The 57,671-nt window shown below is 67.2% G+C and carries 42 protein-coding genes and 1 pseudogene (2 of these 43 only partly in view); 11 read left to right on the top strand and 32 right to left on the bottom strand.

From position 1 onward, the window contains the following. The 13 genes and pseudogenes from ABD05_RS11725 to ABD05_RS38895 form a co-directional block, all read right to left on the bottom strand. On the bottom strand, positions 1 to 256 hold the 5' portion of the coding sequence (locus ABD05_RS11725) for a hypothetical protein (RefSeq protein WP_063847280.1). Its footprint begins 380 nt before the window's first position; the window shows 256 of its 636 coding nt (coding positions 1–256); it begins with the start codon at positions 254 to 256; the stop codon falls past the left edge of the window. Next, positions 253 to 642, bottom strand: a complete 390-nt coding sequence (locus ABD05_RS11720) for a type II secretion system protein (protein WP_047900261.1) — start codon at positions 640 to 642, stop codon at positions 253 to 255. The genes ABD05_RS11725 and ABD05_RS11720 overlap by 4 nt, the downstream gene beginning before the upstream one ends. Positions 643 to 651: 9 nt before the next feature. Continuing rightward, the gene (locus ABD05_RS11715; protein ID WP_047900260.1) at positions 652 to 1,224 is read right to left on the bottom strand and encodes a type II secretion system protein; all 573 of its coding nucleotides are present in this window, start codon (positions 1,222 to 1,224) and stop codon (positions 652 to 654) included. Between the two features lie 3 nt (positions 1,225 to 1,227). Continuing rightward, a complete protein-coding gene (locus tag ABD05_RS11710) occupies positions 1,228 to 3,534 on the bottom strand; it encodes a type IV pilus secretin PilQ (RefSeq protein WP_047900259.1) in 2,307 nt (768 codons plus the stop codon). After that, entirely contained in the window at positions 3,535 to 4,155 is a 621-nt protein-coding gene (locus ABD05_RS11705) for a hypothetical protein (protein WP_047900258.1), read from the bottom strand. Then, positions 4,152 to 4,718 carry a hypothetical protein gene (locus ABD05_RS11700; protein WP_047900257.1) on the bottom strand — a complete coding sequence of 189 codons (567 nt, stop codon included), beginning with the start codon at positions 4,716 to 4,718 and terminating at the stop codon, positions 4,152 to 4,154. Before ABD05_RS11700 ends, ABD05_RS11705 begins: the two co-directional genes overlap by 4 nt. After that, positions 4,715 to 5,245 (bottom strand): membrane protein, encoded by a 531-nt coding sequence (locus tag ABD05_RS11695; RefSeq protein WP_047900256.1) that lies wholly within the window; start codon positions 5,243 to 5,245, stop codon positions 4,715 to 4,717. The genes ABD05_RS11700 and ABD05_RS11695 overlap by 4 nt, the downstream gene beginning before the upstream one ends. Beyond that, a complete protein-coding gene (locus tag ABD05_RS11690) occupies positions 5,242 to 6,144 on the bottom strand; it encodes a hypothetical protein (protein ID WP_047901173.1) in 903 nt (300 codons plus the stop codon). The genes ABD05_RS11695 and ABD05_RS11690 overlap by 4 nt, the downstream gene beginning before the upstream one ends. Further along, on the bottom strand, positions 6,125 to 7,846 hold the full coding sequence (locus ABD05_RS11685) for a GspE/PulE family protein (protein WP_141684965.1): 1,722 nt from the start codon (positions 7,844 to 7,846) through the stop codon (positions 6,125 to 6,127). Before ABD05_RS11685 ends, ABD05_RS11690 begins: the two co-directional genes overlap by 20 nt. Before the next feature lie 18 nt (positions 7,847 to 7,864). Then, complete coding sequence (locus tag ABD05_RS11680) at positions 7,865 to 9,067, bottom strand: type II secretion system F family protein (protein WP_047900254.1); 1,203 nt, start codon at positions 9,065 to 9,067, stop codon at positions 7,865 to 7,867. Positions 9,068 to 9,122: 55 nt separating this feature from the next. Further along, entirely contained in the window at positions 9,123 to 9,572 is a 450-nt protein-coding gene (gene gspG / locus ABD05_RS11675) for a type II secretion system major pseudopilin GspG (protein WP_047900253.1), read from the bottom strand. A gap of 182 nt (positions 9,573 to 9,754) precedes the next feature. Beyond that, complete coding sequence (locus ABD05_RS11670) at positions 9,755 to 10,429, bottom strand: response regulator (RefSeq protein WP_047900252.1); 675 nt, start codon at positions 10,427 to 10,429, stop codon at positions 9,755 to 9,757. Positions 10,430 to 10,456: 27 nt separating this feature from the next. Then, a pseudogene (locus ABD05_RS38895) lies at positions 10,457 to 10,996 on the bottom strand (SCO family protein); the annotation flags it as partial. 232 nt (positions 10,997 to 11,228) lie between these two features. Between ABD05_RS38895 and ABD05_RS38890 the strand changes: the two are divergent. Both ABD05_RS38890 and ABD05_RS11660 read left to right on the top strand, forming a co-directional pair. Next, entirely contained in the window at positions 11,229 to 11,624 is a 396-nt protein-coding gene (locus ABD05_RS38890; protein WP_238594069.1) for a hypothetical protein, read from the top strand. A 149-nt stretch (positions 11,625 to 11,773) separates the two neighbouring features. Beyond that, positions 11,774 to 12,907, top strand: a complete 1,134-nt coding sequence (locus tag ABD05_RS11660) for a sensor histidine kinase (RefSeq protein WP_047900251.1) — start codon at positions 11,774 to 11,776, stop codon at positions 12,905 to 12,907. 51 nt (positions 12,908 to 12,958) lie between these two features. Here ABD05_RS11660 and ABD05_RS11655 read toward each other — a convergent pair whose 3' ends face one another. Continuing rightward, positions 12,959 to 13,744, bottom strand: coding sequence for a response regulator (locus tag ABD05_RS11655; RefSeq protein ID WP_047901171.1), 786 nt, complete (start codon positions 13,742 to 13,744; stop codon positions 12,959 to 12,961). Positions 13,745 to 14,301: 557 nt separating this feature from the next. Here ABD05_RS11655 and ABD05_RS11650 point away from each other — a divergent pair. After that, positions 14,302 to 14,931 carry a lytic transglycosylase domain-containing protein gene (locus tag ABD05_RS11650; protein WP_047900250.1) on the top strand — a complete coding sequence of 210 codons (630 nt, stop codon included), beginning with the start codon at positions 14,302 to 14,304 and terminating at the stop codon, positions 14,929 to 14,931. A 164-nt stretch (positions 14,932 to 15,095) separates the two neighbouring features. Here ABD05_RS11650 and ABD05_RS11645 read toward each other — a convergent pair whose 3' ends face one another. From ABD05_RS11645 to ABD05_RS11595, 11 genes are all read right to left on the bottom strand, one after another. Beyond that, the gene (locus ABD05_RS11645) at positions 15,096 to 15,605 is read right to left on the bottom strand and encodes a cytidylyltransferase family protein (protein ID WP_047900249.1); all 510 of its coding nucleotides are present in this window, start codon (positions 15,603 to 15,605) and stop codon (positions 15,096 to 15,098) included. A 135-nt stretch (positions 15,606 to 15,740) separates the two neighbouring features. After that, positions 15,741 to 16,964, bottom strand: a complete 1,224-nt coding sequence (gene ccsB / locus ABD05_RS11640; RefSeq protein ID WP_420796349.1) for a c-type cytochrome biogenesis protein CcsB — start codon at positions 16,962 to 16,964, stop codon at positions 15,741 to 15,743. Positions 16,965 to 17,116: 152 nt separating this feature from the next. Then, positions 17,117 to 17,977 carry a c-type cytochrome gene (locus ABD05_RS11635; protein WP_082146086.1) on the bottom strand — a complete coding sequence of 287 codons (861 nt, stop codon included), beginning with the start codon at positions 17,975 to 17,977 and terminating at the stop codon, positions 17,117 to 17,119. A 156-nt stretch (positions 17,978 to 18,133) separates the two neighbouring features. Next, the gene (locus tag ABD05_RS11630) at positions 18,134 to 19,519 is read right to left on the bottom strand and encodes a hypothetical protein (RefSeq protein WP_053059934.1); all 1,386 of its coding nucleotides are present in this window, start codon (positions 19,517 to 19,519) and stop codon (positions 18,134 to 18,136) included. 156 nt (positions 19,520 to 19,675) lie between these two features. Continuing rightward, positions 19,676 to 21,376, bottom strand: coding sequence for a cytochrome c family protein (locus ABD05_RS11625; RefSeq protein ID WP_148669070.1), 1,701 nt, complete (start codon positions 21,374 to 21,376; stop codon positions 19,676 to 19,678). Next, positions 21,373 to 22,209, bottom strand: coding sequence for a LolA-like protein (locus tag ABD05_RS11620; protein WP_047900247.1), 837 nt, complete (start codon positions 22,207 to 22,209; stop codon positions 21,373 to 21,375). Before ABD05_RS11620 ends, ABD05_RS11625 begins: the two co-directional genes overlap by 4 nt. Before the next feature lie 46 nt (positions 22,210 to 22,255). Next, positions 22,256 to 23,083, bottom strand: coding sequence for an outer membrane lipoprotein-sorting protein (locus tag ABD05_RS11615; protein WP_175804791.1), 828 nt, complete (start codon positions 23,081 to 23,083; stop codon positions 22,256 to 22,258). A 42-nt stretch (positions 23,084 to 23,125) separates the two neighbouring features. Further along, on the bottom strand, positions 23,126 to 23,632 hold the full coding sequence (locus ABD05_RS11610; RefSeq protein ID WP_047900245.1) for a hypothetical protein: 507 nt from the start codon (positions 23,630 to 23,632) through the stop codon (positions 23,126 to 23,128). A gap of 12 nt (positions 23,633 to 23,644) precedes the next feature. After that, entirely contained in the window at positions 23,645 to 31,963 is an 8,319-nt protein-coding gene (locus ABD05_RS11605; protein ID WP_158361581.1) for an Ig-like domain-containing protein, read from the bottom strand. A 17-nt stretch (positions 31,964 to 31,980) separates the two neighbouring features. Beyond that, positions 31,981 to 33,513, bottom strand: coding sequence for a multicopper oxidase family protein (locus ABD05_RS11600; RefSeq protein WP_047901166.1), 1,533 nt, complete (start codon positions 33,511 to 33,513; stop codon positions 31,981 to 31,983). 85 nt (positions 33,514 to 33,598) lie between these two features. Continuing rightward, positions 33,599 to 35,167: a multicopper oxidase domain-containing protein gene (locus ABD05_RS11595; protein ID WP_047900244.1), complete on the bottom strand. Its 1,569-nt coding sequence runs from the start codon at positions 35,165 to 35,167 to the stop codon at positions 33,599 to 33,601. A gap of 966 nt (positions 35,168 to 36,133) precedes the next feature. Between ABD05_RS11595 and ABD05_RS11590 the strand changes: the two genes are divergently transcribed. The 5 genes from ABD05_RS11590 to ABD05_RS11570 all read left to right on the top strand — a co-directional run bounded on the left by ABD05_RS11590 (position 36,134) and on the right by ABD05_RS11570 (position 45,622). Next, complete coding sequence (locus tag ABD05_RS11590; RefSeq protein WP_047900243.1) at positions 36,134 to 36,958, top strand: IclR family transcriptional regulator; 825 nt, start codon at positions 36,134 to 36,136, stop codon at positions 36,956 to 36,958. 265 nt (positions 36,959 to 37,223) lie between these two features. Further along, the gene (locus ABD05_RS11585; protein WP_047900242.1) at positions 37,224 to 38,591 is read left to right on the top strand and encodes an MdtA/MuxA family multidrug efflux RND transporter periplasmic adaptor subunit; all 1,368 of its coding nucleotides are present in this window, start codon (positions 37,224 to 37,226) and stop codon (positions 38,589 to 38,591) included. Positions 38,592 to 38,606: 15 nt separating this feature from the next. Then, positions 38,607 to 41,720, top strand: coding sequence for an MdtB/MuxB family multidrug efflux RND transporter permease subunit (locus ABD05_RS11580; RefSeq protein WP_047900241.1), 3,114 nt, complete (start codon positions 38,607 to 38,609; stop codon positions 41,718 to 41,720). Positions 41,721 to 41,824: 104 nt separating this feature from the next. Then, a complete protein-coding gene (locus ABD05_RS11575) occupies positions 41,825 to 45,133 on the top strand; it encodes an efflux RND transporter permease subunit (RefSeq protein ID WP_047900240.1) in 3,309 nt (1,102 codons plus the stop codon). Between the two features lie 105 nt (positions 45,134 to 45,238). Continuing rightward, positions 45,239 to 45,622, top strand: coding sequence for a VOC family protein (locus ABD05_RS11570; RefSeq protein WP_047900239.1), 384 nt, complete (start codon positions 45,239 to 45,241; stop codon positions 45,620 to 45,622). An 85-nt stretch (positions 45,623 to 45,707) separates the two neighbouring features. Here the strand turns inward: ABD05_RS11570 and ABD05_RS11565 are convergent, their stop codons facing one another. After that, entirely contained in the window at positions 45,708 to 47,174 is a 1,467-nt protein-coding gene (locus tag ABD05_RS11565) for an NYN domain-containing protein (protein ID WP_047900238.1), read from the bottom strand. A 264-nt stretch (positions 47,175 to 47,438) separates the two neighbouring features. Here ABD05_RS11565 and ABD05_RS11560 point away from each other — a divergent pair, with 264 nt between their 5' ends. After that, complete coding sequence (locus tag ABD05_RS11560; RefSeq protein WP_047900237.1) at positions 47,439 to 48,068, top strand: SDR family oxidoreductase; 630 nt, start codon at positions 47,439 to 47,441, stop codon at positions 48,066 to 48,068. A gap of 91 nt (positions 48,069 to 48,159) precedes the next feature. Here ABD05_RS11560 and ABD05_RS11555 read toward each other — a convergent pair whose 3' ends face one another. Continuing rightward, positions 48,160 to 48,708: a peroxiredoxin gene (locus tag ABD05_RS11555; protein ID WP_047900236.1), complete on the bottom strand. Its 549-nt coding sequence runs from the start codon at positions 48,706 to 48,708 to the stop codon at positions 48,160 to 48,162. A 277-nt stretch (positions 48,709 to 48,985) separates the two neighbouring features. On the opposite strand from ABD05_RS11555, the gene cdpA reads away from it, so the two are divergent. Then, a complete protein-coding gene (gene cdpA / locus ABD05_RS11550; RefSeq protein ID WP_202967906.1) occupies positions 48,986 to 50,728 on the top strand; it encodes a putative bifunctional diguanylate cyclase/phosphodiesterase in 1,743 nt (580 codons plus the stop codon). 25 nt (positions 50,729 to 50,753) lie between these two features. Next, positions 50,754 to 52,256: an HDOD domain-containing protein gene (locus ABD05_RS11545; protein ID WP_047900234.1), complete on the top strand. Its 1,503-nt coding sequence runs from the start codon at positions 50,754 to 50,756 to the stop codon at positions 52,254 to 52,256. A gap of 102 nt (positions 52,257 to 52,358) precedes the next feature. Here ABD05_RS11545 and ABD05_RS11540 read toward each other — a convergent pair whose 3' ends face one another. The 5 genes from ABD05_RS11540 to astA form a co-directional block, all read right to left on the bottom strand. Next, positions 52,359 to 53,153 (bottom strand): ABC transporter substrate-binding protein, encoded by a 795-nt coding sequence (locus ABD05_RS11540; RefSeq protein WP_047900233.1) that lies wholly within the window; start codon positions 53,151 to 53,153, stop codon positions 52,359 to 52,361. 361 nt (positions 53,154 to 53,514) lie between these two features. Then, positions 53,515 to 54,543 carry a succinylglutamate desuccinylase gene (astE, locus tag ABD05_RS11535; RefSeq protein ID WP_175804793.1) on the bottom strand — a complete coding sequence of 343 codons (1,029 nt, stop codon included), beginning with the start codon at positions 54,541 to 54,543 and terminating at the stop codon, positions 53,515 to 53,517. 7 nt (positions 54,544 to 54,550) lie between these two features. Further along, a complete protein-coding gene (gene astB, locus ABD05_RS11530; protein WP_047900231.1) occupies positions 54,551 to 55,891 on the bottom strand; it encodes an N-succinylarginine dihydrolase in 1,341 nt (446 codons plus the stop codon). A gap of 14 nt (positions 55,892 to 55,905) precedes the next feature. Continuing rightward, positions 55,906 to 57,369, bottom strand: a complete 1,464-nt coding sequence (gene astD, locus ABD05_RS11525; protein ID WP_047900230.1) for a succinylglutamate-semialdehyde dehydrogenase — start codon at positions 57,367 to 57,369, stop codon at positions 55,906 to 55,908. Between the two features lie 7 nt (positions 57,370 to 57,376). Further along, positions 57,377 to 57,671: the 3' end of an arginine N-succinyltransferase gene (astA, locus tag ABD05_RS11520; protein ID WP_047900229.1), read on the bottom strand. 737 nt of this gene lie beyond the right edge of the window; 295 of the gene's 1,032 nt are visible here — the last part of the coding sequence; its start codon lies off the right edge, out of view; the stop codon is at positions 57,377 to 57,379.

Here is a 57,671-nt window from a genome sequence, read left to right as displayed (position 1 = left end):
GGTACGCGCGCGCCAGACCGTAGTAGCGGATGATCGCCTTGCGGTACTGATCGCCGGCGAACAGCAGTTGCCGCTCGTCCTCGCGGCGCCGTTGCAGCGACCAGACATCCAGCGCCCCTGCCAGTGCGATCGACATCAGCATCAGTGCGATCAGCAGCGCCAGCAGCACGAGCCCGCGCTGACGCGCGGCACGCGGGCGGCCGCGCATCGCGCGCGCGTGCGCGCCGTCGCGTGCCGTCCGGCCGGCCCGGCTCATTTCGCCGCTCCAGTCGCGCTCGGCGGCGCACCCTGCGGGCTGCTCGCGGGCGCCACGTCGTAGACGCCCGGCTTCGACTCGTCCGGCGACGCGACCGCCGCCCATTTGTCGTCGCCATTCACCGGATCGAGCGGGACTGAACGCAGATAGTGCTTCGCGACCAGTTCGTCGAGCGTCTCCGGGTACTGGCCGTTGTCGCCGTAGTATTGGTCGATCGCATTGCGCATCACCGCGATGTTCTGCTGCCGGACCTGTTCCTTCCCGCGCTCGATGCTGTGCATGTAGCGCGGCACGGCCAACGTCAGGAGCAGGCCGATGATGGCCATCACGACCACGATCTCGATCAGCGTGAATCCGCGCGGCCTGCGCGTGCGAGCGTGTTTCATGTTGCACCGTCACCATTGTTTGTACGGGATGCCGTTGATGCCGACGGCCGCGGATTTCGACGTCACGTCGAACACGTCCTTGCCGGCCTCGGTGCTCCCGGATGGATCGCCGCCCGGCGGACCGCCGGCCGCCTGATCGCCGGCCGCCGGATCCAGCGGCGTGCCATAGGCGCGCACGTCCCAGGTCTCCTCGGCGGGCGTGTCGGGATCGCCCGCGAAGAACGGATCGCGCGGCACCCGACGCAGGAACATCAGCAGCCCGCCCTTCGGATCCCGGGCGTTCTTCACGCCGGTCACCAGCACGGCCAGCGACGGCGGATAGCCGGACGCTTCCGCTTCCTTTTCGATCTGCCCCGCATCGCTGGCGTCCTTGTACGCGTCGAGCGCGGTGCGGATCTCGCGCAACGCGGCGCCCAGCTCGTGCTCCTTCTGGCGCTGCACGGCCAGCTCGGAAAACGGCATGACCGCGAGCGCGAGTATCGCCACGAGCGCGAGCGTGATCACCATCTCGATCAGCGTGAAGCCACGCTGCCCCGGACGGCCGGTGCAGCCGCTGCGCGTCGTGCCGGTCCGGGTAGCCACGGTTCAATTCCCGTTCTGAATCGAGTGAAGCGGGTTATCGCTCGGGATATCGCCCGCCGGCATCTGCAGCGTCGGAGGCGGCGCTGCTGGCGCGGCCGGTGCAGTTGGTGCAGTTGGTGCAGCCGGTGCAGCAGCCTGCACGGCCGGCGACGCCACCGGCGTCACGCTCGTGCCCGGGGCCGGCGCTGCTTCGTTGCCCGCCGGCTCGGCCGCCTGCGCCGCACCATCCGCGGGTGCCGCGCCCGCCGCGGGCGCGGGCAGCGCGGGCTGCGGTCTCGAGAAACGCCCGCCGTACGGGTCGGGCGGCGGCGTCGTGCGAGGCGCGACGGGCATCTGCCCGAACGCCCCGCTCTCCGGCGACGGCTGCGCCCGGTTCGCCGCCGCCTCCAGCGGCGACGGCGCCTTGCCGCCCGTGGTGCCGCCGCCCACGCTGCCGGGCACCGGCTTCGTCACGGGCGTCGCGGCCGTTGCCGCGGCATCTTCCGCGTTCAGCGCCACCGGATCGAGCCGCAACTGGTCGGCGTGCACGTTGACGTCGGTGCCCGACCACACTTCCTGCGTGTCCGCATCCGCCGCGACCTGCGGCCGGACGATGTGCGGCGTGATCTGCAGCACGATCTCGGTCTTCTTGTGATCGCCTTCATGATCCGAGAACAGGCGGCCGAGCAACGGCAGTTGCCCGAGCCCCGGCACCTTGTTCGCGTTGCGGCGGTCTTCGTCCGAGATCAGCCCGCCCATGATCTGGGTTTCGCCGTCCCGCAGGCGCAGGCTCGTCGACGCGCTGCGCGTGCCGATCTGATACGCGAGCGAGTTCAGCCCTTGCGAATTGCTGCTCTGGATCGTATTGGTGATGTTGCTGACCTCGAGATTCAGCTTGATGCCGACGTCGCCGTCGCGATAGACCTGCGGCTCCACCTCGAGCTTGATGCCGACATCGAGGTACTGGATCATCTGCGTGAACGACGGGCCGCTCGTGCTCGGCGTGCTCGAGCTCGAGATCACCGGCACCTTGTCGCCGATCATGATGCGCGCCTTCTCCTTGTTGCGCGTGCGGATGCGCGGGCTCGCGAGCAGGTTCGCATCGGTGTCCGTGAGCTTGAAGTCCGCGGTGGCGGACAGGCCGCTGACATTCAGCGCATTGACCGGCAGATGGTGCAGCACGCCCCAGGTATTCGCCGTGCTCGGCGTCGATACCGTGAACGAGTTCGGCCAGTTGATGCCGAGCTGCGACATCCGCTCGTGCGACACCTCCAGCACCTCGACCTCGAGCATCACCTCCGGCTCCGGCAGGTCCTGGGCCGCGATCATCTCGTCGGCGACCTTGATCATGTCCGGCGTGCCGCGGATCGTCACGGTGTTCGCGCGCTCGTCGATCACGGCCTCCTTCACCTTCAACAGGCCCTTCAGCAGCGACTGGACCTGCTTCGCGTCGACGTTCGACAGCTGGAACGTGCGCACCTTGAGCTCCTGGTATTCGAGCTGCTTCGCGGGCGTCGCCGGGTAGATGAACAGCGTGTTGGCGTTCATCTGCTTCTTGTCGAGCTGGTTCTGCAACAGGATCATGTCGACCGTGTCCTGCAGCGACGCGTTCTGCACGAAGATCGTCGTCTTCAGGTCGGCACGCACGTCGCGGTCGAAGATGACGTTCAGCCCCGACGTCCGCGACAACGCCTCGAACACCATCCGCACGTTCGCGTCGCGGAATTGCAGCGACACCGGCGTGCGCATGATCGACGAAGCGGCGAGCTTGTCGTCCCGTTCCGAGTGCTGCTGCCGACGCTTGTCGTCGAGCTCCGACTGCATCCGCGCGGCCATCGCATTGGACGGATCCTCGACCAGCACGCGATGCACGCGTTCGGCCGCCTGCGCGTACGAGCCGCGCTTCATCATGCGGTCCGCTTCCTGCAGGATCGCCAGATGCTTGCGGTCCTGCTCGATCATCGTGCCGATCCTGCGGGCGCGCTCGCTCGACGGATCGAGCTCGGTCGCCATGTAGGCGGACCGGGCCGCATCGTCGAACTGGTTCTGCTTGCGGAACTGGTCGGCGTTATCGAGCAACTGGTTGACTTCGGCGTCGCGCGCGTGCATCGCGTCGATCCTCACCTGCGCATTGGTCGGATCGTCGTGCACGTTCGGCACATGCGCGCAGCCGCCGCACGCGAGCAGCGCCACGGCGATCGCCAGTGCGCGTTTCGTCGCGATCCGGCTCGCCGGCGCGTGCCGGAAATCGAACGTCGTGAAGGGCGAAAGGCGTGTCGATGGGCCGCTGTCCCCAACGCGGCGCGCACCCCGTGTGCATGAGGTTTTCATCTACTTTTCCCTTGGAATGGCCAGCACCTGCACCTGGTTCAACGGCAGATAGGTGAGCACCACGTTCGACTCCGAAACCGACTCGACGCGATACTGGCCATCGATCACGTCACCTGGCGAAACGATCAGCAACTGATCGCCGTTGCTGAGAAACACTTGCGGCTTCGCCGCCTTGGCGTCCTGCTCGCCGACATAGGTGAACGGAACCGGCGGCGCCGACGGCGGCGCCGGGCGCGATTCGGGCGGCGTCGGCACTTCGACGGGCGGCGGCAGCCATGACGACGCGGTGAACGGGTCGTGCGCCGCTTCGACGGACACCGGCGCGCGCAACGCGGCGAGCTTCTCCTGCGGCGTCGCCGCTGCCACGCCGGCCGACGCAGGTCGTGGCGCGGTCACAGACACGGACGCGGGCACCGCGGCGTGCGCGGCCGCCGCATGCGCGGCGTTCCGCGCCGGCGGCGTACGCCCGCCGTCGCGATGCAGGCCGCCGAATGCCGGGACCGCTGCCGGCTGCTGCATCGCCGCGACCAGCACGCGATACCCGGCGCCGGCAACGAGGACGCAGCACAGCGCCAGCGCGATGCGCCGGTGCGACGCGGGCTTCATGGCGGCGGAAATCATGGCTGGGTGCTCCGGTAGATGAGCTCGAAGCGCACGCGCGCATCGAGGATGTTGCTGCCCACCGCCGGGCGCTCGACGTGGATTTCCTGCAGCGCCGCGTTAGGCACGTGATTGAGCACCGACGCCAGAAATTGCCGGATCGCGCCGTACTGATCCTTGACCGGAAGCAGCACCTGATAGCGCGCGAAGTGCGCGCCCGACTCGGTCGTCACCTGGTACTCGGCGGAACCGAGCGTCAGATGGCTGTCGCGCGCCTGCGCGAAGATCGACGCGATGTCGTCCGCGCTTTGCGAGAAGCGCGGGAACAGCTCGGGCAACGCGTCGAGCGCCACCGCGTCCGCCTGCGCGCCGCGCACCGCGACCGGACGATGGCCGTGCGTCGCCCGCACGAGCCCGGCCGGCGCCTGCATCGCACGCGTATCGGCTTCCAGGCTGGCGATCGCCGCGACCGCGATGGCCGCCGCGCCGATCAGCAGCAGGCCGACGAGTCCCGGCAGACCGAATGCGCGCCGCAACTCGAAACGCAGCGTGGCCAGGCGGTCCGTCAACCGATCGGTTTTCATGACGTCCTCCAGACGGCCGTGATCTGGAAACGCACCGGCTTGCCCGGTACGTTGTCCTCGACGAGATGACCGTTGAGCACCGCTTCGCGCAGCACGACGCTCGTCTGCAGATACTTCAGGTACGCGATCATCGCGTCCGGATTCTTCGCTTCGGCCGTGATGCGGATCTGGCCTTGCGCCGGGTTCTGGTCGATGCCGATCAGCGCGACGTCATGGTCGGGATAGTCCTCGACGAGCGCGAACAGCGTCTGCCACGGCACGGTCAGTTCGCGCAGCACCGCCTGGCTCTGCTTTTCCGCGAGCTTCGCGGCCGCCGTCGGCGGCGGCTTCACGACGTGCCGCTGCGCGAGCGTCCGATGCTCGGCGGCCTCCACGTTCGCCCGCGCGCGGTCGTTCTCCGCATAGGCATGCCACAGCCATGCGCCGCACGCGGCGCACAGCAGCACGGCGACGCCCAGCAGGATCACCCCGCTCGTCCCGGTGCGGGCACCGCGCCGGCAAAAGTCGATATCGAGCATCGGCATCATGGCGCGTACTCCATCAGCCGGCTCGCGGGCGAGCCGTCGAGCGCCGGCCCTGGCAGCCGTACCGCGGCCGCGAAGCGCGCGCCGAACGGCGCGAAGTCGGTATCGATCCCGATCAGGTAGACCGGGCAGTCCTCGCGCTTCATGCCGGCCCGCGTTGCCGAACGTTCGAACAACTGCTCCGCGAGTTCGGTCAGCCGCGATGCGTCGCCGGACTCGCCGGGAAAGAGGCGTTGCGCATCGTAGGCGGCCCAGCCGCCCCGCTCGATCATGACCGCCTGCATCAACGCATCGGCGACGACGATCAGCAGCGCATCGTCGCCGGCTTTCACCGCGATGCGATTCAGCGTCTCCGGAAGCCCCGATCTCAGGCTGCAGACGCGGACCCTGGCGGACGCCGCCGCGTCATGGATGCCGTCGTGCAGCGTGCGCGACAGCGCACCGGCGAAGAGCGCGCGGCCGCGCTGCTGCACGCAGAAGCGCACGACCAGCGATGCACCGTCGACCCCGTACGTGTCGGAGAAATGGGCGAGCACGATTTCTTCGAGTTCGCGCATGCGCAATGCGCGGAAGTCGCCGCGCAAGATCGCGTGGTGGCACCAGAAATCGTCGAGCACGACGTGCGCGCCGCGCGTCGGCGACATCGGGCTGCGCGCGTGCCCGTGCGTGACGGCGGCATCGGCCGCGCCGCCGGAAGTCGCGACTGTCGCGGCCAGCGCGGCGCGCAATGCGTCGAGCACGCCCGCCTCGCTGCCGAATTGCGCGTCGGGAATCGCGACGCTGACCGGATCGGCGGCGAACGCGCGCTTGCGCGGTCGCCACAGTGCGGGCGAACGGACGCCGACGACGATCTCGCGCGTCCCGATGCCGACCGCAAGCGGGTTATTCAACCATCGTGACACGATTGATCTCCTCGAGCGTCGTTTCGCCGCGCCGCACCAGTTCGATGGCCGCCGATCGCAACGTCGTCATCCCGTGGCGCAGCGCCGCCGCCTTGATGTGCCCGAGCGGCGCGCGCTCCGACAGCAGTTGCCTCAGCTCGTCGTTCATGCGCAGCGCCTCCGCGATCGCACGCCGGCCGCGATAACCGCTGCCGCGGCACATCGCGCACCCGGTGCCGCGACGAAACAGGTAGCTGCCGGCCGTATCCGGGTCGATGCCCGAGCGGGCGAGCGCATCCGCGTCCACCGCGTCCTCGGCCAGGCAATCCGGGCAGCACTGGCGCAGCAGCCGCTGCGCGATCACGCCGTTGAGCGCGGAGACGAAGCTGTACGGATCGACCTCCATGTTCGTGAAGCGGCCGATCACGTCGAACACGTTGTTCGCGTGCACGGTCGTGAACACCTGGTGGCCGGTCAGCGCGGCCTGCACGGCGATCTGCGCGGTTTCCGGATCGCGGATCTCGCCGACCATGATCTTGTCCGGGTCGTGCCGCAGGATCGACCGCAGCCCGCGCGCGAAAGTCAGGCCCTTCGCCTCGTTGACCGGAATCTGCAGGATTTCGCCGAGCTGGTATTCGACCGGATCCTCGATCGTCACGATCTTCTCGAGACCGTTGTTGATCTCGGTGAGGATCGCGTAAAGCGTCGTGGTCTTGCCGCTGCCGGTCGGCCCCGTGACGAGCAGCATCCCGTACGGCATCGACGCCACCGAGCGCATGAAGCGCGTGTCGCCCGGCTGGAAGCCCAATGCCTCGAGCGTCAGGCCGCCCGCGGCCTGCGACAGCTGGTAGCGGTCGAGTATCCGCAACACCGCGTCCTCGCCGAACTGGTTCGGCATGATCGACACGCGGAAATCGATCTCGCGCCCGGCGTACATCGCCTTGAAGCGCCCGTCCTGCGGAACGCGGCGCTCCGCGATATCGAGCTCGGAGATCACCTTCACGCGGGACAGCACCTGATCGGCGACCTCCCGGCCCTCGACGCGGCCCACCACGGTGAGCACGCCGTCGACACGGCACTTGATCATCAGGCCGTTCGCGCGGCATTCCAGGTGGATGTCGCTCGCGAGCATCTTGAGCGCATCGTAGATCGTCGAATTGAGCAGGCGCACCACCGGACTGTCGTCGTTGCTGATGCCCTGCAGCGTCAGCGCGAGCGACGCCGGATCGGGCGCGTTCTGGATCGGATCGTCGAACGCGAGCGAGTCCATCGCGCGGATATCCTTCTCGCGCACGGTCAGATACGCGTTGAGATCCCCGGCGCTCGCGAGCGCCCAGCCGTACGGCACCGCCGGCCGCGCGCGCATCCGGTGTTCGACCCAGCCGCGCGTGCGCGCATCGAGCGGATCGGCGATCGCGAACAAGCGCGCGTCGCCGCCGTCGGGATCGCGGAAGCACACGCACAGGCGCGCCGTCGCGTCGACGAACGGCACCGTGTCGAAATCCGGCTCGAGGCGGCCCAGCTCGCGCATCCCGATCGGCTTCATCCGGAATTGCGCGGCGAGCTGCGCGCGCATCTCGTCCGCGCCGAGCGCCGTCTGCGCCGTCAGCACTTCGAGCGCGCGAAGGCCGGAGCCGTGCTGTTTGCCGAGCGCGCGCAGGACGTCGCGCAACGCGGGGCCCGCGTCGGGGAGGTCTTCCGGTGGGGGGGTGACGGTATCCACGCGTGTCTCCAGATCAGCCTACTGAATGCTCGACGCGATCTCGAAGATCGGCAGGTACATCAGCACGACGATGCCGCCGATCACCACGCCGATCACGATCATCATCGCGGGCTCGATCAGTCGCGAGATCAGGTCGATCGTGCGCGACACCTGTGCTTCCTGGAACGCGGCGATCCGGTCGAGCACGGGCCCGAGGCCGCCGGTTTTCTCGGCGACCGTCAGCAGGCGGTAGCCGATCGCGTTCGCGAGGCCGGCCTGCTGGAACGCATCGGAGATCCGCGCGCCATTGCGGACCTGCTGCAGCGCGCCCGCGAGCGCGGCCTGGTCCGCGCGGCCTACCAGGCCGCGCGCCAGATCGAACGCGCGAACGGCGGGAATGCCGCCGTCGACCAGCATCGCCGTCGTGCGATAGAACTGGGACTGGCGAAACACGCGGAAATGCTGCCCGATGCCGGGCAGCGCCAGCAGGCGATCGGCGATCCAGATCCGCAGCGCCGGCCGGCGCAGCGCCACGCCGGTTGCCACGGCCAGCACCGCGAGCGCAGCCGCCAGCCCGGCGCCGTGCGCGTGCACCATGCCGCCCCACGCCATCAGCAGCCGCGACATCAGCGGCAGTTCGCGGCCGCTGTGTTCGAGGAGCGACGCGAACCGCGGCACCACGAAGCCGAGCAGAAACAACACGACGGCCGCGCCGACGAACAGCAGCACGGTCGGATAGATCGCCGCCGACACGACACGCGCGCGCAGCTCGTGGAGCGTCGCGCTATTGCGCGAGTAACGGGTCAGGCTCGCGGCGAGGCCGCCGGTCTGCTCGCTCGCCTTCACGCACGCGACCAGCACCGGCGGGAAGATCGGGCTCGCATGCTCGAGCGCCGCCGACAGCGACTGCCCCTCCTCCAGTTGCCGCAGCAGGTCGCGATACACCTGCGCGGACGCTTCGCGCCGCACGTTGCCGCCGAGCGTGCGCAATGCGTCGACCACGCCGACGCCCGCGTCGAGCAGCGCCGCGAGTTCGCGCGCGAACATCGCCACGTCGAACCGCGCGCCCGGCATGCCGAACCGGCGCGCGCCGCGCCGCTGCCGCCGCGCGTCGGTGCTCACCGACACGACCCGCAGGCCGCGCGAGCGCGCGAGCGCCGCCGCGGTCGCCGGCGAATCGCTGTCGAGGCGAAGCGTCTGGACCGAGCCATTCGTATCGAAGACACGCAGCACGAACTTCACGTCGACTCTCCTTGCTGACTGCTCACGACAGGCACGGCCGCCGGGCCGCGCCGCCCTACCACGACGAGATCGTCACGTTCTCGCCGGTGCCGCCGCCGCGCCCGTCCTTGCCGAGCGAATACAGGTCGTAGTCGCCGTGCTCGCCGGGCGAGCGATACTGGTACGGACGGTCCCACGGATCCGCCGGAACCGCCTTCTGCAGATACGGGCCGCTCCACCGCGGCGCGCTCTGCGGCTTGTTGACGAGCGCGTCCAGCCCTTCCTCGGTCGTCGGATAGACCCCGACGTCGAGCCGGTACTGATCGAGGGCCTGGCCGAGCGACACGATCTGCGCACGGGCGATCTTCACGTTCGACTTGCCGACCTGTTCGAAATACCGTGGCGCGACGAGCCCCGCCAGCAACCCGATGATGACCATCACGACGAGCAGCTCGAGCAGCGTGAAGCCGCGGTTCGCACGGATGCGGCGAGCGAGCCCGCCGCCCTGCCGCTGCTGCCCCGGCATGCCGGGCCGGATCGAGGACAATTCGTCGCGCACGGCTTTCTCCCTGTATCGCCTGCCGCTTCAGCACCGCTGAAGCCTTTGATTGCATTCTTGTTCAGGGCGATACGCGTCAGAAGTAGGGAGGGCCGTCCATCGACATGGGTAGATCCCCCCCAGTTGCGCCATGGCGCGATGGAGGGTTTTCACACACGGTCGTCGTCGGTCAGCGCGAGCACGCCGATGTCGATCGCGAAGTGGACGAGGCCGGTCAGGTTCACGATGCCGAGCTTGCGCATCAGGTTCGCACGATGCTTTTCCACCGTTTTCGGGCTGAGCTGCAGGCACTCGCCGACCTGCCGGCTCGTGTGCCCCTCGACGACGAGACGCAGCACCGTGCGCTCGCGGTTCGTCAGCGCATTCCACAGGCGCGCCTTGTGCGCGCTCGCCTCGCGCAGCCCCTGCAGGCCGGCGCGGGCCCGATACGCGTCCAGGCTGATCACGCACTTGCCCTGCATCACGAAGCGCATCTCGCGGACCAGGTCGGCGAACGACGAATCCTTGACGACGTAGCCGTCCGCACCGGACGCGAACGCCTCCCTGACGTTGTCTTCGCTGCGATGGACGGTGAGGACGATGATCCGCGTACGCGGCGCATCGCGCTTGATCGCGGCGATCGCTTCGAAGCCGCTGCCGCCCGGCATCGACAGATCCATCAGGATCAGGTCGGGCAGCGTCTGCGCGGCGAGACGGCAGGCCTCGAACCCGCCGCTCGCCTCGCCGACGATGCAGTAGTCGTCCAGCTCGGACACCATGTGGCTGAGACCGAGCCGCAGCAGATGCTGATCCTCGACGATCAGCACGCGATGCTTCTTTTCCAATTTCGACGCTCCCTGACGGACGCGTTGCTAGTTGGAAGCGACGACGTCGCGATAGGCCGCGAGCAGTTCGGTCGGCGTCGCGAAGCCGTCGATGCGCAGCCACGGCTGGCCGGGCGCGGACCGCATGAACGTCACCGGCGTGTGATTCATCTTGTCGCCGCGAAAGACGTTGAACGCGCGCTGCGCCGCGAGGCTCGCCTCGACCGTGCCCGTGTAGTGCTGCCATTCGGGCCCGGCTTCGAAGTGCGCGGCATAGGCCTTGAGCCGCTCCGGCGTGTCCTGCTCCGGATCGATCGAGATCGATACGATGTGCACCTTGTCGCGGTCGGGGCCCAGCTCGCCCTGCAGCCGCTCGAGCGTCTGGCTGATCATCGGACAGATGGTCGTGCAGGTGGTGTAGATGAACGTCAGGATCACCGGCCTGCCGTCGTCCACTTCCTTGACCAGCGACACGGTCTTGCCGTCGTCGCGCACGAGGTCGACCGTCGGCAGCGTGTATTGGGCCGTCGTGTGCATCGTGCCCGGCATCACGACGTGATGCATGTGCATGCCGGCCGCTTCGGTCGCGGCCCCGGCGGTGTGTGGCGCGGCGTTTTCCGTGGCGGGTCCGGCGGCGTCCCCGGTGCTGCTTTCAGCGGTTTTTCCGGGTGCGCTTTCGGTTGTGCTTTCATCAACTTGCTTGACCGCGCTCCCGGCAGCGCCCTGCGCGTCGTGCTCCATGACGTGCCCGGCGGCGTCCGGCATCGCGTGGTCGCCGGCACTCGCGGCGGTGTCCGGCATCGCGCTCTCGCCGGCACTCATGGCAGCATCCGGCATCGCGTTCTCGCCGGCACTCATGGCAGCGCCCGGCATCGCATTGTCGTCGGCGCTCGCGGCAGCATCCGGCATCGCCGGCATCGCCGGCATCGCCGGCATCGCATGTTCATCGACACTCGCGGCGGGATGTTCGCCGACGTGCTCGCTGACGTTCTCGCCCGCGCCCTCGGCGACGCCATCGACGGGCGCGCACCACGCGGCGGTCGCGGCGATCGTGACACTCGCCACCACGAATGCCCCCATCGTCGATCTGGCAATCCGTTTCATACCGACCTCCCCTGACGATAAACAAGGCAATGGCGGTTTCCGAGCCTCGTCAGCGCAGTGTCTTGAATTTGGTCGCGAGCGTCATGGGATGACGCCCCCCAAAGGCCGGTAGGGTATGTCCGCTTGCCGGAATACCCGCCGGCGACTGCCGGGATATCCCTACGCTCCCGCGCGCATTCCCCTTGTTGCGACTTGCGTCGGTCGCGTCCTAGAATGGCAGAAACCTTACGATTTCCTGAAACCTGCGCATCGGGAGCTCCCATGATTGAACGCCAGCCCGCCAGGCCACAAATCAGGCTGCTCGATCTGATCGATGCGATGCGCAAGCTTCGCGGTGCGGTGCGCGCGGACGATCGCGACGCCGGTATCGTCACCGATGCACGCGGCGCCGCCCTTGCCGTTCTCACGGCCGACGGAACCTTCGTGTCGGCGAATCGCAGCGCCGCGGCGCTGTTCGGCTATTCGAACACCGAGCTCGTCGGCAAGCGTCTGTTCGACATGGCGCTCGACGATACGCACGCCGAATTGGCAGACGAATTGTCGAGAGGCACCACCCTTCCCTGTCATTCGTTCACCGCGATGCTCAGCGGGCGAACCGGCCATCCCGCGCAGTTCATGGTGCACCAGCAGGCGCTTCCCGCCACGGCAACCAGCACCCGCCTGTTGCTGACGCTGTTCGAGGAACCGCCGGCCCTCGAGCCCGAGCCGCCCGATGCAGCCGCGGAGCGCTACGCGGGCACGCCTGCCCGCCACGCCTATCTGCTGATGGGCCAGCAGAAGGAGCGCTACCGGCTTGCCGCGGAATTGCACGACGGGCTCGGTCAGGCGTTGACGCTCATCAAGCTGATGAATGAGGACGCGCTGATGCGCATTCGTCGCGGCGAAATCGACGAGGCGGCGAATCTGCTCGATTCGACGGTGCTCCGGATCCGCGAAACGATCGGCGAAGTCCGGCAGATATGCGGTGAATTGCGGCCGCCGATGCTCGACAAGCTCGGCCTGTCGGCGGCCCTCGCTTCGCTGTGCCGGCGCATCGAGCGTGACGTGAACACGCTGACGGTCGAGTTCAATTGCGATGTCGACGACGACGACATACCCGACCATCTGAAGGCGGACATGTTCAGGGTCGCGCAGGAGGCGCTCAACAACATCGTCAAGCACGCGGAGGCCACCGAGATCGTACTCGGCTTGCGCCACGACGCCGACGGCCTGCTGCTGACGATTCGCGACAACGGCATCGGCTACGAGCATCGCCCGCTGACGACGGAAGACGCGCACACGGACGGGCTCGGCCTGATCGGCATGCAGCACCGCGTCGAGTCGCACGGCGGCACGTTCTCGATCCAGTCGTCGGCCACCACGGGCACGCTCATCTCGGCGAGCTGGGCCGGCTGACGCGCGCGATCGCGGTCGATCCCGCAGTCGATCCCGCGGTTAATCCAGCGGTTAATCCTTCACGCCGCCGAGCGGATAATCGTCCAGTCTCGCATGCGCGCCGGCATCTTCCGGAGCCCTGACGTCGTCGATCGTGTGAGTCGGCACGTCGTCCGCATCCGGTTCCGCGCACTTCGCCGCGAGCGTGGTCAACAGACCCATGCTCATCGCGACCAGCACCAGTTCCGTCAGGTTCGCGAGATGGAGCTTGTGCATCATGCTCGCCCGATACTTCTCGATCGTCTTCGGGCTCAGATTCAGGTATTGGCCGACCTGCCGGTTGGTGCGCCCTTCGGCAATCAGCTTCAGCACGCTACGCTCGCGCGCGGTGAGGATGTCCCAGGCCTTTCTCGGCGCAGGCATTTCGCGGCCGGTCACGAACGAGTCGACCATGTAGCCGTACACGTCCGCGCTCAGATGCTTCTTCCCCTGCCTGACCATGCGCATCGCGAGCAGCAATTCGTCAAACGAAACGTCCTTGAGCACGTAACCGTCGACCCCGGCGCGCAGCGCCTCCCGCACATACTCCTCGCTCTGGTGAACCGTGAGCGCGATGATCCGGACCGTCGGCGTGCGCCGCTTGATCGTTGCGCTCGCATCGATGCCGTTCATCCCGCGCATCGACAGATCCATCAGGATCAGATCGGGAGCCAGCGCCAGCGCCTGATGACACGCCTCCTTGCCGTCCCGTGCCTCGCCGACGACGTCGTAGTCGCCTTGCGCGCACAGCATCGACCGCAGACCATTTCTCAGCAGGTCATGGTCCTCTGCAATTACAACGCGACATTTGGTATTCACGACCGTCACTCCCCCGTTTCTCCATTCCTGCGCGGCGTGCCGTATCGGCACATCCTGCGCAGTTCCGGACACGCTCGCTGCGTGGTTTCCCCTTGCCCAGATTCATTATCGATATTCGCGGCAACCGACAGCCATGCGTGTCGCTGCAGCAAGGATCGCGCCACCGCGCGCCGAGCCTGCGGCGGCGGCGCGCCGGATTGCGCCGGTCCGCGGCGCGACCGCGCCACCCTCCTGAAATGTTTCAAAACTGTATCGACTTCAGGTTTTTCAGCGCGTCAGTGTGATTACCGATAGCGGGAATGCCACTCGCGTTTCAGCATGAATGAAAACATTCCCGCCGCGACGACGCCAAATCGAGAAGAAACCAACGGTGCGCAGTAAGGATTGTCAATCTTCGTTAGTTACCACCAATTACCCACCGTTACGGGGGTAACAATTTTGCACCGTTTTTTGCGGTCGCCGTTTTGGCCGCCGTTTTGCCCTCGAAGTGTAGGGGGGTGCCCCATTGCCGATCCGATTTCCCGTCGCCGACAATCCAGGTGCAGGAGACCTGGAAGATGCACCGTCGACCTTTATCCGGATTGGGAATCGCGATCGCTGCCGCATGCGTGGCACTCGGCTCGGCGTGGACGTGCAGCGCGAACGCGCAAATCTTCGGCACGGTCACCAGCACTGGCGCAATCGTCCTCACCAACGAACCCGGCACGGCCGGCCTGAAGGTGATCGTCGCGAGCGCCGCGCCCGCCCCACCCGACATGAAGCAAGGCGCATCGAAGCTGGCCCGCGGCGCGCTGTCCTCGTTCGCCGACGTGATCGACGAAGCGAGCCGCGCGTTTCGCGTTCCGCCCGAGCTGCTGCGCGCGGTGATCGACGTCGAATCGGGATACAACCCGAAGGCGGTCTCGGACAAGGGCGCGCAAGGGCTCATGCAGTTGATGCCCGACACCGCGCGGCGTTTTTCGAGCGGAGACATGTTCAATCCGCGCGACAACGTGCTGGCCGGCGCGCACTATCTGCGCTTCCTGCTCGACATGTTCAAGGACAACGTCGAACTCACGCTGGCCGCCTACAATGCCGGAGAAAATGCCGTGATTCGCGCCGGCTATCGCATTCCGTCATCGCCGCAAACGCGCGTGTATGTCCCGCGCGTGCTCTCGCGCTACAAGCGGCTCCTCGATTCGAGTTGATGTGTCCGGCTGATGTGTGCGGCTGATGTGTGCGGCCGATGTTTCCGGCCGAAGTTTCCGGCAATACGCGCCGCAGTCCGTGCGGCGCATACGAACGCGTTGCCGGATATCGCGCCGCCGCGACGCCCGGCAACATGGCCGAGCCACGCCGGCCGGCCGACGGCTCAGGGAAAGGCGGGAATGGTCGGATCTTCGCCTTCGAGATGCGCTTCGGCGTGGTGAAGCTCGATCAGGTGCTCGATCTCGTGGACCCGGTCCTTCGGAATGTCGAGGATCATCAGCAGCTCGCCGCGCTCGATGCCTTCTTCGAAACGCCTCAGGCGTGTACTCGGCACGTTGACGCCGATCATCGACGCCGCCCAGGCACCGAAGCCGGCGCCGGACAACGTGATCGTCACGAAGCCGGCACCGGCGATCGGCAGGCCCGCGGGCGGGAACGCCAGCGCGATCAGCCCCAGCAGCACCCCGGTCGCGCAACCGACCACCGTGCCGCGTGCAAGCGACGGCAGCAAGTCGCTGCGCTGCGTCAGCGTGGCCTCCTGCAAACCATCGTGCACGACGCTGTGATTCGCGATGAAATGAATATGCCGCCACTCGACATGCAGCAACAGCAACTCGTCGACGATCGACTGCGCGCATTGCGGCGTCGGCAACAGAAAATAGATGCGTCTCATGGCGACTCCCCCCACCTCACGTCAGGCATGCAGCGGCCCCTCTAACGACATTCTGGTCCGGCGCGCAACCCGCTTGAAGTGGGAATGCCCACCGAAACACATGGGTAGAAAGCGGTAGGACATCATGCGTGCGCGTCAAAGTTTCCCGTAGCTGTGCAGCCCGGACAGGAACATGTTGACGCCGAGGAACGCGAACGTCGTCACGAGCAGGCCCGTGAGCGCCCACCACGCGGCAGCCGCGCCGCGCAGGCCCTTCATCAGCCGCATGTGCAGCCACGCCGCGTAGTTCAGCCACACGATCAGCGCCCAGGTTTCCTTCGGGTCCCAGCTCCAGTACCCGCCCCATGCCTCGGCCGCCCACAGCGCGCCGAGGATCGTCGCGATCGTGAAGAACGCGAAACCGACCGCGATCGACTTGTACATCACGTCGTCGAGCACCTCGAGCGTCGGCAGGCGATCGGCGAGCACGCCGCGCTCCTTCATCAGGTACGCGACCGACACCATCGCCGACAGCGCGAAGCTGCCGTAGCCGATGAAGTTCGCCGGCACGTGGATCTTCATCCACCAGCTCTGCAGCGCAGGCACGAGCGGCTGGATCTGCTGCGCATCGCGCGCGACCGAGTACCACATCAGGAAGCCGACCGCCGCGCTGATGACCAGCAGAACGAACGCGCCGAGCGAGCGCGTGCCGTAATGGCCCTCGTAATACAGATAGAGCAGCGCGGTGATCAGGCTGAACAGGACGAACACCTCGTAGAGGTTCGATACGGGGATATGCCCGACGTCGGCGCCGATCAGGTAGGACTCGTACCAGCGCACCATCAGCCCCGTGAAGCCCATCAGCACGGCGACCCACGTGAGCTTCTGGCCGATCGCGGCGCCGGTTTCCGAGCGCGCGAGCAAGCCGATCCAGTAGAAGACCGTCGCGAGCACGAACAGCGCGCTCATCCACAGGATCGCCGACTGGCTCGACAGGAAGTACTTGAGGAAGAACGCCGCATCGGCGCGCGCGAGATCGCCCTGGTAGATCTGGATCGACAGCAGCGACAGCACGGCGATCGACGCCATCATCAGCCGCACCGGCTTCCAGCGCCAGCCGAGCGTGACGAGCGCCGGCACGGTGCCGATCATCACGGCCTTGTCGTAGTAATCCATGCGCGCGTCGTAGTGCACGAGCGCATAGCCCGCGCCCACCACGAGCGCCAGTGCGAACAGCCAGTCGATCAGCGACAGGCGTGCGAGGAACGGACGATCGTCGCCCGGCTCGCATGCACGAACCGCGGCGGACGCGTGTTGTCGCCGATACGGCAGCCTGGCGACCGACGCCGCGCTGTCGCGAGAGGATTGCATCGCTTTCATCGTATTCACCGGAACGGAACCGCGCAGGATTGGAAGAAAAAGAGGTGCCCCGCCCCGGGGGAGACGAAACACCTAAATGATCACTGCCGGCGCCGGTCGCCTGCCCGCCGCGCGGCACGTGCCGCATGCGACGCCGAACCGGCGGCGCTTGCTCATTTTTCGGCCGGCGGGCTCGCCGATGTACCGGTTTCCGGCGAGTTCGTCGGTGCACCGGCCTCCGGCGGGTTCATCGATGCACCGGTTTCCGCGGGGCTCGGCGACGCACCGACTTCCGGCGGGTTCAACGGTACGCCCCCTTCCGGTGGGTTCACCGATACGCCCACTTCCGGCGGGCTCGCCGATGCACCGGCTGCCGGCGGGCTCGCCGATACGCCGGCTTCCGCCGGAAATGCCTCGACATAGGCCGCGACGGCGCGCATGTCCTGCTCCGTCATGTTCGCGCATACCGACTTCATGATCGCGCCGCGTGGCCGTGTATCGGTTTCCCGGAAAATCGTGAGCTGCTTCACCACGTAGTCCGCATGCTGGCCGGCGAGACGGGGAAACCGGCTCATGCCCTCGCCATGCTGGCCATGACACCCGATACAGGCCGCAACGCCCTTGTCCGGCAGGCCCCCCACGAAGATCGCCTTGCCCGCGTCGAGCAGCGTGCGATCGCCGGCTTCGCCCGGCTCCGCCGCCTGGCCAGAAAAATAGGCGGCAAGCTCGTCGATCTGCTTGTCGGTCAGATGCGTGAAGCCCCACATGTACCGCTTCGCGTTCGGATCGGCACGCGCGTGGCTTTTGAAGTCGGTCAACTGATCGACGAGGTACTCCTTGCGCTGTCCGGCCAGCTTCGGAAACATCGGCGACACCGACACGCCGGTCGCGCCATGGCAGTTCGAACACACCTGCAGCGCGATGGTCTTGCCCGGCACCGCCGGGTTGTCGACCTGCCGCGACCGCTCCAGGTCGTGGCAACCGGCCCCGGCCAGCACCATCGCGAGCGAGACGATATGGGCCACCTTGTTCATGTCAGCCACCTCCTTGCCGCAACTTCCGTCGCCTGCCGAACCGATTCCGTTCGACAGGGATACGTGCCCGCATCGCGACGCGATGCGAGATGCGCGACACCCGCTCGCCGCGCGTGCTTCGGTCGGTCCGGTGTGCGGGAAACGCCGGACGGGATGTCAGAACGATGCGACCCATAGATAGAGAAACAGCGTGTCGTTGTCCCTCGCATTGCGCCCCATGCCGTCGTAATTGGTCGCCGCGCCGAGGAAGCGGGTGAAATGCGTGTACTGCAGGCCGACGCGCACGTACTGGACCGGTATCCAGAAGATTTCCGGCGTCCAGCCCTGCGTGTTCGGATGGAAGTTCGCGCTGCCCGCATACAGCGTGCTGTCCGTCGTCCCGGTCGTATTGAAGAACGACAGGCTCACGCCATACTTGTTCTGGTAGATGTACGACGCCTTGAGCCGCAGCGAGTTGAGATTCGCCGACGGGCTGTCCCCCAGCACGAAGTTGTTCGGATCGTGGATGTTCTCGCGCACGTAGCGCGCCTGCGCAGTAATCGTGTGCGGCTCCAGCAGGTACTGGTACTGCGCGTCGAAACCGTAGTCGCGATAACGCGTGACACCGCTGCCGAAGATCGGGAGATTGTTCGGGTCGTTCGGATAGATGTCGACGCTCAGTCCGAACGCGCCGACCATCAGGCTATGCGGACCCCATTCGCGCGTCAGCGCGATGCGTGCATACGGGTTGTAGCCGCGCAGATAAACCTGCGGGTGGTCCGGATTCCCCGGCTTGTTCCCGTGACTCAGGAACGACCAGATGCCGTCGGCCGTACTGTAGGCGGTCAGCTCCGCATACACCGTCTTGTTCCAGTACACGTACCCGCCCACGCCGACGACCTGCATCGCGAGGCTTCCTTCGAGCACCGGCAGCGCAGGAATGCCGGCGGCCGGGCTGATCGACGACGCAATGTACGGATAGCCCCACGCCGGCGCGGTGTTGAAGACGTCCTGCACGGTCGGATTGTTGTGTACCGTCACGCCGAGGATCAGGTCGTTCGCACTGGAGATGATCCGGTCGACGAAGCGGATGTCGGTATTGTCCGATGACCATTGACCTTTCCATTTGCCGCTACCGTCCTGATGATCGTAGTTCGCATAGGTAAACTGAGCGAAGCCGCCGATCTTGTCGGTAATCTTCCCGGCAAGGAACACGCTCGCGAAATCGAAGATCGGCAACCCGTTCTTCGGATTGATCTTGTTGCCGCTGGAGTCGGTGTTGCCGCGCGTCGTGCTCAGATCGCCGATGGCCATCGCGGCGATCGGAATCGTTCGCTCGCCGAGCGTATAGCCGTTCAGCTTGAACAAGCGTCCGTACGGCGTGAGTTCCGGAAACTGTCCGCCGGCATGACATGCGACGCAGCTCTGCCCGGTCTGCCGCGCGAAGATCGGCAGCGCCCGTGCGGCCGACACCTGCAGCAACGCGAGCATCGCGAGCATGGCCATCCAGCCGCAATGCCTCCAGCGAGGACGCGCGCGATGGCCGACTAGGAACGTTGTCATGGCTGTTTCCCCCCATGCCGTGTGTCGCCACGTTCCGACGCGACATGCGCACGTCGGGCGATGTCTTCATTGTGCGAAACGCCCATGAAAACCGGCATGGGGCGACTCCCTCCTTACGCGGTCTGATCCCTACTCCATCTCGGCGCGCGCGGCCGCTCAGGGGACGATCCAGCCCCCGTCGGCGGAGAGCTTCAGGCGATCCGGCCCGGCGAAGCGGACGATATAGCCGCCCTTCGACGCGAAGCGCTGCCCCGGCGCGAGCGTCAGGCGCGGGTAGTAGCCGGTCAGGATGCGGCGCTCGAGCATGTCCTGGATGCGCTCGACGAGATACTCGCGCACGAACGCATCGACCAGATGGCTGAGCGTCTCGGCGAGCAGGCCGCAGGCGAGATACGTGTCCGCCTGCACCTGCGGCGCGACCATCGGAATCTGCCGGATCGAGAACCAGCCGAACGCATAGTCGACGCGCACTCGCCGCCCTTCGGGCAGGTCGAACGGATAGGCGATGCGCGTCACGCCGCGCCAGCTCGTCGGCAGCGGCGTATTGTCGAGCCCGCCGAGCAGCCCCGACATGAATACCGTGTCCGACGCGGGCGGCACGTGAGCGAGCGCCGCGAGGTCCGGCGGCCGCAGCCACAGCACGAGCACGTCGCCGCGCGGCAGCCGGCGCAATGCGCTCGCGACGCTGTCGCCGGATCCAAGCGCGCGATTCGACACGGCGATGCCGTGCGCCTTCAGCGCGGCAGCCAGCGCGCGTGCGCCACGCTCGCCGTTGTCACCGGTGCGATAGACCTGCCAGACCGTCTTCACCGCTTGCGGCGGCGGCCGCGCACCGGCTTCGTCCAGGATGCGCTTCGCGATCAGGTCCGACTCGAGCAGCACGCCGCGCGAGAAGTACACGGAATAGAAATCGTGGTCGGTTTCGACCGGCACTTCGACGTTCGGAAACAGGCAGGGCACGGCCTCCGCCTCGCAGAAGTCGTGGACGGGCGCCCAGTTCCTGCCGCCGAGCCCCGACACCACGGCCAGCACCGGCTGCCGGGCGAGAAACTGCGTCAATTGCGCACGCCACGTGTCCGGCGGCCCCTTCAGTTCCCACACATGCAGTTCCCAGCGGCGATTGACCATGAACATCATTTTTCGCGTGGAACGCAGCGGCGGCGTCGCGCCGAACGGAAACGCGTTCTTGTCCGCGAAGTAGTGCTGCAGGACGTCGAGCATGCCCGCGCGCTTCACCGGGTCCGCGTCCGGCGTGACGATCGTCGCGAAATGCAGCACCGTGTCCGTCACGCCCGACGGCTTGCGGCGATCGAGACGCTTCAGATAGCCGGTCAGCGCGGCCATGTCGGCGTCGCCGAGCGCGTATTGCGGCATCAGCCTGCCGAGCGGCTTGCCCTCGGAATCGATTCCGTCTCGCACGGCGCGTGCGAGCAGTTCTTCCGTGTACGGCTCGCGATCGGTGCGCATGCCGGAAACGTACGGAATGTCGAGATCCTCGGCGGTCTGCGCGCGCGGATGCACCAGGTAGCGCCACGTGACCGGCGGGATGGTGTTGTTGCCCTCCTTCGAGCCCAGCCCGCTGCGCCGATGGCAATTGATGCAGGCGGCGGCGGCGCCTTGCAGGCGCACGCCGTCCTGATGCACGGCTTCGAGCGGTGCGCCCGAACCGAGGATGCCGCGCTGGAAGATCGCTTCTCCCGCGTCCGCCGGCACGACGGGCGCCGCGGCCTCGTCGCCGAGCGCGTGGCCCACGCCTACGCACAACGCGGCCAGCAACACCCACCGCACCAGCCGCCCGCGCGAGGCCGGCGGGCGCGCCGCCGCGAGGGCGCGCAGTCGCCCCCTGATGCCGTTCATGGTCGTGCCGTCGGCCGGCCGGCGCCCGGCGGCGCCGGCGACACGTTGGCATCGATCGACGCCGGACGGCGTCCGCCCGGCGCTACGGGCCGCGCGAAGAGCGCATCGCCGAGCGGCGGATTCAGCGACACCTTGTCGATGATCAGCGTGTCCTTGGTCGGCGAGACCGCCGTTCCGCTCTCGATCCTGAGCGGGATCTGCAGGCCGTCGATGGACTTGTACTCGCTGTAACGCACCTCGACGGTGACCGTACCGCGCGGTCCCTGCACCTCACGATCGTACTTCACGTCCAGGAACGTCCGACCGTCGATCCACGCATGGCGGATCGCGCCGGAAGGCAGCTTCACCGCGAGGCGGTACGCATTGTGCCCGCCGAGCTGGTCGACACCTTCCAGCGTCACGCCGACCCCCTTCGCTTCATGGTCGATCAGGGGCCCGTCGATAACCTGCTCGTCGCGCGCGGACGCCAACTCGTCCGTCGTGTACGGCCGAGGAATCGCGCCGCCACCGCTGCTCGCGCCCAGCTTCCAGCCCTCCCTGCCGTCGAATATGCGCACGGCCTTCTGGTTCGACACCGTGAGCTCGAAGCGTGTCTTGTTCGGGCGTTTCATCCCGAGGATGAACGGCATGTTCCGCGTGGGGGCGTTCGCGCTGTCCACATGGCCGTACCACACCATCGTCTCGATCTTGCGCCATGCGTCGAGCCCGCCTCTCGCCGCGATGTTCTTCTCGACGATCTGGTCCGCGGTGAGACCATTCCCCGGCATTTGCTCGCACGCGCATAGGGCCGCCGTCACGCAGCCGGCGAGCACCCACGATTCGATTCGTCTCATGGCCTCCTACCCCCCTCCGTTCGGATGCCTGACCAGTGGCTGGAGACTAACGGCTCGCAGCCTTCGCGACGGTGAGCGGCGGCTTGCCGAACATCGCATCGTCGGCCGGCTCGTTCAGCGCGACATGCGTGATCGTAATCTTGCGCGTCTGCTTGGCGCCGCTCACGACGGTCTCGAGCGTATGCGGCACGACGACGCCGTTCTCCTTCCTGTAATCGCGATAGAAGATGGCGACGCTGTGCGTCTTGCCGTCGAGCACGCGCGGCTCGCCGTCGATCTTCAGTTCGAGAAACGTGGCCGCATCGATCCACACGCGACGCTCCGCCCGCTCTTTCGTCGTCACCTTCAGAACGTACGCGCGATGCCCCTCCACCGTTTCCGAGCCAAGCACCTGGACCGTGCTGCCCTTGCTCGCGTAATCGACGAGCGGCCCGTCCAGTTCCGCAGACTGCGCCGCCGATTTCGCCTCGGCAGGCGTATAGGGCTCGACTTCGTTACGGCCGAGAAACGGCCTGACTTTCCAGCCTTGCGTGCCGTCATAGACCTGGAGCGCCGTCTGTTCGTTGAAGCGGACTTCGAAGCGACTCTTGTGCGGGCGCTTCATCGTCATCACGAACGGCAGCGCGGTGTTCTTCGTGCCGCCCGCCTCCATCAGCCCCGACAGCGTCAACGTATTGACCGTGCGCCACGCTTGCAGCCCGCCGCGCGCCGCCACGTTGCGCTCGACGATCTGCGCAGCGCTCATGCGCCCCGTCGATGCGGCGGCCCTGGCCTGGGCGGTCCCCGCCGCCGAAGCCGCGATCGCGTCGGGGGCCGACGCGAGCAAACCGGCCAGCGAGGCCGCCCCAATCACTATCGAAAGAAACCGGGTCATGAGTCTTCTCCTCTCCCTGTGCCGCAAATCGCGGCCGGATCGTCATTCGACCACCAGCCCGTCGATATGCAACGATCCAATGATCACATTCACGCGCTCGCCGGCCTTGACGACGTTGCCCTTGTTCGAGAACACCATCCAGTATTCCCGGCCGGTCTCGATGCCGCCGCTTTGCCGCAGCTGGCCGACCTTGTCCATCACCGGCACCTCCAGCAGCGCGTGACTCGTCTGTCCGTACAGATAAGGCGTCGCGCTCCTGTCGGCGAGCCGCTTCGCGGCAACGGGGTCGGTCACGCGGTAGCTGAAGCGGATCAGGTTGTCCGATGCGATGCGGTGCACCTTCAGGTTGTCGATCCCCCTCGTCATCATGTAGTAGGTTCTCGCGCGCCGCGGTAGGTCCGGCCGGTACGGCGAATGCTTCGCTCCGGCGCCGGGCGCCGCAGGCGCGCCCTGCTGCGCCGCGGCCGGCACTGCGAGAGCCGCGGCGGCAAGGCAGGCGGCGACGGCGTAAAGCGCCGCTCGCCTGCGCAGCAAACGTGAACGGTTCATGGCCCTCCCCCTTCAAGGTTGATTCGGCGCCGCGCCGAGCCCCAACGGGTTGATCGGCAGGCCGCCCACGATGCCGGGCGGCACGTTCGGCAGGTTCGGCACCGTGCCGAGCCCTGGCGGATTGATCGGCGGGCCGCCCACGCCGCCGGGCGGCACGTTCGGCAGGTTCGGCACCGTGCCAAGCCCTAGCGGATTGATCGGCAGGCCGCCCACGCCGCCGGTCGGCACCGTGCCGAGCGCCAGCGGATCGAGCGGCAGGCCGCCCACGAGCCCGGACGGCCTGAATTCGACCGCACCGATGTCGTACCTCCCCTGTTGCGGACGTGTCGTACCGAAGAAATCATGATTCGGCGCGCCTGCTTGCGTCCCGTTATTGATCGCCGGCGAACCCGCGCGCGGCGAGTAGTTGCCGAGCAGCACCCCGTAACCGGCGCTGCCTGATGTGATCGACATGTTGAACAGCGACAACGGCCCGTACGACATGTTGATCCACTGATTACCCTCGTCGGGCACCGCCGACGGCAGCAGGCTGAACAGCGGGTTCGGCAGGATCGTGTCCGAGATGCCGGGCGGCACCGCGAACCCGTTTCCGCCTCCTTCCGGCGGCACGCGCGCTCCATTGCAGTACTGGCTCACGACCGACGGGTTGGTCCCGCTGTTGTTCGCGCCCGGGTAGTCGCCCGCATCGGTCAGGATCGAGTACTGCGGGTGCAGCGTGAGACCCGACTGATGGTTGCCCGGGCCCGTGTCGCCATACGCGCCGATGTCCCAATAGACCGCGTGCGGATCGCAATAGCCCGTCGCATGCCCGGCCTGGTTCAACGTCGGGTTCAGCGCAACCGTGTTCTGCAGTCCGGGGATGTTCGGATTCGATCCGGACACCGTGATGAAGAACGTGCGGTTCTGCCAGAACACGTTGTTGGTCAGTATCGGGTTCGAGAACGTCTTGCAGTTCGGCTGGCCCGCCGGACACGCGACGCCGGGTGCGGTGAATGCGGCGATGAAGTTCGCCGTATGCCGCGCGGTCTCGAGTCCGGCCGGCTGGTACGTCGACGTCGTGATCGGGTTGCACGTCGTTTGCGCGCCGACCGTGGTGCAGTTCGGCGGCCCGACGTTCGCCTGGGTGGCCGCATCCGTGTTGAACAGCACGCCGGCGGACGCCGTCGCGTCGTTCGAGATCACGGTGTTGTTGACGAAGCTCACGCCCACCGCATCTTGCAACGACACGCCACCGCCGCCCCAGCCCGCGACATTGTTCGCAATGATGTTGTTGATGACGCGAACCGTGTACCAATTCGCCGCGTTGTTGGGGCTGCGCTGCACGTCCGTGCCGTTCACCTGCTGCAGCCGCAACCCGCCGCCCTTGCCGCTCTCCGCCGTGTTGCCCATGATCAGGTTGCCGTCGATCACGAGCCGCGGCCCGATACCGTCGGACAGTTGCGGTGCGCAGTCGATGTCGACCGTCGAGTTTTCGCAGAAGGTGCCATCCGGCGGCACGCCCTGTGCGATGATGCCGCCTCCGTAGGTGGGCAGTGTCGGGTTGTTGCTCTGGTTGAACAGCACCCAGTTGTGCGAGATATCGCCGGCGTAGCTGAACCCGAAGTGCGCGACGCCTCCGCCGTCGCCGCTGCTCATGTTGCCGCACACCCAGTTGTAGTTGAAGTGATAGTTGTCGGCGCCCGTGCAGAACACGACGCCTCCGGCCGACGACGGCGTGCTCGAATTGATTTCGTCGCCGTACGCCGCGTTCGACGTCACCGAGTTATGGTGCACATTCACGGCTTTATTGAAGCCGAACGGAAGCTCGGTCACGCCATCGGCCGCGATGGTGCCGTCCGGCACCTCGACCTGGCCGACCGAGATGCCGCCCGTGAGCGTGCCGGCGTTCGAGAACACACGGTTGTTCGACACCTCCATCAGATGGTTCCAGCCGTGCAGGAAAATCCCGCCGCCGCCTTGCGAGCTGTTCGTGACCGTGATGCCGTCGATGCGCGACGGATTGCACAGGAAGTTGCTCGGGTTATTCCTGCAATCCGGCGGGTTCGGCTGGAACAGGGTCGGGCCCGTGAGCGGCACGCAAATCCCGTTCGCGGTGCAGTTCGGGTCGGGTTGCGGCACGCCGCCCACCAGCACGTCCCTCACGCCCTTGCCGACCACCGTGATGCCTGCGCCTTCGTAGGCGCCCATCAGCGTCGGCTCGAGCAGCATTTCGCCGAGGTTGCCGTTCAGGTTCGCGTCCCACCCCACGGTCGGCTCGAACGGGATCGGATCGACCTTGCGCTGCATCGCGGTCGGACAGGTGTACGTGCCGCTCGGATCGAACGGGTTCGATGCCGAGATCATCGCGCCGTTCATTGCGACACCGAACAGACAGTCGACCTCCCTGCGCCACGCGTCCATCTTGCCCGACGGATGCGTGTTCGCGTTGATCACCACCGATGGGGCGCCGACGCCCTGCAGCCGCACCGGCTTCCACATCACGACCATTTCGTTGTAGGTGCCCGGACCCACGATGATCATGTCGCCCGGGGTCGCCTTGTCGATCGCGGTCTGCAGCGCGTCGTTCGTCGCGTTCTCGCCGTTCACGTACGTCGGCGCCTTGCCGCCCACCGTCACGGTAACCGTGTCGATCGTGTTCTTGCCGCTTGCGGTCGTGACGACAAGTTCGCCGCAGGACGTCGGCGCCAACACGCCGCGCTGCTGAATCGTGCAGCTCGAGCCGATCAGTGACGTCACGACGACATGGATCTCCGAGTCGGTCCACGACTGCACCAACGCCGCATTGCCGCCGATCGTGACCTTGCCTTGCGTCGAGCCGAAGCCATAGTGGCGCTTGACGAATTTCTGGTTGAACGGCGCCGCGGTCGCGGCGGGTCCGTCGTACGCATGGTTCGGCACGACCTGATCGCCGAGCGCCTTGATCGTCAGCTGGTGACCGACCGTGCTGACCCACGGGCCCGCCCCTCCGCCGCTCGAGTCGCCGGTCACGCTGGCGATCGCGGGCGTGCCGTCCGGGTACGCGCAGTCAGGCGGGTTGTAGCCGGAAGCAAACGCCTGGACCGGCACCACCGGCGTGTCCATGTACTGGGTCTGGCCGGGCATGAACGGGATCTCGTAGCAGAACTGGCTGTATGCCGGGTTGAACAACGGATCGCGGATCGTCTGGCCCGGATGCGCCGGGTCGGGCATGTCCGGATCGTTCATGCAGGCGACCATCATCGTCGGCGCATAGCCGGTCGGATTCGGCGGGTTGACCTGCCACGTCGAATAGTTCAGCCCGTTGAAGATGCCCCACGAATCCGAATACGTGCGCGCCACTTCATTGCCGGCGAAGTCCTTCATCGAGATCGGCACGTTCGGCACCGCGAACTTCTCGCCGAACTGCGGCGAGTACGGATCGAACTCGGACGAGAAGTCGTCGAGCATGAAGCCCGTGTAGTGCGCGGCGACGTGCGTCGAGCTGAACAGCCAGAACTTCGCGAGCGCCGACATCTCGTTCGTGAGCGTGACCTCCTTGCGGTCGCACAGGTGCCGCGAGGCGCCTGCAAACGGAGCGACCTCCTTCGAGCCCGGGAACAGGCTGATGTAGTCCGGCACGATACGCAGCGCGCCGACGCACGGCCAGAATGTCTCGACACTGCCCGTGTCGCCTTCGTGCCGCGGCGTCGAGCCGAGGTCCGACGTCGGGTTCTGCGCACTGTTCCGGTTGAAGGTCGAATTCATCGCCGCCTGATCGGGCAGGATGAAGATATTGCCGAGGCCTCCGAACTGTTGCGTCACCGGGGCGATGTAGTTGTCGCCGATCAGGATGTTCTTGTCTTCCTCCTTCACGAGCTCGTAGCCCGGCGGCACGATCACTTCGACGACGTATTTCCCGGTCGGCAGCATCTGCGTGCCGTCGCCCGACGGATTCGGCACGCAGATCGTGCAATTCGTGGCCGTCGGCTTGCCCGTCGACGTGTTGCGCGCCGTCACGCTCGGGAACTGGTACATCCCGTCGTATGGTGCCGGCTGCACCTGGTTGAACGCGTGCATGCCGTCATAGCACTTGAACTGCGAATTCGCAGGCAACGCGCGATGCGTCGGGTCGAGCCATTGGGGGCTGTTCTTCAACGTGTAGAAGAACGGGTCGCTCGCCTCCTGCCCAGGGCAGTTCATGTTCGGAATGCCGTCGGAGCGGAAGCCCTGCGCCCAGTCGTCCCAGCTGCTCGTCTTCGTCGTATCGACGAGCGCGAGCGTCGTCGTGCCGTCCGCAGCCGTGCCCTCCTGGTACAGGTTGACCGTCACATTCGGGACGTTCGGCGTCCAGCTCGTGTGAATGAGCAGCGCGGGGTCGTCGAACGGCCTCGTCGAAGCGTAGATCACCTCGCCCTTGATCCCGCCGTTCTCGGTCGGGAGGTACGGCGCCTTGCCGAACTCGATGAACGAATTCTGGCCCGAGAAGCCCTGCCAGCCTTCGGTCGTCACCCACGGCGGATCGATCCGCGCGGTCGACGGGCTCGTGCCGGACTGGTCGTTGCAGTCCGCGTCGTTGCAATACCTGGCGCCCGGCACGCGCAGGTTCGTCGGCAGATGCGCTGTCGAGGATTCGATCGTGTTGGCGAAGTTCGCTGCGATGTTCGAGTTGCCTCCGCCGGTCGTGCCGTCGACCGGGCCGCCCGCGTCATAGACCACGTGCACGCCCGTCTGTTTGTAGCGCGTCGTGTCCGCTTCGACCACGTACCAGTTGAACAGCGGGAACACTTCGTTGAACCCGGCGAACCCGTTCAGGTCCGTGTTGTTGAAGTTCGAATAGCTCCCGTCGCGGAAACGGATGTTGGTCGGCACGAGCGTGAGCCCCGGCTCGCTGTCCTGCGAGACGCCGTCGCTGTTCCGGTCGAAGAAGGTCCGCGTATACAGGTTCGTATGCCACTGGAGCACGGGAATGTCGCCGAGGTCCTTGGACTGTCCGCCCTTCAACTGCGTCGCCGTCGCCAGCCCGTCGACGATCTGGTCGTTCCATTGGTCGAACACCGTGATGCGGAACGTGCCGTCGGGCAGGCCGCTGACCTTGAACGTGCCGTCGGCATTGCACTTGGTAAAGGCGATGTCCTCCCCGTCGGTGTCGCCGATGCTCACGTAGCACTGCGTGAAGCCCAGCGAGTCGCGCGAGCCCGAGCTGTACAGGTTCTCGTTCGGCGGGCGGCTGTAGTGCAGGTTCGTGATCCGGCCGGCGACCGAGTTGTTGCACGTCGCGCCGGCACACACCAGCGGCAGCCGGGCGTTGATGATCTTCGGATTCGCGAAGCCGATCGACACGTGGAAGCCCGCGGGCCCGAACTCCTGGAAGTACGACGGACCGCCGACCTTGATGAACGCGTCGTGGCCCTTCTGCCCGTCCAGCGTGTTGGTCTGCAGCCATTCCTCGCCACGGCCGATCCGGTCGGCGCCCGGCGTCGCGACGACGCCATAGCGGCCCGGCATCATGTTCGCGATGACCGCCTGGCCGACGAGCGGCGACAGCGTCTTGCCGTCGGATTCGTATTTCGGGCAGGTCGGGATCATGCCGACGAGGCCGTCGCTCGACGTCGTCGAAATCGGACATGCGTTCAGGCCGGTGGCAGGATCGATGGTGCCCTGCAGCGAGTTCGACAGCGGCATGTTGAACATGTCGTAGGTCATCTGCCCGGTGGCGTCGCCAGTGCCGCCCGCGTCGTCGAACAGCTTGATCTCGAATCCGCCGAGACCCGGTTCATGCGCGGTGCCGAAGCCATCGGTGCCACCGCTCACGTCCACTTCCCCGTTGACGGGCGCATCGTCCTCGAACACGAATATCGAGATCTTCGCGGTCTGCAACGGCGTCTCCTGCACGAGCACGTTCACGCTCTTCTGGGCCGGTGCGATCGGCGCGCCGCCCATCGTGTGGCCGCAGGTGCCCGTGCCCGGCGCGAAATCCGCCCCGCCGGGACCGGACGGGCAATCCTTCGAGATGTCGAACTGCCGCTTCGCTCCGTCAGGGTTGTTCGGGTCGACGGGCTGCGGCGCGCCTGCGCCGTTCGAGAAACTGTTGCCCGCGTCGCCCGGCAGGATCGAGATGTAATAGTGCTTGGTCGGATCGAGCGACACCTGGCTCGGGTTGACCGCCACCTGTTGCGTTGCATTCGTGCGGCACGCGCCGTCGCCGATATCGCATACCGTGGGGACGTGCGTGTTGGTTGCAGGATCGAACACCGTCTGCCCCGACTCGCAAGCCACCGTGCCAACGCAACCCGCCGCGACCACCGGCATGTAGCTCGAATGGAAGCTCGTGCCGAGACTCGGCACCGGCAGCGGCGGACAGTTCGCGGGCCGCGGCGTCGTGTTCACCTGGCAGGCCGGGTCGATCTGGAACGTGCGGTCTTCCTCGATGATCCACCGATAGTCGGTGAGCTGCACGGGCGTCTTGCCCGGCGCCGTGCTCGGCCCGTCCAGCACCTTCACGGCGAGCCCGCTGCCACCCTTGAACGTGACGGCAACGTTCGCGGCTGCGCTCGACGTCTTCTGCGAATTGACCGCCGTGTACTTGAAGGTCACGCCCGCGGTCGCGGCGCCGACGGGCGGCGCGTTCGGCGTCACGGCGAACGAACCGTCCGCGTTCAGCGTGACGGTGCCGCCGCTGACGCTGCCCGGCACCACTGCCGCGGTGAGCGGCAGACCGCCGGGGTCCGTGTCGTTGCCGAGCACGCCCGGCGCGCCGATCTGCAGCCGCGACGCGATGTTGCTCGTGTAGCTGTCGTCGTGGGCGACCGGCGGGCCGGACAGGCAGCCGGCAGCTTGCGTGCAGGCGGCCAGCGTCACCGTCGCGGTGATCGCAGGATTGCCGTTCGCCTGATACACGAAGCTGTCCGAAGTCGTTCCGGCGTTGGGCACGTAGCTGAATGTGCCGTCCGGGTTCAGCGTCACCGTGCCGTGTGCCGGCTTGGTCACGATCTGCACGCCATATACGCCGACGTCGTTGGCGATCACCCCTTTCCCCGGGTCCGCCACGGTCAGCGTGTTGCCCGCCACGAGGAAGTACTTGTCGGGATTGGCGACGGCATTCTGGCCGCCGCCCGCCGACGGCAGCGCGCCGCCATTGACGCTGAGATACGCCTGCATGCCGCCGTCGCGCTGGTTGTTGGTGGACAGGCTCAATTGCCGGTCGAACACCGGCAGCGCGGCTGCGTTCGGCCCCGGCGCGTTCAACAACACGTCGTAGGTCTTGCCGGCCGCCAGGAACACGGTGGACTGCACGCGCGGGTTGCCGGGCAGCAGATTGCCGTCCTCCGCGACGAGCGCGAACCCGGAAACCGCTGGATTGCCGGTCTGCGCACCGACCACCGACGGCACGTGCATCCGCAGGCCCGCGTTCACGAAGCGCACGAGCACCTGGCCGGTCGACGCGGGCGCACTCGCCGGGAACGACGACAGGTTCGGATGCGTGCGATCGAAGGCGACGCCGTTGATCAGGTAATAACGCGGATCGTAGTTCACCGCCGGCGGATAGCAGGTGCCGAACGATGCGGAATGCGAGTCGCCACAGCCTCCCGACAGACCCGACCACACCTTGGTTTCGCTGAAGCCGGAAGTCGCCACGGCTGCAGCGACCGCGGTGTTCTGCACCGGATCGATTTCGCTCAGCACGAGCGGGACGTCGGCGTCGTAGCCGACGCCCGGATAGGCAATCGCCCGCGACGTCGCGGTGGCCGGCGTCCGCACCACGAGTACGCCATAGAGGCCCATCGGCCCCTGGATCGATGGATGGGAGCCCGACTCGATCAGATAGGTGCCGGGCCGCAGGTTGTTCCACGTCAGCGCCGTTGTCGCGCCGTGAGCCACTTCCGTCGAGAACGACTGGACCCGGGGACCTTGCGGGGGTGGCGTGAAGGTTGCGCCGCTGCCGGTGCCGGCGATCGGCCAGGTCGTCGCGGTCTGCGTCGGATGCACCGGGCTCGCGGTCGACGTCGCCGTCTTGCCGAGACCGCCACCCAGCTGGCCGACGATCACGAGCGAGGTCGGCACGGAGGCTGGCAGACTGTTCGTGAGCTTGATCGTCAGCGACGCGCCGGACGGCACGGTGACGACCACCGGCGACCAGTTCGCCCCGGCGCCGGGATTGGCCGCCGCGCAGGTGGCCGGCGCCACGGCGGCCGCCGAGCACGTGTAGCCCCACATCGGCACGCTCTGGCCGTCGGGCATCATGGCCGTCGTGGCCTTCGCCGTCAGGCTGACGGTCTGGGCGAGAGATGCCTCGCTCGCAGCCAGAAGCATGGACGTAGCGAGGCCCACCTTGACCAGGTGGAGGAGCGCCGCCTTGAACTGGTTGAATCTCATGGCCGTTCTCCCCGCCTCTAGTTGCCTTCGTTGATCACGAAGGCTTGTGGATCAACGAGCATCATCATCATCATTCCGCCAGGGAAGATGTTGTTCGTGGTGATCTCGCGTTCATTGTGCGAATGCCACATGAATGCGAAGCCTGCTTCGCTTCCCGGTGGATTCGCGATCGTGCCGCTCGGCGGCGTCGTGCCTGTCGGCGACGTCGCGCGAATCGTCGCATCCGGTCCGAGATAGGGACTGCCGCCGTACCACGCACCGTTCGTCAGGATGTGCGAGTCGGGCAGCGTGACCGGTCCGCCGCTGCCGACGTTGCCGAACGGATGCGCTTCGAGCGCCTTGTTGTGGTCCGCGCACCATTCGTAGTAATTCGGTGCCGTCGGGTCTGCCGTGTAGTAGCCGTTCGCATCGGGAACGCACACGCTGCCGTCGCCCGGCTTGTGTCCGTAGATGTCCCAGTTCAGGCCCTTGCCGGTCCAGTAGAAGATGCCGTCCATGGTTTCGCCCGGCGTCGTGGTCGTGGTGAACAGCAGCGGACCCGCGACCTTGGTCGCGTCCGACTTGGCAAGAATCAGGTTCCCGTCGCGCGCAAGCACGCGGACGTGATTGCCGTGTTCGTGGAACGGGTGCTGCCAGCGGCCCGTGCCGATGATTCGCAACAGCACCAGTTCGCCGGGGTGCATGTGCGGATTGCCGTTGTAGGGCTGATGCGGATACTGGAACGAATAGTTGGGATCCATGTCGTCCGGCATCGAGCGGCCGTTGATCATGAAATACGCGGGGTGATAGGGCTCGGTCGCGACGGTCATGCAGCCCGTCGGCTGCGCGCACGCCTTGGCGGCCTCCTGCTCGGCCTGCGTATGGATGCGCGGATCCATTTCGGAGAACTGAAACAGATACTCGCGGTCGTAGCACGCCGAGCCGTGGTTGTACGCCGCTGCCGCGTTGCGGTAGTCCGGCTGGCCGTCGGGCAGCGTCGCTGCGACAGTGCGGCACCCTTGCGGCACGGCAAGCACGCCCGGCGCCGACGTCGGCAGGACGATGATCGCGCCGTACAGGCCCATTTCGATCTGCAGGTCGCCCCGCGTGCCGCTGTAGTAGGCGTGCGTGCCGGGCGTCGCCGCGACGAAGCTGTAGGTGACCGTGTTGCCGTGAGTCGCTTCGCGCGTGAGCAGCCCGGGCACGCCGGTGAGTGCGGCGGGACACGTGCCATTCTGGTTGAGCACCGCCGCGCACACCTGGAATCCCTGGAAGAGGATCGACGTGTTGCCCGCCGCCGCCGGCAGATTGTTCGTGAGCGTCACCGTAATCACGTCGCCCTGCTTCACGATCAGTGTCGGCCCGGGAATCTGCATGCTCGGGCAGTTCGCGCCCGTGATTCCCGCCGGCGAGAATCCCGCCGGCGCCGTGCGGCAGCCATAGCCCCATGAATAGACGCTCGTGCCGTCCGGCTGGCTGATGCGCCCCACCTCCGCGCTCAGTTCGAAGTGCGTACCGGTGATGCCCGGCGCCGCGGCCTGCACCGGCAGGCAGAGCAACGCGGCAAGCATCGCCACGGCAAGCCGCACAAGCCGTCCGGCGCCCGTGCGCGTTGCAATCCAGATGTGATGAGTGAGATGACCCACGATATTTCTCCTAGATGCAAGACTTCGTGGCCGGGTCCAACGCGCCCGAGCAGATGCGGACTTCCGTCATCAAGCCCCCGAAGTTCTCGGCGTCGTTCGACAGGTGATCGAGGTTCGGCGTGTAGAGGTAATAGACGGAACCTGGCGCGTACTTCGTCGTGTCGCTCGCATCGAGAATCACGTCGATGGATTCGCCACCGCCGAGCGTGATCGAGTTCGAGTAGTAAGTCATGTCGTTGCCGGCCATGTCGCGCAGCAACCGGGCGTTGACGCCGATCACGTGCATCGGAACGCCGAGCGACGCGAGCGTCTGGAATTCGGTGACGTCGAGGTCGGAAATCCTGAGCAGCGCGCGGCCGCCGGCCGGAATGTTGATGATGGTCGGCAGCGGCTGGGAATAATGCGGCGTGCCGTCGGCCACCGGGGTCTGCATCGCGCCGGTGGTCACGGTGTCCGGATAGCTGCGCCCGTTCAGCATGAAGTACTTGTCCTTCATGTCCGTGAACGGTTCCGGATTGAACGTCATCCCGACGAAGTGGAAATTCGGATCGAAGCCGTGTATCTGCACCGGATACTCGACGTCATACGCGGTCGAGCCGTCGCCGTCGTTGTACGCGTACAGCGTCGGCTTGCCGCTCTTGTCGTTGGCATGCAGCGCGGTGTTCGAAGGCGGCAGCGGCGTCGAGCACAGAATGTCGTTGCCGCACCGGGTGCGAAGATCGCCTTGCTGCGTCACCAGCGCGTTGTACAGCGACCTGCCGGCCGGTACGCGGTTCTGGCGCGGTCGCACGAAGATCTGGCCGACCATGCCCATCTGCAGGTGCTCGGGCGGCGTGATGTGGCAGTGCCAGAAGTAGGTGCCGGCATCGGGCGCGAGATAGTAGTAGGTAAAGCTGCCGCCGATGTTGATCGCCACCGACGCATCCGGCACGCCGTCATAAAACGCCGATGCATTCGGATAGCCGTGGAAGTGCACCGTATGCTGCTCGAACAGGTCGGGGCGCATGATCATGCCGACGTTCGTGAGCGTCAGGAAGAACTCGTCGTCCTCGTCGATCCCCATCGTGGGTGCCGGCATGTTGCCGTTCATCACGCCGACATCCATGATCGGACGCGGGTCCACGTGGCCGGTCAACTGGCCTGGCGGCGAGGATTCCGGGTCGGGCACGAGGCCGACCGCGCCATTGAAGGTCGGGTCCGTTCTCGGATCGCCGACCGTATTGAACAATGCCGCGAACTCCGTACCGGGGCGGCCCGCCAGGATGTCGGCAATGCCGGACAAGGGACCGAAGGAAAACAGATAGGTCTGCGTACCGTCGGCCATCGTTGCATACCCGTCTCCGCCCGAGATCTGCTGGCACTTGATGGCGCCGTTGACGACGCCCGTCGGCGCGGAGTTTTGCCCGGTGAAGGACGGCCGGGTATAGGCAGGTTCCGCCGCACCGAGCGGCAGCGCCGTCGGATGGGACGGCGTGGTGAACGGGCATTGAACCCGAAACGACTGGGCAAACGAAGGAACGGCGCACAGGAGTAGCAACAGTGCCGCCACACTGCTGCAATACGCGCGGGTACTGAACATATGACCTCCATCCTAGGGGTCAACCAGCGATACGCGCTGGACGTCATGCTCTGCTGCGGACGCGGGCTGGCGATCTCATCGCACTGACCCGTATCTGGATTCTGCAGATGCACGCGTCGGCCCGGCATGGGGCACCCCCCTACTTTTGCGTAGGGGGGGCCCGGCGAGCGGGGGCGTCATGCCCGGTACGGCAGCGGGTGCGAGGCGCGCCGGTCGCGGCCGGCCGGCGCCAGCCGGGCGTGCGGCGGTCCGGCGTCGTGCGTCGGCGCAGCGGGCAGATCCGGACGGATCGGGGCGACCTGGCGGACCTGCGATCGGCGAGCGTGCCGCGCGCGACCGCTCATCGGGCGACAAACGCCCGGACCGGGTCACGGCAGCGTGCGACGGCACATGGAGGGGGTCACGACAGCCGTCGTCCACGCCGCCCGCCGACGTACTGGCGTGCGCGGCGCGGGGGTAAGGAAGATGGGCGGTGTATTGTGGAAATCGTCCCGATAGCCGAAATTAATTAAAATCATGGGCCGGGCAATGTCGGGCGCGTCGAACGGCGCGGACTTCGCTGCCGTGGAACGGTGCTGTTTCGATCCCGGCCGACTGGACTGTCGCCGGATAACGGGCAAAAAAAAGCGCCACGGAGACCGTGGCGCTAAAAAAGTTCTAGCCATTCCGAGGGCCGTGCTAGAACCTGAGAGACTGCGCGAAACATCGTTGCCGGTTAAACTCTTGAAACGATGTTTCGAAAACGTGAGACATTCTTTCCGTTTCCGCCCGACAAGTCAAGCGGTATTTGCACCGGCTCATGCACTTTCCGGCAACGCTCATTTGAGCGTTTTCCTAATAAACCAAGGGTGAACCCGTAAAATCTCATCCAATGACCGGTTCGCCCGCAGAACATGCATCTTTTGACAATCGTCCTACAATACCAACAAAATTGAAATCGAGTTTCGGAAATTGAGAGAGTCCCTCGTGTCGACAACTGTAATCCCTCCCGCGTCCCGGGACCGTGAATCGTCGCCCGACGAGATCACAGCGCTCGCCCGCGGCCTTGCCGTGCTGCGCCGCATCGCGGCTGCCGACGCGCCAGTCAGCAACCGCGAGCTGACCGAACTGACCGGCATCCCGAAGCCGACGGTATCGCGCATCACCGCGACGCTCGTCAGCGCCGGCTTCCTGTTCCAGTTGCCCGACAGCGAGCGCTTCGTGCTCACCGCGTCGGTGCTCGAGCTGAGCCACGGCTTCCTGCGCAACTTCGACATCCGCGCGCGTTCGCGGCCGTTCATGATCGAGCTGGCCGAACGCACGTCGCTGTCCGTGCACCTGGCGGTGCGCGACCGGCTCGACATGGTCGCGATCGACGTGATCCGGCCGCGCTCGGCCGTGCTCGTCACGCGCCTCGAGATCGGCTCGAGGATGGACATCGCGCGCACGGCCGTCGGCCGCGCGTATCTCGCGGCACTCGAGGACGACGAGCGGCGCCTGCTGCTCGACTCGCTGCGCACGACGGCGGGCGACGACTGGCCGCATGTGTCCGCCAGGCTCAATCCCGCGCTCGACGACGCGATGCGCGACGGCCACGCGATCGCGATCGGCGAATGGCGCGAGGGCCTGAATGCGGTCGCGGCCGGTTTCGTCGGCCCGTCCGGCCAGCGCTATTCGGTGAATTGCGGCGGCGCGTCGCACCAGTGTCCACCGGAATGGCTACAGGAACATGTCGTGCCCGCACTGCACGAATGCATCGCGAGAATCACGCGCGAGATCGGCGGCGCGCCGGCCCGGCGCATCAGCGTGTAATCGTTCCGTCATCGTCCTGTCGCGCTTTGTCGAGTTCTGTAACGACCGTAACCCGTTGAAAGATAGAGCGCTGGACTGTAACGGGGGCGGGACGTAGGATCATGCCCATCGTCGCGCCGCATTCGCGGTGCGCACAGCTCTTTTCCCGCGCGGGTCGGGAGGGCCCCGGACCGAGCCGGGTTGCCCCTCCCGGCACCGCTCGCCCACGCGCAGCCATGAGCAGTCCGAATCCCGGCACGCCGCGCCGTCTTCCTGACAGAACCCGATGGATAACGAACAAAAGCCCACGCCCCCTTCGAAAGACCCCGCCTCCCCCGCCGCACGGCGCCCGCGCCGCACGCTGATGATCGGGACGCTCGCGGCAGTCGTCATCGGCGGCCTGTTGTGGTGGCAACCGTGGAACCGCACGCCGGCGGCAGGCAGCGCAGCGGCCGGCGCAAGCGCCGGCAGTGGTGCCAGCAGCGGCGCCGGCGGCCATCGCGGCCGCGGCGGCCCCGCCGCGATGGCGAACGTTCCGCAGCCCGTGTCCGTCGCGACCGCGACGCAGGGTGAAATGCCGATCGTGCTGTCCGCGCTCGGCACCGTGACGCCGCTCGCGAACGTGACGGTGAAGACGCAGTTGTCGGGCTACCTGCAGTCGGTGTCGTTCCAGGAAGGCCAGATCGTCAGGAAAGGCGACGTGCTCGCGCAGATCGACCCGCGCCCGTACCAGGTGTCGCTCGAGAATGCCGAAGGCACGCACGCGCGCGACTCGGCGTTGCTCGCGACGGCGCGCCTCGACCTGAAGCGCTACCAGACGCTGCTGTCGCAGGACTCGATCGCGTCGCAAACCGTCGATACGCAGGCTTCTCTCGTCAAGCAATACGAAGGGGCGGTGAAGACCGACCAGGCCGCGATCGATTCCGCGAAGCTGAACCTCACGTATGCACGCATCACGGCGCCCGTGTCGGGCCGCGTCGGCCTGCGTCAGGTCGACCCCGGCAACTATGTGACGCCGGGCGACAGCACCGGCATCGTCGTGATCACGCAGCTGCAGCCGATGAGCGTGATCTTCACGACGTCGGAAGACAACCTGCCGCAGATCCTCAAGCAGGTGAACGCGGGCCAGAAGCTGTCGGTCACCGCGTACAACCGCAACAACACGGTGCCGCTCGAGACGGGCTCGCTCGCGACGCTCGACAACCAGATCGACACGAGCACCGGCACGGTCAAGCTGCGCGCGAACTTCGATAACAAGGCAGGCATGCTGTTCCCGAATCAGTTCGTGAACACGCGGCTGCTCGTCGACGTGATGCGCGACGCGACGATCGTGCCGACGTCCGCGGTGCTGACGGGCTCGATCGGCCAGTTCGTCTACGTCGTGAAACCCGACAACACGGTGACGGTGCGCAAGGTCAAGATCGGCCCGGTCGACGGCGAGCGCACCAGCATCGTCAGCGGCATCGCGCTCGGCGAACGCGTCGTCACCGACGGCTCCGACCGCCTGCGCGAAGGCGCGACGATCTCGATCCCGGCCGACAAGCCGAAAGGCGCGTCGGGCGCGCGCGGCGCCGGCGCGGCGTCGGGTGCATCGGGCGCCGACGGCCATCGCGGCGGACACAAGCACGGTGCGTCGCAAGCAGCGGCCCAATAACGCGCGGGCCGCTCGATGAATCCGTCCCGCCTCTTCATTCTCCGGCCAGTCGGCACCGCCCTCCTGATGGCGGCGATCATGCTGGCCGGCCTCGTCGCGCTGCGCTTCCTGCCGCTCGCGGCGCTGCCCGAAGTCGACTACCCGACGATCCAGGTCCAGACCTTCTACCCGGGCGCGAGCCCGGAGGTGATGACCTCGTCGGTCACCGCGCCGCTCGAACGGCAGTTCGGGCAGATGCCGTCGCTGAACCAGATGTCGTCGCAAAGCTCGGCCGGCGCGTCGGTGATCACGCTGCAGTTCTCGCTCGACCTGCCGCTCGACATCGCCGAACAGGAAGTGCAGGCCGCGATCAACGCGGCCGGCAACCTGCTGCCGTCCGACCTCCCCGCCCCGCCGATCTACGCGAAGGTCAATCCGGCCGACGCGCCGGTGATCACGCTCGCCGTCACGTCGAAGACACTGCCGCTCACGCAGGTGCAGGATCTGGCCGACACGCGCCTCGCGATGAAGATCTCGCAGATCGCGGGCGTCGGCCTCGTCAGCCTGTCGGGCGGCAACCGCCCGGCCGTGCGGATCCAGGCGAATCCGACCGCGCTCGCGCAGTACGGGATGAACCTCGACGACCTGCGCACGACGATCTCGAACCTGAACGTGAACACGCCGAAGGGCAACTTCGACGGCCCGACGCGCGCGTACACGATCAACGCGAACGACCAGCTCACGAGCGCCGACCAGTACAACAGCGCCGTCGTCGCCTACAAGAACGGCCGCCCGGTGATGCTCACCGACGTCGCGACGGTCGTCGCCGGCTCGGAAAACACCAAGCTCGGCGCGTGGGTGAATTCGGAGCCCGCGATCATCCTGAACGTGCAGCGCCAGCCCGGCGCGAACGTGATCCAGACGGTGGACGCGATCAAGGCGCAGTTGCCGAAGCTGCAGGAAACGCTGCCGGCCGCGCTCGACGTGCAGATCGTCACCGACCGCACGACGATGATCCGCGCGGCCGTGCGCGACGTGCAGTTCGAACTGCTGCTCGCGGTCGGGCTGGTCGTGCTGGTGATGTACCTGTTCCTCGCGAACGTCTACGCGACGATCATCCCGAGCCTGTCGGTGCCGCTGTCGCTGATCGGCACGCTCGCGGTGATGTACCTGGCCGGCTTCTCGCTGAACAACCTGTCGCTGATGGCGCTCACGATCGCGACCGGCTTCGTCGTCGACGACGCGATCGTGATGATCGAGAACATCGCGCGCTACGTCGAGGAAGGCGAATCGGGGCTCGAGGCCGCGCTGAAGGGCTCTAAGCAGATCGGCTTCACGATCATCTCGCTGACGGTGTCGCTGATCGCGGTGCTGATCCCGCTGCTGTTCATGGGCGACGTGGTCGGGCGCCTGTTCCACGAATTCGCGATCACGCTCGCGGTGACGATCGTGATCTCGGCGATCGTGTCGCTCACGCTCGTGCCGATGATGTGCGCGAAGCTGCTGCGCCATTCGCCGCCGCCCGAAAGCCACCGCTTCGAGGCGCGCGTGCACCAGGCGATCGACCGGGTGATCGCGCGCTACGCGGTCGCGCTCGAATGGGTGCTGAACCGCCAGCGCTCGACGCTCGTCGTCGCGCTGCTGACGCTCGTGCTGACCGGCCTGCTGTACGTCTACATACCGAAGGGTTTCTTCCCCGCGCAGGATACCGGCGTGATCCAGGCGATCACGCAGGCGCCGCAATCGATCTCGTACGGCGCGATGGCCGAGCGCCAGCAGGCGCTCGCGGCCGAGATCCTGAAGGACCCGAACGTCGAGAGCCTCACGTCGTTCATCGGCGTCGACGGCAGCAACATCACGCTGAACAGCGGCCGGATGCTGATCAACCTGAAGGCGCGCGACGCGCGCACCGAGACGGCCGCGCAGATCATCCGCGACCTGCAGCACCGCGTCGCGAACATCACGGGCATCTCGCTGTTCATGCAGTCGGTGCAGGACCTGACGATCGACTCGACCGTCAGCCCGACGCAGTACCAGTTCATGCTGACGAGCCCGAATTCGGACGAATTCGCGACCTGGGTGCCGAAGCTCGTCGCGCGGCTGCAGCAGGAGCCGTCGCTCGCCGACGTCGCGACCGACCTGCAGAGCAACGGACAATCCGTCTACATCGAGATCGACCGCGCAAGCGCCGCGCGCTTCGGCATCACGCCGGCGACCGTCGACAACGCGCTGTACGACGCATTCGGCCAGCGCATCGTGTCGACCATCTTCACGCAGTCGAACCAGTACCGCGTGATTCTCGAGTCCGAGCCGAAGGAGCAGCACTACGCGCTATCGCTGAACGACATCTACCTGCCGTCGGCCGGCGGCGGCCAGGTGCCGCTGTCGTCGATCGCGTCGTTCCACGAGCGGCCGTCGCCGCTGCTGGTCGCGCACCTGTCGCAGTTCCCGTCGACGACGATCTCGTTCAACCTCGCGGCCGGCGCGTCGCTCGGCGAAGCCGTCAAGGCGATCGAGGCCGCCGAGAAGGACATCGACCTGCCCGCGTCGTTCCAGACGCGCTTCCAGGGCGCGGCACTCGCATTCCAGGCATCGCTGTCGAACCAGGTTTTCCTGATCCTCGCGGCGATCATCACGATGTACATCGTGCTCGGCGTGCTGTACGAGAGCTACATCCATCCGATCACGATCCTGTCGACGCTGCCGTCGGCCGGCGTCGGCGCGCTGCTCGCGCTGATGATCACCGGGCACGATCTCGACATCATCGGGATCATCGGCATCGTGCTGCTGATCGGCATCGTGAAGAAGAACGCGATCATGATGATCGACTTCGCGCTCGAGGCCGAACGCGTCGAAGGCAAGCCGCCGCGCGAGGCGATCTTCCAGGCGTGCCTGCTGCGCTTCCGGCCGATCCTGATGACGACGCTCGCCGCGCTGCTCGGCGCGGTGCCGCTGATCGTCGGCTCCGGCGCGGGCTCCGAGCTGCGCCAGCCGCTCGGGATCGCGATCGCCGGCGGCCTGATCGTGTCGCAGGTGCTGACGCTGTTCACGACGCCCGTGATCTACCTCGGCTTCGACTCGCTCGCGCGCCGCGTGCGCGGCTGGTTCGAACGCCACGGCCCCGGTGCCGACACGCGCACGGATGCGTAAATGAAACGACCCCCACGCTCACTTCGTTCGCGTGGGGGGGCGCAGCCCCCCCATCTGCCGAAAACGCATCCGTCGGAACACGGGGCGGCCCAGCGAGTGCCGACATGAACCTGTCGCGTCCCTTCATCACCCGCCCCGTCGCGACGACGCTGCTCGCGCTCGGCGTCGCGCTCGCGGGCCTGTTCGCGTTCATCAAGCTGCCGGTGTCGCCGCTGCCGCAGGTCGACTTCCCGACCATCTCGGTGCAGGCGTCGCTGCCGGGCGCGAGCCCCGAGACCGTCGCGACCAGCGTGACGAGCCCGCTCGAGCGGCACCTCGGCTCGATCGCCGACGTCTCCGAAATGACGTCGACGAGCACGGTCGGCAACGCGCGGATCATCCTGCAGTTCGGCCTGAACCGCGACATCGACGGCGCCGCGCGCGACGTGCAGGCCGCGATCAACGCGGCGCGCGCCGACCTGCCCGCCGCGCTGAAGAGCAACCCGACCTACCGCAAGGTCAACCCGGCCGACTCGCCGATCATGATCGTGTCGCTGACGTCGGAGACCTCGTCGCCCGCGAAGCTGTACGACGCCGCGTCGACGGTGCTGCAGCAGTCGCTGTCGCAGATCGACGGGATCGGCCAGGTCTCGGTGAGCGGCTCCGCGAACCCGGCCGTGCGCGTCGAGCTCGAACCGCAGGCGCTGTTCCACTACGGGATCGGCCTCGAGGACGTGCGCGCGGCGCTCGCGTCCGCAAACGCCAACGCGCCGAAGGGTGCGATCGAATTCGGCCCGCAGCGCTACCAGCTCTATACGAACGACCAGGCCTCCAGCGCGTCGCAGTACCGCGACCTCGTCGTCGCCTACCGCAACCGCGCGGCCGTGCGGCTGTCCGACCTGTCCGACGTCGTCGATTCGGTCGAGGACCTGCGCAACCTGGGCCTCGCGAACGGCAAGCGCGCGGTGCTCGTGATCCTCTACCGCTCGCCCGGCGCGAACATCATCGACACGATCGACCGCGTGCGCGCGGCGCTGCCGCAGCTCACCGCGTCGCTGCCGGCCGACATCACGGTCACGCCCGTGCTCGACCGGTCGACGACGATCCGCGCGTCGCTGAAGGACACCCAGCACACGCTGCTGATCGCGGTCAGCCTCGTCGTGATGGTCGTGTTCCTGTTCCTGCGCAACTGGCGCGCGACGCTGATCCCGAGCGTCGCGGTGCCGATCTCGATCATCGGCACGTTCGGCGCGATGTACCTGCTCGGCTTCTCGATCGACAACCTGTCGCTGATGGCGCTGATCGTCGCGACCGGCTTCGTCGTCGACGATGCGATCGTCGTGCTCGAGAACATCTCGCGGCACATCGAGAACGGCAAGTCGCGGATGCAGGCCGCGTTCGACGGCGCGCGCGAGGTCGGCTTCACGGTGCTGTCGATGAGCATCTCGCTCGTCGCGGTGTTCCTGCCGATCCTGCTGATGGGCGGCATCGTCGGGCGCCTGTTCCGCGAGTTCGCGCTGACGCTGTCGCTCGCGATCGCCGTGTCGCTCGCGGTGTCGCTCACCGTCACGCCGATGATGTGCGCGCGCCTGCTGTCCGAGTCGCACGACCCGCAAAACGAAGGCCGCTTCGGGCGCTTCCTCGAGCGCTGCTTCGCGCGCATGCAGCGCGGCTACGAACGCACGCTGTCGTGGGCGCTGCGCCGGCCGCTGCTGATCCTGATGACCCTGTTCGCGACGATCGGGCTGAACGTCTACCTGTACATCGTCGTGCCGAAGGGCTTCTTCCCGCAGCAGGACACCGGGCTGATGATCGGCGGCATCCAGGCCGACCAGTCGACGTCGTTCCAGGCGATGAAGCTGAAGTTCTCCGAGATGATGCGGATCGTGCAGGCGAACCCGAACGTGAAGAGCGTCGCGGGCTTCACCGGCGGCACGCAGACCAACTCGGGCTTCATGTTCGTCACGCTGAAGGACCGCACCGAGCGCAAGCTGTCGGCCGACCAGGTGATCCAGCAACTGCGCCCGCCGCTGGCGGACGTCGCGGGCGCGCGCACGTTCCTGCAGGCCGCGCAGGACATCCGCGTCGGCGGCCGGCAGAGCAACGCGCAGTACCAGTTCACGCTGCTCGGCGATTCGAGCGCCGACCTGTACAAGTGGGGGCCGATCCTGACCGAGGCGCTGCAAAAGCGCCCCGAGCTGACCGACGTGAACTCCGACCAGCAGCAAGGCGGCCTCGAGGCGATGGTGACGATCGACCGCGCGACGGCCGCGCGGTTCGGCATCAAGCCCGCGCAGATCGACAACACGCTGTACGACGCGTTCGGCCAGCGCCAGGTCTCGACGATCTACAACCCGCTGAACCAGTACCACGTCGTGATGGAAGTCGCGCCGAAATACTGGCAGAGCCCCGAGATGCTGAACCAGGTGTGGATCAGCACGTCGGGCGGCAGCGCGAACGGCTCGCAGACCACCAACGCGGCGGCCGGCACCTATGTCGCGACGAAGGCCGGCACGTCGAGCGCCGGCACGGCCACGCAGAGCGCCGCGGCGATCGCGTCCGATTCCGCGCGCAACCAGGCGCTCAACTCGATCGCGGCCAGCGGCAAGTCGAGCGCGTCGTCGGGCGCGTCCGTGTCGACGTCGAAGTCGACGATGATCCCGCTGTCGTCGATCGCGACGTTCGGGCCGAGCACGACGCCGCTGTCGGTCAACCACCAGGGGCTGTTCGTCGCGACGACGATCTCGTTCAACCTGCCGCCCGGCGTATCGCTGTCGCAGGCGACCCAGGTGATCTACCAGACGATGGCGCAGGTCGGCGTCCCGCCGACGATCGTCGGCAGCTTCCAGGGCACCGCGCAGGCGTTCCAGCAGTCGCTGAACAACCAGCCGATCCTGATCCTCGCCGCGCTGCTGGCCGTCTATATCGTGCTCGGGATCCTGTACGAGAGCTACATCCACCCGATCACGATCCTGTCGACGCTGCCGTCGGCCGGCGTCGGCGCGCTGCTCGCGCTGCTGCTGTTCAAGACCGAGTTCAGCATCATCGCGCTGATCGGCGTGATCCTGCTGATCGGCATCGTGAAGAAGAACGCGATCATGATGGTCGACTTCGCGATCGACCAGACGCGCAACAACCAGAAGTCGTCGTTCGACGCGATCCACGAGGCGTGCCTGCTGCGCTTCCGCCCGATCATGATGACGACGATGGCGGCGCTGCTCGGCGCGCTGCCGCTCGCGTTCGGCAGCGGCGACGGCGCCGAGCTGCGCGCGCCGCTCGGGATCGCGATCGCCGGCGGCCTGATCGTGTCGCAGGTGCTGACGCTCTATACGACGCCGGTCGTCTATCTGTACATGGACCGGCTGCGCGTGTGGGCCGAGAAGCGGCGCAACCGCCGCGGGAATTCGGGCGGGCCGGCGATCGCCGGGGAATGATGGCAGCGGCCGCCCGTCAGGCGGCCGCTTTCCGCGCTTGAACGCCGGCGGCGATCGGCTATCGTGTTTCCATGCCCACCGCGGCGCCCTTCACGGGAACACGCCATGAACGTCCAGCTCAACCATACGATCGTCTGGTGCCGCGACAAGCGCGCGTCGAGCCGCTTCCTCACCGAGCTTCTGGAATTGCCGCCGCCGACGCCGTTCGGCGCGATGCTGGTCGTGCCGCTCGACAACGGCGTGTCGCTCGATTTTTACGAAAAGACGGGGGAGATCGCGGCGCAGCATTACGCGTTCCTGACCGACGAAGCCGGCTTCGATCGCGTGTTCGCGCGCATTCGCGAGCGCGGGCTGCCGCACTGGGCCGATCCGGCCAAGCGGCAACCCGGCGACATCTACCGCCACAACGGCGGCCGCGGCGTGTATTTCGACGATCCGGACGGCCACTTCCTCGAAGTGATGACGCGGCCGTATGCGCTGAACGGCTAGCTAGGCAGGCAGGCCGGCGTTGCGCCGGCCGGTATTGCGCGGGCCGGGTGCCGCCGCGTTCTCGACGCCCCCGGCCCGGCTGCGGTTACTCGGTAGCCGCGGTCTTGCGCGGACGGCGCGCGCGCGGTGCCGCCTTGCGGGCCGGCTTCTTCGGCTTGGCGGTGGCCGGTGCGTCGGCAGCCGATTCAGCAGCCGATTCGACCGGCGCCGCGTCATGCGACGGCTGCGCGGCGGCAACCTCGGCGCCGGAATCGCCTGCCGGCTCGGCGTGCGTCACCGCGGCATGCCGATCATCGCCGTGCTCCGCGTCGCGATGCGCGTCGTCGGCATGCTTGCCGTGCGCGTGCTTGTCGCCACCGTGCTTCGCCGCGCCATGCGCGGTGTCGTCCGGCTTCCCGGCCTCGTGACGGCCGGCGTTCTTCGCGGCGGCGCCCTTCTTCGCACCGGTCTTCTTCGCCGCGCTCTTGCGCGCACGCTTGCGGCCGTCGTTCGCGTCGCCGTGCGGTTCGACCACGTCGGCCGTGACGGCAGGCGCGACCGCTGCTACGTCGGCGACTTCGGCAACGACCGCCTCTTCCGCTTCGACCTGCACGCTTTCGTGCACGACCGCTTCCGCCCGGTGCCCGCGACGTCGCGGCTCGCGCCCGGCCCGCGCCGGCTCGGCCGCCCGCTGGCCGTGGTGCGTGGCGGCGCCTTCACCGCCCGCCGCGACGTGCTCCGCAGCCGCCGGCTGGCGTGCCCGCGATACGAACGCGCCCGACTTGTCGTCGCGCCCCACTTCGAGCAGGCCGCGCGCCTGCGCCTCGTCGAGCAGGTTGCCGAACGCGCGGAACCCGTAGTACGACTCGTTGAAATCCGGCTTGCGGCGCTTGATCGCGCTCTTGAGCACCGACGCCCAGATCTTGCCGACGTCGTCGCGCTCCGACGCGAGCGCGTCGAACGTCTCGACCGCCAGCGCGATCGCCTCGGCCTTGCGCGCGTCCATGTCGTGCTTGCGCGACGGCTCGTCGGGCCGCTTCGCGCCGCCGTTGCCGGCGCGCTGCTGTTGTTCGCGCTTCGCGAGCGTGCGCTGCTGCTCGCGCACCAGGTCGTCGTAGAAGATGAATTCGTCGCAGTTCGCGACCAGCAGGTCCGACGTCGATTTCTTCACGCCGACGCCGATCACCTTCTTCGCGTTCTCGCGCAGCTTCGACACGAGCGGCGAAAAATCCGAGTCGCCGCTGATGATCACGAACGTATCGACATGCGACTTCGTGTAGCAGAGGTCGAGCGCGTCCACCACGAGCCGGATGTCGGCCGAATTCTTGCCCGACTGGCGCACATGCGGAATCTCGATCAGCTCGAAGCTCGCCTCGTGCATCGACGCCTTGAAGCCCTTGTAGCGATCCCAGTCGCAATAGGCCTTCTTCACGACGATGCTGCCCTTCAGCAGCAAGCGCTCCAGCACGGGCTGGATGTCGAATTTCTCGTACTTCGCGTCGCGCACGCCGAGCGCGACGTTCTCGAAGTCGCAGAACACGGCCATGCTGACGTTGTCCAGGGGTAATGCCATGTGTACTCCAACCGGTTGGCCGACGCGTTATAGGGCGTAGCGGCGAAAAATGCATCGCGCACATGATAGCCGGTCGGCGCGTCATTCCCGAATCCGTGTGAACGAATGACCGCCTGAGCGTCCGCGATGTCGCCGGGGACCGCGTACCCGCGCCGGTATGACCCTTAATACCTGTCCGCCGCCGGACCAATTCGACATTACACTTGAGTTATTGGTCGTCCGTCCCTATCTGGAAGGATGACGCATCGAGCAAGGAGCAGTTTCATGACGACGAAGGTACTGCTGATTGGCGCGACCGGCCGCACGGGCCAGGCGTGCGCGGATCTGCTGCTCAAGCAGCCGGAGTTCGAGGTCACGGCGCTGGTGCGCCGGCACGGCTATGCGCTGGCGGGCGCGCGGGTCGTCGAGGCCGATCTGACGAACGATTTCTCGCACGCATTCCAGGGCATCACGCACGTGATCTACGCGGCCGGCTCGGCCGAAACGGACGGCGCGGCCGAAGAGGAACAGATCGACCGCGACGCGGTCGCCCGCGCGGCCGAATACACGCTGGCCTACAACGGGCAGAAGCTCGTGGTGATCAGCTCGCTGTCCGCGTACCGGCCCGAGCAGGGCCCCGATACGCTGCGCCACTATTCGCAGATGAAGCGCGAAGGCGACGAGCGCGTGATCGCGTCGGGCGTCGACTACGTGATCCTGCGCCCCGGCCCGCTCGCGGACGGGCCGGGCGTCGGCAAGATCGCGCTGACCGACGCGTGGCTCGACCCCGCGCCGCCGGTATCGCGCCAGGACGTTGCATGGGCCGCGATCGAGGCGATCAAGCTCGGTATCTCGCGCAAGATGGTCGGCTTCGTCGGCGGCGGCGTGCCGATCGAGCAGGCGCTGCGCGCGTAGCGCGGTTCCCCGTGCGCCGCCGCGCGGCGGCGCGCGTGTTCCGCTGCCCGCGGCCCGCACGACGGGCCGCTTGGGTGCCAGGGCCGGCCGCTTACTGCTTCGGATGCGCGTCGGCCCACGCCTTCGCGGCGGCCAGCGTGTTCTCGACGTGCTTGTCGGGCGACAGGCTCGTGTATTCGTAGAGAATCTTCCCTTCCGGCGAAATCACGTAGGACACGCGGTTCGCGCGGTCGAGCGCCGGCAGCTTCGCGTCGTATTCGCGGATGATCTTCGCGTCCGGGTCGGCCGCGACCGGGAACTTGCTCCGGCACTCGCTCACCGAGAACTTCGTCAGCGTGTCGATATTGTCTGCCGACACGCCGATCACCGTCGCTCCGTAAGCCTTGTAACGGTCGACCGCATCCGCGAACGCGTGCGCCTCGATCGTGCAGCCCTTCGTGAATGCGGCCGGGTAGAAATACAGCACGACCGGGCCCTGCTTCAGCGCGTCGGCGAGCGAGTACGCGTATGTCTTGCCGCCCAGCGACGCCTGCGTCTTGAAGTCCGGCGCCGCGGCGCCCGGCTTCAATTCCGCGTGCGCCATCAGCGCATGGCCGGCCACCAGCGCCGCCACGGCGCCCAGCAACAGTTTTCGCTTCATCTGCGTCCTCATTTCTTATAAAGTCAGCCTCGATGTAGGCCACGTCGGCGTTCGCCTGTCGAACGCACGTGCATGATCCGGTCCTGCGGCAGCGCCATCCGCGCCCGGCCCGTTAAAGATTCCGCACAGTCTGCCGTTATTCCTTCCGGACAACCGGTTCCAGCCCTTCACGTCAGCGAGAAACATGGAAGCCAACAGGAAACAGACGTCACGCAAGGGCTCCTGGCGCAGTGCCTTGCATACGCTGCGCCGCTTCGCCTGGTCGGGCGGCGCGCTGATGCCCGCGCGCGCCGGTGCGCCGCGCCGCGACGACTCCGTGCGCAACTGGCTGGAACAGACGGTCGGCACGGTGGATTTCCTTGCCCATGTCGACCGCGAGCTGCGCTTTCTGTACGTGTCCGACGCGAGCCTGCGCTTCATCGGCTACCACCGCGACTACCTGCACACGCTGACGCTGCGCGACCTGATCGCCGAACAGGATACCGCGGCGCTCGAAGGCCTGCTTGCGCGCGCCGCGCGTTCGGGCCAGGTCGAGAAGGCGACGATGTGCATCGTCAAGTCCCTCACCTATCCGCTGGACGTCGAGGTCCGCGCGTTCAAGAGCCGTCACCACGGCGTCGACGGCTTCGCGATCGCGGCGTTCGACGTATCGTCGTGGCGCGCGCTCGAGGCGCGCCTCACGTACGAAATGCACCACGACCCGATGACGGGGCTCGACAACCTGTCCGCGCTCGTGCCTGCACTGATGCACGCGCAGCAGATCGCCGACGAGGACGGCACCTGCGCGGCGCTGCTGCTGCTCGACCTCGACGACTACCAGCGGATCAACCGCGCGCTCGGCTACGACGCGGGCGACACGCTGCTGCGCGAAACCGCGCAGCGGCTGAAGGCGCTCGTCACGCCGAACGAACGGCTTGCGCGCGTCGCGAGCGACAAGTTCGCGGTCGTACTCGGCGCGCCGGACCGCACGCAGGCGAGCAATACCGCCGACGCGCTCGCGCGCCGGCTGCAGGCCGCGGTGCGCGAGCCCTACGTGTACCAGGGGCAGACCGTGCACTTGTCCGCCAGCATCGGCATCGCGCTCTATCCGGACGAGCGTGCCGCGCCGCATCGTGCGCAGCACCACAGCCCGCTGCTGCGCCGCGCCGACCACGCGCTCGCGCAGGCGAAGGCATCGGGCGGCAACGCGCTCGCGTTCCATGCGCCCGTCGACGATCCGGCCGACGCCGAACGGCTGAAGCTCGAAGCCGACCTGTACGACGGCGTGCGCAACGGCGAGTTTTCGCTCCATTTCCAGCCGATCACGCACAGCCAGTCGTGCGCGGTGGTCGGCGTCGAGGCGCTGATCCGCTGGCGCCATCCGGTGCACGGCCTCGTGCCGCCGGCAACCTTCATTCCGCTCGCCGAATCGATCGGCCTGATCAACTATCTCGGCAACTGGGTGCTCAAGGCCGCGTGCATGCAGCTCGTCGCATGGGACCGCCAGGGGCTCGCGCTGCAATACGTGGCAGTCAACGTATCGCCGCAGCAGTTCCGCGACCCGCGCTTCACGCAGAGCGTGCGCGAGGCGATCACGCTGACGGGCATCGACCCGCGCCGCATCGTGCTCGAAATCACCGAAAGCCTGCTGATGCACGACCCCGCGCATGCAAAGGGGCTGCTCGAGGAGCTGACCGATCTCGGCATCCGTTTCGCGATCGACGATTTCGGCACCGGCTATTCGAGCCTCGCGTACCTGCAGCGCTTCCCGCTCGCGAAGCTGAAGATCGACCGCAGCTTCGTCGAGAACCTGCTGACGTCGCGCAACGACCGCGCGATCGTGTCGGCGGTGGTCGGCCTCGCGCAGACGCTCGATCTCGAGCTCGTCGCCGAAGGCGTCGAGACCGAGGCGCAGCGCGAACTGCTGACGGAGATGGGCTGCAATCACATCCAGGGCTGGCTCGTCTGCCAGGCGCTGCCGTCCGAGGAACTCGCACGGCGCTTCGAGACGCAGCTGCTGCACCTGCACGCCGCCGCCTGACGCGCGGCGAACCGGACAGATCCGTATGTCAATCACCGAACACCTGCCCCGCACCGCGCTGCTCGACAAGCTGTGGGCCCGGATGAACGAACGGGGCGACTTCCCGCTGCTGTCGGAATCGCTGCGCGCGACGATGGCCGCGATGAAGAACGACGATCTCGATTTCACCGCGCTCGTGCGCGTCGTGCTGTCGGATTTCGCGCTCACGCAGAAAGTGCTGCGGCTCGCGAACTCCGCGATGTACATGGCGTTCGGCGGCAACATCACGACCGTCACCCGCGCACTGATGGTGCTCGGCATGGACGCGGTCGGCCATCTCGTCGTCGGGCTGAAGCTCGTCGACCATTTCCACCACAGCACGCCGCGGCGCATCGACGCGAAGCTCGAACTGAACCGTGCGCTGCTGTCCGGCTGTGTCGCGCGCAAGCTCACCGAGCATGCCGAGCTGCGCGGCGGCGAGGAAGCCGTCGTCTGCACGCTGATGCGCCAGGTCGGCAAGCTGCTGGTGGTCTGCTATCTCGACAGCGAATGGGACCGGATCCGTCGGCGCGCGGCCGAGCTGAACGGCGACGAACAGACCGCCTGCGTCGACGTGCTCGGCGTCGGCTTCGACGAGATCGGGCTCGAAGCGGCCGCGCGCTGGCGGCTGCCCGACCTGATCCGCGCGGGAATGGCCGACGACGGCGGCCACGCGGCCCACGACGACGCGGACGACGAATACGACGACGACCGCAACGCGGGTCATGCGGCCGATGACGGCCCGGCCGACCGCGTACGCTGGCTGCGCGCGGTGAGCCGCTGCTCGACTGACGTCGCGAGCGCGCTCGTGATGCCCGCGAGCCCGCAGCGCGACGCGCGCATTGCAGCGCTCGCGCAGCACTACGGCGCCGAGCTCGACATGGAGTCCAACGCGCTCGTCGAGATTGCCGACCGGCTCGCGCGCGAGGAAGCGAGCGACACCGTGATGCGCGAGATCGTCGAGCTGCGCGCGAACGCCGATGCGATCGCGCGCGCGCAGGCCGAGCCCGAGGCATGCCTCGAAGCCGGTCTCGCGGACCTGCGCGCGCTGCCGTCCGAGCATGTGCTGACGCCGGTGCTCGCGCTCGCGTCGGAGAGCCTGCTGGCCGGCCTCGCGTTCACGCGCACCGTGATGTTCGTGCGTCACGACGACGGCACGTTCGCCGCGCGCCTCGGCTTCGGCACCGGCGTCGATACGGCGCTCGACCGGCTGCGCTTCGACGAACGCTTCGAGCCGGACGTGTTTCATCTCGCGATCACGAATTCGGTCGGCATCTTCATCGAGCAGGCGCAGGAACCGAAGATGCTCAAGCGCCTGCCCGCGTGGTATCTCGACGCGTTCGACGACACGCGCGCGTTCGTGCTGCTGCCCGTGCGCGTCGGCGCGACGACCGTCGCGCTGCTGTACGGCGACTGGGCCGGCGCGCAGCCCGCGCGCAAGATCACGCAGCAGGAGATGAGCGTGCTCAACGAGCTCGCGCGCGAACTGGGCCGGTTCTTCCCCGCGTAACGCGGGGGCCGGCCGACCCGCCCCCGCCGTTTCCCGCCTCCCGAAAGCAAACCGGCCGCATCAGCGGCCGGTTTGCTTGCATCGTGCGATCGAACGAAACGCTTACTTGAGCGTCACGGGCACGCTGAAGTACTTCTTCGCGAGGTTGTCGATCGTGCCGTCGGCCTTCAGGTCCTTCAGCGCCTGATCGAGCGCGGTCTTCAGCGCCGCGTCGTTCTTGCGCAGGCCGAAGCCGACGCCCGAGCCGAGGATCTCGGTGTCGCTGACCGTGCTGCCCGCGAACGCGAAGCCCTGGCCCTGCGGCTTCGTCAGGAAGCCCTTCGAACCGGCTTCCGAATCCTGGAACGTCGCGTCGAGACGGCCCGACTTCAGGTCGGCATAGGCCAGGTCCTGCGTCTGGTACGGCACGACTTCGACGCCGGCCGGCGCCCACTTCTTCTTCGCGTACGCTTCCTGGATCGTGCCCTGCAGCACGCCGACGCGCTTGCCCTTCAGCGATTGCGGGGTCGGCAGCAGGCCGCTGCCCTGCTTCGCGATCAGCTGGTTCGGAATCGTGTAGATCGGATCGGTGAACGCGATCGCGTGCTTGCGCTGGTCGGTGATCGTCATGTCCGAGTTGATCGCATCGAACTTGCGCGCCTGCAGCGCCGGGATCAGGCCGTCGAAGTCGTTCTCGACCCACACGCACTTCGTCTTCAGCTTCGCGCACACCGCGTTGCCGATATCGATGTCGAAGCCGGTCAGCTTGCCGTCGGGCGTCTTGTATTCGAACGGTGCGTACGAGGCCTCGACGCCGAACCGGATCTCCTTCAGATCCGCGGCAACCGCGCTGCCTGCCGCCACCGCCGATGCCGCCACCACCGCATGCGCGGCCACTTTACGCCAATCCAACTTCATCAGGTGCTCTCCTCGATACTCGAATGTTCCGGAACTACGGGCGCTTGCATCATTGCAGGGTCGGATGACCGCGACAATCGCAATGCCGCGCCGTGATGCGGCGCAACAGCCGCAAGGCCGCGATTGTACCAATCCACGCGGTCCGATATGGCAAAGCAGGTGACGACGCGCGATGCTGCGCTGCGTGCGCGGCGCCGGTCAGGCGATCCGCCGAACTTGCAAAACGGTGTCGCAAATACGCAAGCCGGGGGCCACCCGCCGTCCGCCCCGGCATGCAGGCGACGACGACGGGATACCGACAGGTTTCGGGTCAGGCGCGGGCCGCGTGCCGTCGCGGCCGCGAAATCGATCGGACCCGCGCTCAGACCAGCGCCGCGAGCGTCTCGCGCGTCGTGTCGACGACGAGCAGGCCCGCGCGCAGGCCCGGTTTCACGGTGGGGTTCGGAAACACGATCCGTTCCTCGTCGTGCGTCACCGTGTAGCGGTAGTCGCCGTCCTGCGCGAGCACCGTGCCGCGCGCAAACGCGGTGAAGTTCGCGACGTCGGCCGCGACGAACAGTTCGAGCGCGTCGCTCTGCTTCGTGATCTGGTCGATCACCGTGAATACGCGCGGCAACGCAGCCCCCTCGTCGCCCCGCGCACCCGATACGAGCCGACGCACGGCCAGGTCGGCCGGCGCGAAGCGCGCCAGGTCGTTCTGGCCGAACGGCCGCACCTTGCCGAGTTCGAGCGTGCAGGCGAGCGCGCCGCAGTGCTCGGCCGTGAAATGCGAATACGTGTTGCCCTTCGCCGTATGCAGCAGCACGGCTGCGATACGCGCATCGCCGAGCCATTCGACCATCGTGCGCGTCGGCGGCGTACCCGTATGCGGCAGCAGCGCGAACTGTTCGAACACCGAAGCGCGGATCGCCGTATGCATGTCGATGTGCCAGCGCACGCCGCCCGCCGGCGCCGCCGCGAAGAACGCGGCAGCGGCCGCTTCGAGCTGCACGGCACGCGGCGCTTCGCGGCTCTCGGGCACCTGCGCGTGACGACCGCTGAACAGGCGGTTCAGGTCGTCGTCGAGATAGCGCTCACCCGCACGCATCGCCGGCACGTTGCCGAGCACGACCAGCAGCCGGCACGCGAGCGGCAGCACGCCCGATGCGAGATCGCGCACGAGCATCGACAGCAGCTCGATCGGCGCCGTCTCGTCGCCATGCACGCCCGCCGACACGAGCACGCTCGCGCGCGCCGCGTCGTCGGCTGCGGCCGGTTCGAGCGCGAGCAGCCCGTCGCCGAGCCAATGCCAGCGCACCGCCCCGCCCGCGCAGGCGCCGTCCGTCACGGCCGGCGTGCCGCCGGCCAGCGTGAACGCGAGAAAGTCGTCGAGCGGCGCGGCGGCGGACATCGGTGCCTCAGCGCTGGAAGTCATACAGCGAACCGACGCGCAGGATCTGCGTGAGCGCGTCGAGCGCCGTGCGCGATTCGTCGAGCAGCGCCGGATCGGCGAGGTCTTCCGGTGCGAGGCGGTCGCGATAATGCTTGTCGATCCACGCGTCGAGCGACGCGAACAGCGTGTCGTTGATCCACACGTTCGACGTGACGGCCGCGCGCTCCGCTTCGTTCAGCACGACGCGCAGGCGCAGGCACGCGGGGCCGCCGCCGTTCTTCATGCTTTCGCGCAGGTCGAACACGAGCACGTCGTGAATCGGGCCGTTGCCGGCCGCGAGCTCGTCGAGATAGGCCGCGACGTTCGCGTTCTCGCGGCATTCCTGCGGCACGACGAGCACCTGCGAGCCGTCGGCGCGCGACAGCAGCTGGCTGTTGAACAGATACGACGTCACCGCGTCGTTCACGCTCACGGCCGCGTCGGGCACCTCGATCACGTTCAGGCGCGCGCCGCGTGCGTCGAGCGCGGCGGTCAGCGTGTCGTAGATCGCCTGCTTGTTGACGAACGCGCGCTCGTGCGTGAACAGCGTGTCGCGGTTGCCGACCGAGATCACGTCGTTGTGGAACACGCCCGCGTCGATCACGTCCGGATCCTGCTGCGCATAGACCGTCGCTTCTTCGGCGAGCCCGTGGCGATGCGCGACCGCGCGGCTCGCCTCGAAGGTCTGGCGTGCCGGGAAGCGCTTCGGCTCGGGGCCGCGGCGGTACTCCGCGCGACCGTACACGAAGAACTCGATGCCCGGCTTGCCGTATTCGGCGCAGAAGCGCGTGTGGTTCGCCGCGCCTTCGTCGCCGAGCGCCGGCGTGCCCGTCAGCGCCTCATGCACCGCGAAGTGCGCGGGATCGGCGAACAGCGTCGACAGTGTGCGGCGCGTCGCGTCGTGCTCGATCGCGCGATGCAGCTTGCTGCACAGGTTCGCCGGCGTGAAATGCACGCGGCCGTCGCTCGTATCGGCCGACGGGCTGACGGTGGCCGCGTTCGCGGTCCACATTGCCGACGCCGAGCTCGCCGCGGCGAGCAGCTCGGGCGCCTGCTTCGCGGCCTTCGCGATCACGTCCGCGTCCTTGCCCGAGAAGCCGAGCTCGCGCAACAGGCGCAGCGACGGTCGCTCCTGCGGCGGCAGCACGCCCTGCGCGAAACCGAGATCCGCGAGCTGCTTCATCTTGCGCAGCCCCTGCTTCGCGGCGGCCTTCGGGTTCGCGGCCGACTTCTCGTTGTTGAGCGACGCCACGTTGCCGAACGACAGTCCGGCGTAGTTGTGGGTCGGGCCGACGAGCCCGTCGAAATTGGCTTCTTGTGCGTTCATCGTCGTTCCCTCGATCAGAAATGCAGGCCCGGCGACAGGCTCGCGGGCAAGGTCAGTTGCGTGCTTTCCACCGACGCCATCGGATACGCGCAATAGTCGGCCGCGTAGTACGCGCTCGGGCGATGGTTGCCCGAGCGGCCCGTGCCGCCGAACGGCGCGGCGGACGATGCGCCGTTGGTCGGCCGGTTCCAGTTGACGATCCCGGCGCGGATCGTGCGGCGGAAGTGCTCCCAGACCCGCGCGTCGTCGGCCAGCAGGCCGGCGGACAGGCCGAACGCCGTGTCGTTCGCGCGCTCGATCGCTTCGTCGAACGTCGCGTAGCGGACGATCTGCGCGAGCGGGCCGAAATGTTCTTCGTCGGGCAGGTTCGCCACGCCCGTCACGTCGACGATCGCCGCGTTCACGAAACCGAGGCGCGGATCGCGCTGCGTCATCGCGACGATCGGCTTTGCGCCCTGCTCGATCAGGCGCGACTGCGCGTCGACCAGCTTTGCCGCCGCGCGCGCCGAGATCACCGCACCCATGAACGGCTGCGGATCGGCGTCGAACACGTCGGCCGTGATCTTCGACGTGACGTCGGCGAAGCGCGCGAGGAAGCGGTCGCCGAACGCGCCCTGCGGCACGAAGATGCGGCGCGCGCACGTGCAGCGCTGGCCGGCCGACAGGAACGCCGACTGGATCGTGTGATGCACGGCCGCGTCGATGTCCTCGACCTCGCCGATCACGAGCGGGTTGTTGCCGCCCATCTCGAGCGCGAGCACGATCTCCGGACGGCCGCCGAACTGCTTGTGCAGCAGCGTGCCGGTATCCGAGCTGCCCGTGAAGAACAGCCCGTCGATCTGCCGATGGTTCGCGAGCGCGATGCCCGTGTCCTTCTCGCCCTGCACGAGGTTCAGCACGCCGTCCGGCAGCCCCGCTTCCTGCCACACTTCGACCGTCGCGCGCGCGACGCCCGGTGCAAGCTCCGACGGCTTGAACACGACCGTGTTGCCGGCGATCAGCGCGGGCACGATATGGCCGTTCGGCAAGTGGCCGGGGAAGTTGTACGGGCCGAACACCGCGACGACGCCGTGCGGGCGGTGGCGCAGCACCGCGACGCCGTCGGCCATGTCCTGGCGCTTCTCGCCCGTGCGTTCCTGGTAGGCCTGGATCGAGATGCCGACCTTCGCGGCCATCGATGCGACTTCGGTGCGCGCTTCCCACAGCGGCTTGCCCGTCTCGCGGCCGATCGCGGTCGCGATCGCTTCCTTGCGTTCGTTGAGCAATGCCGCGAAGCGCTTGACGATCGCGCAGCGCGATTCGAAGTCGAGCGCCGACCAGCCGGCGAACGCGCGGCGCGCGCTCGCGACCGCACGGTCGACGTCGGCCGCCGACGCGCTGTCGCCCTGCCATGCGATCTCGTCCGTGCCCGGGTTGCGCGAAGCGAACACGGGGCCCGAGCCTGCGACCCAGGCGCCGTCGATGAAGAGTTCCGTCATGATTCGTTTATCCCTGTTTGACTTTGAGCGGCAGCACGCGGACCGGTTCGCCGGCCTTCACGTCGAGCGCGACGGCATCGTCGGCCGACAGCACGAACGAGCCGTTCGCGACCACGCCCGGCGCGACGCCGACGCGGAAATCGGTGAGCGACGTGTTCGACACGAGCGACTTCGGACCGTCATCGCGCGCATCGGGCACGCCGATCGCGACCGGCACGACGACGCTCTCGCGCACCGTGCGCAGGTCGTTCACGTGGCATTCGAGCACGGGGCCCGCGTCGAAGATGTCGACGTGGTTCTGG

The sequence above is a fragment of the Burkholderia pyrrocinia genome (assembly GCF_001028665.1).
Lineage (GTDB): Bacteria > Pseudomonadota > Gammaproteobacteria > Burkholderiales > Burkholderiaceae > Burkholderia > Burkholderia pyrrocinia.
Note: the sequence above shows the minus strand (reverse complement) of the source record. Positions and strands in the feature narration are given on the sequence as shown.

What these genes read in the sequence shown, in the direction of transcription:
- ccsB (WP_420796349.1), bottom strand. Translation starts at nt 16,964, where the DNA reads ATGAAAGCGATGCAATCCTCTCGCGACAGCGCGGCGTCGGTCGCCAGG.
- ABD05_RS11540 (WP_047900233.1), bottom strand. Translation starts at nt 53,153, where the DNA reads ATGAAGTTGGATTGGCGTAAAGTGGCCGCGCATGCGGTGGTGGCGGCA.
- ABD05_RS11565 (WP_047900238.1), bottom strand. Translation starts at nt 47,174, where the DNA reads ATGGCATTACCCCTGGACAACGTCAGCATGGCCGTGTTCTGCGACTTC.
- ABD05_RS11610 (WP_047900245.1), bottom strand. Translation starts at nt 23,632, where the DNA reads ATGAACCGTTCACGTTTGCTGCGCAGGCGAGCGGCGCTTTACGCCGTC.
- gspG (WP_047900253.1), bottom strand. Translation starts at nt 9,572, where the DNA reads ATGCCGGGGCAGCAGCGGCAGGGCGGCGGGCTCGCTCGCCGCATCCGT.
- ABD05_RS11645 (WP_047900249.1), bottom strand. Translation starts at nt 15,605, where the DNA reads ATGAGACGCATCTATTTTCTGTTGCCGACGCCGCAATGCGCGCAGTCG.
- astB (WP_047900231.1), bottom strand. Translation starts at nt 55,891, where the DNA reads ATGAACGCACAAGAAGCCAATTTCGACGGGCTCGTCGGCCCGACCCAC.
- ABD05_RS11580 (WP_047900241.1), top strand. Translation starts at nt 38,607, where the DNA reads ATGAATCCGTCCCGCCTCTTCATTCTCCGGCCAGTCGGCACCGCCCTC.
- astE (WP_175804793.1), bottom strand. Translation starts at nt 54,543, where the DNA reads ATGTCCGCCGCCGCGCCGCTCGACGACTTTCTCGCGTTCACGCTGGCC.
- ABD05_RS11595 (WP_047900244.1), bottom strand. Translation starts at nt 35,167, where the DNA reads ATGTTCAGTACCCGCGCGTATTGCAGCAGTGTGGCGGCACTGTTGCTA.
- ABD05_RS11720 (WP_047900261.1), bottom strand. Translation starts at nt 642, where the DNA reads ATGAAACACGCTCGCACGCGCAGGCCGCGCGGATTCACGCTGATCGAG.
- ABD05_RS11650 (WP_047900250.1), top strand. Translation starts at nt 14,302, where the DNA reads ATGCACCGTCGACCTTTATCCGGATTGGGAATCGCGATCGCTGCCGCA.
- ABD05_RS11700 (WP_047900257.1), bottom strand. Translation starts at nt 4,718, where the DNA reads ATGAAAACCGATCGGTTGACGGACCGCCTGGCCACGCTGCGTTTCGAG.
- ABD05_RS11635 (WP_082146086.1), bottom strand. Translation starts at nt 17,977, where the DNA reads ATGAACAAGGTGGCCCATATCGTCTCGCTCGCGATGGTGCTGGCCGGG.
- ABD05_RS38890 (WP_238594069.1), top strand. Translation starts at nt 11,229, where the DNA reads ATGGCAGCATCCGGCATCGCGTTCTCGCCGGCACTCATGGCAGCGCCC.
- ABD05_RS11585 (WP_047900242.1), top strand. Translation starts at nt 37,224, where the DNA reads ATGGATAACGAACAAAAGCCCACGCCCCCTTCGAAAGACCCCGCCTCC.
- ABD05_RS11705 (WP_047900258.1), bottom strand. Translation starts at nt 4,155, where the DNA reads ATGATTTCCGCCGCCATGAAGCCCGCGTCGCACCGGCGCATCGCGCTG.
- ABD05_RS11545 (WP_047900234.1), top strand. Translation starts at nt 50,754, where the DNA reads ATGTCAATCACCGAACACCTGCCCCGCACCGCGCTGCTCGACAAGCTG.
- ABD05_RS11605 (WP_158361581.1), bottom strand. Translation starts at nt 31,963, where the DNA reads ATGAGATTCAACCAGTTCAAGGCGGCGCTCCTCCACCTGGTCAAGGTG.
- ABD05_RS11660 (WP_047900251.1), top strand. Translation starts at nt 11,774, where the DNA reads ATGATTGAACGCCAGCCCGCCAGGCCACAAATCAGGCTGCTCGATCTG.
- ABD05_RS11620 (WP_047900247.1), bottom strand. Translation starts at nt 22,209, where the DNA reads ATGAGACGAATCGAATCGTGGGTGCTCGCCGGCTGCGTGACGGCGGCC.
- ABD05_RS11625 (WP_148669070.1), bottom strand. Translation starts at nt 21,376, where the DNA reads ATGAACGGCATCAGGGGGCGACTGCGCGCCCTCGCGGCGGCGCGCCCG.
- cdpA (WP_202967906.1), top strand. Translation starts at nt 48,986, where the DNA reads ATGCCCGCGCGCGCCGGTGCGCCGCGCCGCGACGACTCCGTGCGCAAC.
- ABD05_RS11630 (WP_053059934.1), bottom strand. Translation starts at nt 19,519, where the DNA reads ATGACAACGTTCCTAGTCGGCCATCGCGCGCGTCCTCGCTGGAGGCAT.
- ABD05_RS11560 (WP_047900237.1), top strand. Translation starts at nt 47,439, where the DNA reads ATGACGACGAAGGTACTGCTGATTGGCGCGACCGGCCGCACGGGCCAG.
- ABD05_RS11695 (WP_047900256.1), bottom strand. Translation starts at nt 5,245, where the DNA reads ATGATGCCGATGCTCGATATCGACTTTTGCCGGCGCGGTGCCCGCACC.
- ABD05_RS11710 (WP_047900259.1), bottom strand. Translation starts at nt 3,534, where the DNA reads ATGAAAACCTCATGCACACGGGGTGCGCGCCGCGTTGGGGACAGCGGC.
- ABD05_RS11575 (WP_047900240.1), top strand. Translation starts at nt 41,825, where the DNA reads ATGAACCTGTCGCGTCCCTTCATCACCCGCCCCGTCGCGACGACGCTG.
- ABD05_RS11570 (WP_047900239.1), top strand. Translation starts at nt 45,239, where the DNA reads ATGAACGTCCAGCTCAACCATACGATCGTCTGGTGCCGCGACAAGCGC.
- astD (WP_047900230.1), bottom strand. Translation starts at nt 57,369, where the DNA reads ATGACGGAACTCTTCATCGACGGCGCCTGGGTCGCAGGCTCGGGCCCC.
- ABD05_RS11555 (WP_047900236.1), bottom strand. Translation starts at nt 48,708, where the DNA reads ATGAAGCGAAAACTGTTGCTGGGCGCCGTGGCGGCGCTGGTGGCCGGC.
- ABD05_RS11600 (WP_047901166.1), bottom strand. Translation starts at nt 33,513, where the DNA reads ATGCTTGCCGCGTTGCTCTGCCTGCCGGTGCAGGCCGCGGCGCCGGGC.
- ABD05_RS11615 (WP_175804791.1), bottom strand. Translation starts at nt 23,083, where the DNA reads ATGACCCGGTTTCTTTCGATAGTGATTGGGGCGGCCTCGCTGGCCGGT.